Annotated in this window: 42 protein-coding genes and 2 pseudogenes (2 of these 44 cut by a window edge); 29 read left to right on the top strand and 15 right to left on the bottom strand. The window is 71.2% G+C overall.

Annotation, left to right across the window (positions count from 1 at the left end):
- Nucleotides 1–314, top strand: the final stretch of a protein-coding gene (locus RV986_RS15025; protein ID WP_475917893.1) for an ABC transporter permease. Its footprint begins 745 nt before the window's first position; the window shows 314 of its 1,059 coding nt (coding positions 746–1,059); its start codon lies off the left edge, out of view; its stop codon occupies nt 312–314.
- Nucleotides 315–594: 280 nt separating this feature from the next.
- Here RV986_RS15025 and RV986_RS15020 read toward each other — a convergent pair whose 3' ends face one another.
- Nucleotides 595–1,140: a MarR family winged helix-turn-helix transcriptional regulator gene (locus RV986_RS15020; RefSeq protein ID WP_475917892.1), complete on the bottom strand. Its 546-nt coding sequence runs from the start codon at nt 1,138–1,140 to the stop codon at nt 595–597.
- Nucleotides 1,141–1,269: 129 nt separating this feature from the next.
- Here RV986_RS15020 and RV986_RS15015 point away from each other — a divergent pair, with 129 nt between their 5' ends.
- The 4 genes from RV986_RS15015 (at nt 1,270) to RV986_RS15000 (ending at nt 4,936) form a co-directional block, all read left to right on the top strand.
- Nucleotides 1,270–3,108 (top strand): FAD-dependent oxidoreductase, encoded by a 1,839-nt coding sequence (locus tag RV986_RS15015; RefSeq protein WP_475917891.1) that lies wholly within the window; start codon nt 1,270–1,272, stop codon nt 3,106–3,108.
- A 149-nt stretch (nt 3,109–3,257) separates the two neighbouring features.
- Nucleotides 3,258–3,683, top strand: coding sequence for a sortase-dependent protein (locus RV986_RS15010; RefSeq protein WP_475917890.1), 426 nt, complete (start codon nt 3,258–3,260; stop codon nt 3,681–3,683).
- Nucleotides 3,680–4,297 carry a class F sortase gene (locus tag RV986_RS15005; protein WP_475917889.1) on the top strand — a complete coding sequence of 206 codons (618 nt, stop codon included), beginning with the start codon at nt 3,680–3,682 and terminating at the stop codon, nt 4,295–4,297. The genes RV986_RS15010 and RV986_RS15005 overlap by 4 nt, the downstream gene beginning before the upstream one ends.
- A 147-nt stretch (nt 4,298–4,444) precedes the next feature.
- On the top strand, nt 4,445–4,936 hold the full coding sequence (locus RV986_RS15000) for an RNA polymerase sigma factor (protein ID WP_475917888.1): 492 nt from the start codon (nt 4,445–4,447) through the stop codon (nt 4,934–4,936).
- 60 nt (nt 4,937–4,996) lie between these two features.
- On the opposite strand, the gene RV986_RS14995 is transcribed toward RV986_RS15000, so the two are convergent.
- From RV986_RS14995 to RV986_RS14980, 4 genes are all read right to left on the bottom strand, one after another.
- Complete coding sequence (locus RV986_RS14995; RefSeq protein ID WP_475917887.1) at nt 4,997–5,401, bottom strand: hypothetical protein; 405 nt, start codon at nt 5,399–5,401, stop codon at nt 4,997–4,999.
- A gap of 18 nt (nt 5,402–5,419) precedes the next feature.
- Nucleotides 5,420–6,394 carry an Lrp/AsnC family transcriptional regulator gene (locus RV986_RS14990; protein WP_475917886.1) on the bottom strand — a complete coding sequence of 325 codons (975 nt, stop codon included), beginning with the start codon at nt 6,392–6,394 and terminating at the stop codon, nt 5,420–5,422.
- A gap of 161 nt (nt 6,395–6,555) precedes the next feature.
- On the bottom strand, nt 6,556–8,199 hold the full coding sequence (locus tag RV986_RS14985) for an MFS transporter (protein ID WP_475917885.1): 1,644 nt from the start codon (nt 8,197–8,199) through the stop codon (nt 6,556–6,558).
- 188 nt (nt 8,200–8,387) lie between these two features.
- Entirely contained in the window at nt 8,388–9,572 is a 1,185-nt protein-coding gene (locus tag RV986_RS14980) for a serine hydrolase domain-containing protein (RefSeq protein WP_475917884.1), read from the bottom strand.
- A gap of 262 nt (nt 9,573–9,834) precedes the next feature.
- Here RV986_RS14980 and RV986_RS14975 point away from each other — a divergent pair, with 262 nt between their 5' ends.
- The 3 genes from RV986_RS14975 (at nt 9,835) to RV986_RS14965 (ending at nt 13,008) form a co-directional block, all read left to right on the top strand.
- Nucleotides 9,835–11,589, top strand: coding sequence for a sigma-70 family RNA polymerase sigma factor (locus tag RV986_RS14975; protein WP_475917883.1), 1,755 nt, complete (start codon nt 9,835–9,837; stop codon nt 11,587–11,589).
- A gap of 172 nt (nt 11,590–11,761) precedes the next feature.
- Nucleotides 11,762–11,842, top strand: a complete 81-nt coding sequence (locus RV986_RS14970; protein ID WP_405885789.1) for a tryptorubin family RiPP precursor — start codon at nt 11,762–11,764, stop codon at nt 11,840–11,842.
- 119 nt (nt 11,843–11,961) lie between these two features.
- Nucleotides 11,962–13,008: a cytochrome P450 gene (locus RV986_RS14965; protein ID WP_475917882.1), complete on the top strand. Its 1,047-nt coding sequence runs from the start codon at nt 11,962–11,964 to the stop codon at nt 13,006–13,008.
- 1 nt (nt 13,009) lies between these two features.
- Here the strand turns inward: RV986_RS14965 and RV986_RS14960 are convergent, their stop codons facing one another.
- Together RV986_RS14960 and RV986_RS14955 are read right to left on the bottom strand one after the other, a co-directional pair.
- Nucleotides 13,010–13,693 carry a glycerophosphodiester phosphodiesterase gene (locus RV986_RS14960; protein WP_475917881.1) on the bottom strand — a complete coding sequence of 228 codons (684 nt, stop codon included), beginning with the start codon at nt 13,691–13,693 and terminating at the stop codon, nt 13,010–13,012.
- Between the two features lie 20 nt (nt 13,694–13,713).
- Nucleotides 13,714–14,828 (bottom strand): annotated as a pseudogene (locus tag RV986_RS14955) (adenosine deaminase).
- 102 nt (nt 14,829–14,930) lie between these two features.
- Here RV986_RS14955 and RV986_RS14950 point away from each other — a divergent pair.
- Nucleotides 14,931–15,875, top strand: coding sequence for a DUF4190 domain-containing protein (locus RV986_RS14950; RefSeq protein WP_475917880.1), 945 nt, complete (start codon nt 14,931–14,933; stop codon nt 15,873–15,875).
- Here the strand turns inward: RV986_RS14950 and RV986_RS14945 are convergent.
- Entirely contained in the window at nt 15,872–16,495 is a 624-nt protein-coding gene (locus RV986_RS14945) for an NADAR family protein (protein ID WP_475917879.1), read from the bottom strand. The two genes, RV986_RS14950 and RV986_RS14945, sit on opposite strands and share 4 nt — an antisense overlap.
- 179 nt (nt 16,496–16,674) lie before the next feature.
- Here RV986_RS14945 and RV986_RS14940 point away from each other — a divergent pair, with 179 nt between their 5' ends.
- From RV986_RS14940 to RV986_RS14905, 8 genes are all read left to right on the top strand, one after another.
- Nucleotides 16,675–18,198 carry a gamma-aminobutyraldehyde dehydrogenase gene (locus RV986_RS14940; protein ID WP_475917878.1) on the top strand — a complete coding sequence of 508 codons (1,524 nt, stop codon included), beginning with the start codon at nt 16,675–16,677 and terminating at the stop codon, nt 18,196–18,198.
- Between the two features lie 98 nt (nt 18,199–18,296).
- Nucleotides 18,297–19,544, top strand: a complete 1,248-nt coding sequence (locus tag RV986_RS14935) for a polyamine ABC transporter substrate-binding protein (protein ID WP_475917877.1) — start codon at nt 18,297–18,299, stop codon at nt 19,542–19,544.
- A gap of 169 nt (nt 19,545–19,713) precedes the next feature.
- Complete coding sequence (locus RV986_RS14930) at nt 19,714–20,865, top strand: ABC transporter ATP-binding protein (protein ID WP_475917876.1); 1,152 nt, start codon at nt 19,714–19,716, stop codon at nt 20,863–20,865.
- A complete protein-coding gene (locus RV986_RS14925; protein WP_475917875.1) occupies nt 20,865–21,794 on the top strand; it encodes an ABC transporter permease in 930 nt (309 codons plus the stop codon). The genes RV986_RS14930 and RV986_RS14925 overlap by 1 nt, the downstream gene beginning before the upstream one ends.
- Entirely contained in the window at nt 21,795–22,595 is an 801-nt protein-coding gene (locus tag RV986_RS14920; protein ID WP_475917874.1) for an ABC transporter permease, read from the top strand.
- Between the two features lie 33 nt (nt 22,596–22,628).
- Nucleotides 22,629–24,047 carry an NAD(P)/FAD-dependent oxidoreductase gene (locus tag RV986_RS14915; RefSeq protein ID WP_475917873.1) on the top strand — a complete coding sequence of 473 codons (1,419 nt, stop codon included), beginning with the start codon at nt 22,629–22,631 and terminating at the stop codon, nt 24,045–24,047.
- Nucleotides 24,048–24,221: 174 nt separating this feature from the next.
- The gene (locus tag RV986_RS14910) at nt 24,222–24,674 is read left to right on the top strand and encodes a bifunctional DNA primase/polymerase (protein ID WP_475917872.1); all 453 of its coding nucleotides are present in this window, start codon (nt 24,222–24,224) and stop codon (nt 24,672–24,674) included.
- Nucleotides 24,675–24,853: 179 nt separating this feature from the next.
- Nucleotides 24,854–26,611 carry a chitinase gene (locus tag RV986_RS14905; RefSeq protein ID WP_475917871.1) on the top strand — a complete coding sequence of 586 codons (1,758 nt, stop codon included), beginning with the start codon at nt 24,854–24,856 and terminating at the stop codon, nt 26,609–26,611.
- Here the strand turns inward: RV986_RS14905 and RV986_RS14900 are convergent.
- Together RV986_RS14900 and gabT are read right to left on the bottom strand one after the other, a co-directional pair.
- On the bottom strand, nt 26,599–27,132 hold the full coding sequence (locus RV986_RS14900; RefSeq protein ID WP_475917870.1) for a phosphatase PAP2 family protein: 534 nt from the start codon (nt 27,130–27,132) through the stop codon (nt 26,599–26,601). The two genes, RV986_RS14905 and RV986_RS14900, sit on opposite strands and share 13 nt — an antisense overlap.
- Nucleotides 27,133–27,641: 509 nt before the next feature.
- Entirely contained in the window at nt 27,642–28,976 is a 1,335-nt protein-coding gene (gene gabT / locus RV986_RS14895; protein ID WP_475917869.1) for a 4-aminobutyrate--2-oxoglutarate transaminase, read from the bottom strand.
- Between the two features lie 322 nt (nt 28,977–29,298).
- On the opposite strand from gabT, the gene RV986_RS14890 reads away from it, so the two are divergent.
- From RV986_RS14890 to RV986_RS14880, 3 genes are all read left to right on the top strand, one after another.
- Nucleotides 29,299–31,752 (top strand): ATP/GTP-binding protein, encoded by a 2,454-nt coding sequence (locus RV986_RS14890; RefSeq protein ID WP_475917868.1) that lies wholly within the window; start codon nt 29,299–29,301, stop codon nt 31,750–31,752.
- Between the two features lie 196 nt (nt 31,753–31,948).
- Nucleotides 31,949–33,610, top strand: a complete 1,662-nt coding sequence (locus tag RV986_RS14885) for a PucR family transcriptional regulator (protein ID WP_475917867.1) — start codon at nt 31,949–31,951, stop codon at nt 33,608–33,610.
- Between the two features lie 828 nt (nt 33,611–34,438).
- Nucleotides 34,439–35,884: an aldehyde dehydrogenase family protein gene (locus tag RV986_RS14880; RefSeq protein WP_475917866.1), complete on the top strand. Its 1,446-nt coding sequence runs from the start codon at nt 34,439–34,441 to the stop codon at nt 35,882–35,884.
- Between the two features lie 105 nt (nt 35,885–35,989).
- Here the strand turns inward: RV986_RS14880 and RV986_RS14875 are convergent, their stop codons facing one another.
- Nucleotides 35,990–38,857, bottom strand: a complete 2,868-nt coding sequence (locus RV986_RS14875) for a glycoside hydrolase family 3 C-terminal domain-containing protein (protein ID WP_475917865.1) — start codon at nt 38,855–38,857, stop codon at nt 35,990–35,992.
- Between the two features lie 365 nt (nt 38,858–39,222).
- Here RV986_RS14875 and RV986_RS14870 point away from each other — a divergent pair, with 365 nt between their 5' ends.
- The 7 genes and pseudogenes from RV986_RS14870 (at nt 39,223) to RV986_RS14840 (ending at nt 50,372) form a co-directional block, all read left to right on the top strand.
- On the top strand, nt 39,223–40,917 hold the full coding sequence (locus RV986_RS14870; protein ID WP_475917864.1) for an extracellular solute-binding protein: 1,695 nt from the start codon (nt 39,223–39,225) through the stop codon (nt 40,915–40,917).
- Between the two features lie 26 nt (nt 40,918–40,943).
- The gene (locus RV986_RS14865; protein WP_475917863.1) at nt 40,944–41,978 is read left to right on the top strand and encodes an ABC transporter permease; all 1,035 of its coding nucleotides are present in this window, start codon (nt 40,944–40,946) and stop codon (nt 41,976–41,978) included.
- The gene (locus RV986_RS14860) at nt 41,975–42,940 is read left to right on the top strand and encodes a carbohydrate ABC transporter permease (protein WP_475917862.1); all 966 of its coding nucleotides are present in this window, start codon (nt 41,975–41,977) and stop codon (nt 42,938–42,940) included. The genes RV986_RS14865 and RV986_RS14860 overlap by 4 nt, the downstream gene beginning before the upstream one ends.
- Nucleotides 42,941–43,075: 135 nt before the next feature.
- A pseudogene (locus tag RV986_RS14855) lies at nt 43,076–45,318 on the top strand (1,4-beta-glucanase).
- Nucleotides 45,318–47,375: a beta-galactosidase gene (locus RV986_RS14850; protein ID WP_475917861.1), complete on the top strand. Its 2,058-nt coding sequence runs from the start codon at nt 45,318–45,320 to the stop codon at nt 47,373–47,375. The pseudogene RV986_RS14855 and the gene RV986_RS14850 overlap by 1 nt, the downstream one beginning before the upstream one ends.
- Entirely contained in the window at nt 47,372–49,612 is a 2,241-nt protein-coding gene (locus tag RV986_RS14845) for a glycosyl hydrolase family 95 catalytic domain-containing protein (protein ID WP_475917860.1), read from the top strand. Before RV986_RS14850 ends, RV986_RS14845 begins: the two co-directional genes overlap by 4 nt.
- Nucleotides 49,613–49,655: 43 nt before the next feature.
- The gene (locus RV986_RS14840; protein WP_475917859.1) at nt 49,656–50,372 is read left to right on the top strand and encodes a glycoside hydrolase family 12 protein; all 717 of its coding nucleotides are present in this window, start codon (nt 49,656–49,658) and stop codon (nt 50,370–50,372) included.
- A gap of 17 nt (nt 50,373–50,389) precedes the next feature.
- On the opposite strand, the gene RV986_RS14835 is transcribed toward RV986_RS14840, so the two are convergent.
- From RV986_RS14835 to RV986_RS14825, 3 genes are all read right to left on the bottom strand, one after another.
- Nucleotides 50,390–50,881, bottom strand: coding sequence for a hypothetical protein (locus tag RV986_RS14835; RefSeq protein ID WP_475917858.1), 492 nt, complete (start codon nt 50,879–50,881; stop codon nt 50,390–50,392).
- Between the two features lie 117 nt (nt 50,882–50,998).
- Nucleotides 50,999–53,050 carry a glycoside hydrolase family 31 protein gene (locus RV986_RS14830; protein WP_475917857.1) on the bottom strand — a complete coding sequence of 684 codons (2,052 nt, stop codon included), beginning with the start codon at nt 53,048–53,050 and terminating at the stop codon, nt 50,999–51,001.
- A 123-nt stretch (nt 53,051–53,173) separates the two neighbouring features.
- The gene (locus tag RV986_RS14825) at nt 53,174–54,187 is read right to left on the bottom strand and encodes a LacI family DNA-binding transcriptional regulator (protein WP_475917856.1); all 1,014 of its coding nucleotides are present in this window, start codon (nt 54,185–54,187) and stop codon (nt 53,174–53,176) included.
- 327 nt (nt 54,188–54,514) lie between these two features.
- On the opposite strand from RV986_RS14825, the gene RV986_RS14820 reads away from it, so the two are divergent.
- Both RV986_RS14820 and RV986_RS14815 read left to right on the top strand, forming a co-directional pair.
- Nucleotides 54,515–55,321, top strand: a complete 807-nt coding sequence (locus RV986_RS14820; protein WP_475917855.1) for a GH12 family glycosyl hydrolase domain-containing protein — start codon at nt 54,515–54,517, stop codon at nt 55,319–55,321.
- A 224-nt stretch (nt 55,322–55,545) separates the two neighbouring features.
- Nucleotides 55,546–57,477 carry an acyl-CoA dehydrogenase family protein gene (locus tag RV986_RS14815; protein ID WP_475917854.1) on the top strand — a complete coding sequence of 644 codons (1,932 nt, stop codon included), beginning with the start codon at nt 55,546–55,548 and terminating at the stop codon, nt 57,475–57,477.
- Between the two features lie 16 nt (nt 57,478–57,493).
- Here the strand turns inward: RV986_RS14815 and RV986_RS14810 are convergent, their stop codons facing one another.
- A protein-coding gene (locus tag RV986_RS14810; RefSeq protein WP_475917853.1) for a hypothetical protein crosses the window boundary here: on the bottom strand, nt 57,494–57,671 show its 3' portion. It continues 344 nt past the right edge of the window; only the last 178 of its 522 coding nucleotides appear in the window; the start codon falls outside the window, past its right edge; its stop codon occupies nt 57,494–57,496.

Below are 57,671 nucleotides of genomic sequence, written 5' to 3'. Positions count from 1 at the left end.
TCGGCTCCGCGGGCGTCAGTCTTGCCTCGATACTCCTGCTGATCCTCGGCAATGCCAGCAGCGGCGGGGTCCTGCCGGCGGCGTACCTTCCGTCCTGGCTGCACCCGCTGTCCGAGGTCCTGCCCGTCGGGGTCGGCGTCCGCGCGATGCAGGGGCTGGCCGGGTTCCAGAACGACGGTTTGACCCGCGCCCTGGTGATCCTCCCGCTGTGGGTGCTCAGCGCCGCCGCCGTGCTCTACCTGAAGGACGTGTTCCGCCGGGAGGCTCCGAGCGCCGTGGCGGCGAAGGCCGAGCCGCAGCCCGCGACGGTCTGACGCCGGACGCCTCCGCCGCCTGGATCCGGCGTGGACGGAACGGGTGCGGAGGCGTCCGCCAGGGGGCGCTGTGCCCTGCCTGGAACCGGCGCCCTGAGCCGGCGGCGAAAAGAGTGCGGTACGTAGAGCGCGCCTCTGCGAACGCGACGGCTGACCGTGTTCGCGCCGGAGGTCGTACTGGAAGGTCGTGCCGACGGCGTGTGCCGGGCGCCGAGCGGGCGCCCGGCCTTCTCGTGCTCCGACTCGCGGGCCGGACCGCGGTCTTGAGGGTGGGATTCGATCAGCGGGGAGTGGTGCGCAGGTCGATCCCGCGGCGGTGGGCGTCGGTGGCCACGACCCGGGCCGCCAGCTGCGCCAGCTGCCGCCGGTCGGCGTCCGGCAGTGGCGCCACGGACAACTCGATCCGCTCGGCGAACTGAGCGGCGGCCTGCTCGACGAGCTGCCGGCCGGCATCGGTGATCGACACCTGGAACGCGCGGCGGTCGGTCGCGCTGACGGTACGGGTGACCAGGCCGCGGCGCTGCGCGCGGTCGACCAGGCCGCTGATCGAGGACTTGTCCAGACCGAGCAGCCGGCCGAGCTGGTTCATCGTCGGCTCCCGGTCCCGAAGCACCCCGAGCAGGCGCGTTTGGATGATCGACAAGTCGTGCTGCCCCGCGATCTCTTCCAAGGCGTTGTGCACCAGGAACGACAGCTGGGCGAGGGCATCCACGTCCACCGGTCCGGGGGCCGTGCCTGGGCCAGGGGCCGTGCCCGGTCCGGGGTCCCCGCCGGCGCGTGACGGCGGAGCCGGGGCCGGGGGCGATGTGTCGTCGGGCGAAGTCATCCTCCGATTCTACTTGCGAAGGTACGTGCCGCGAACTAGATTGGTACGTGCCACGAACTAATCGTGGCGTGACGACTTCCGGGCGTGGTGAACCGCTCGGACAATCTGCTGCCGATGGAGAACCGAGCCATGACGCATGCCCTGGACAGCGACGTGATCATCTGCGGAACGGGGGCGGCCGGGTTGACCCTCGCCATCGACCTCGCCCGTCGAAACATCGGATTTTTGCTGATCGACAAGGCGCCGCACCCGTTCATCGGCTCCCGCGGCAAGGGCATTCAGCCCCGGAGCCAAGAGGTGTTCGAGGACCTCGGCGTGATCGACCGGATCGTCGCCTCCGGCGGTGAGTACCCCAGCCAGCGCTTCTACACCGACGACGGACCGGTCGACAGGGCCGTCGTCGAGATGTCGGATCCGACGCCCGACGAGCCGTACCAGATTCCGCTGCTCGTCCCGCAGTTTCTCACCGAGCGCCGGCTGCGCGAGCGGCTGGCCGAGCTCGGCCACGCCCCGCACCACAGCCACGAACTCGTCGGCTTCGACCAGGACGCCGACGGGGTGACCGCGCGGATCGCGACCCCGGACGGCGAACGGACCGTGCGGGCCGCCTACCTGATCGGCGCCGACGGCGGATCGAGCTTCGTCCGCAAGGCCCTCGGCATCGGCTTCCCCGGCAAGACCCTCGGCGTACGCGCCATCGTGGCCGACGTACTGGTCGACGGCGTGTCGTGGGACGCCTGGCACCGCTGGGGCGAGGACACCGCGGCGCAGGTGTCGATGTGCCCGCTCTACGGCACCGACATGTTCCAGCTGCAGGCCCCGATCCCCTTCGATGTCGACGTCGACCTCTCGGCCGAGGGGCTCACCGCCTTCTTCCGCGAACGCACCGGCCGGGACGACGTCGTGATCCGCTCCGTGTCCTGGGGGTCCGCTTTCCAGATGAACGCCCGACTGGCCGAGACCTACCGGCGCGGTCGCGTGTTCCTGACCGGGGACGCGGCGCACTGCCATCCGCCGACCGGCGGGCAGGGCCTGAACACGAGCGTCCAGGACGCCTACAACCTCGGCTGGAAACTGGCCGCGGTGCTCGACGGCGCTCCGGAATCGCTGCTGCTGACCTACGAGAAGGAACGCCGGCCGATCGCCGAGGCCGTCCTCGGCCTGTCCGAGAAGCTGCTCGAAGCGGCCAAGAACCGTGACCTCCACCGAGGCCGCGAGGTCAGCCAACTCGATCTCGGCTACGGGGACTCGCCCTTGTCGATGGCCGCCCCGGAGCGCGACAAGGGCGTACTGGCCGGCGACCGCGCGCCCGACGCGCCCGTGACCGGCGCGGGCGGCCTCCCCACGCGGCTGTTCAGCCTGTTCCAGGGGCCCCACTGGACCCTGCTCGGCCACGACGTCGACGATGCCTCGGCGCCGGCGCCGCGCGGCGGCCTGCACATCCACACCATCGGTACCGGCGGCGACCTCCTCGACACCGGCGGCCACGTCCACAGCGCGTACGGGCTGGCGTCCGAGCAGTGGGTGCTCATCCGTCCGGACGGATACGTCGCGGCGGTGGTCGGCACCGCCGATCTCGGCGCCGTCGAAAGCTATCTCGACGCCGTCGGTGTCCGCCCCGTCGCGGTGCCGCCGCCGCACTCCACGGAATCGAGCACCGACATGCCCGCACCGAGCTCCTCGGCCGCCGCTCCCCGCACCCGACGAGAGCACCGTCAGATCCGCACCGCCGCCGAGCGGCGGCTCGCCTCCGCGCAACGCGAGCTCCATCAGCTCTCGCGCCAGGTCCAGCGCGACCTGCGCACCGTCCGCCGACAGGGGGAGACCTCCGCCCTCGTCGCCCGCTCGAACTTCGCCGAACTCGCGGTCCGCAGCATCACCCGGCTGGCGGCCAACCTCCGCACCGACCGCAACGACCACCCCGACCGCACCGACCACCCCGAGCACCCCCACCGCACCGACCAGTAGCGCCTCCCCGGTCACATCCGCCCCCCAAGGGTGCCGATGGCTTTGCCGACTCTTTACAACGCGTTCCGACGCCGCCTCGTCTCTCTGCTCGATCCACCACTCAGCCCGCCGCGTCATCGGGCGGGCTGACCGACGAAGGAGAGCGATTCATGCGCCGAACATTCCTCAGCGCCCTGGCACTCGGGTGCACCGCCGTGCTGGCCGGCACCGTGCCCGCGTTCGCCGACGGGGCCTCCCCGGTCCCCAGCACCCGCGCGGACGCGACGGTGGCGCCGAGCCCGGTCGCCAGTACCCGCGCGGACGCGACGGTGGCGCCGAGCCCGGTCGCCAGTACCCGCGCGGACGCGACGGTGGCGCCGAGCCCGGTCGCCAGTACCCGGCCGGATGCGACCGTGGCGTCGGCCCCGAGTCAGGTCGCCGTCGTACCGAAGGGAGCGCCCGACACCGGTGCGGCGCCGGTGTCGGCGAAGTCCGGGTCCCAGGGCGAGCTGATCGGCGGGGGTGCCGCCGCGGTGTTCGCCGTGGGTGGCGCGACCGTCCTTCTCGTACGGCGTCGGCGGGCGACCGGGGCATGACCTCGCTCTCCAGGCGCGCCTTCGTCACCGCGGCGACGGCCTCCTTGCTCGTGAGCTGCGGCGGCCACGCTGCCGACCGGTCCGCGACCGCACACCCCGGCACCACGCCGCCGCCTGCGCGGCCCTCCGCGAAGGCGGCGCGCGCCCTCGGGCGTTCGGTGCCGGTCGGGCTGCGGATTCCGGCCATCGGGGTCGACACCCCGGTCATGCAGCTCGGGCTGGCCTCGGACGGCACCGTGCAGGTGCCTCCGATCGCGGCGCACGACCGGGCCGGCTGGTACCGGCACTCGCCGACGCCGGGGCAGACCGGCCCGTCGGTGATCCTCGGTCATGTCACGGTCGGCACCTACGGGGACGGAGTCTTCCGCCACCTCTCGCGGTTGCACCGGGGGGACCGGATCCTGGCGCGCCTGGAGAACGGCACGACGGCGACGTTCGCCGTGGACGCCGTACGGACGGTCGCCAAGGCGGACTTCCCGGCGGACGCCGTCTACGGGGACGTGGACCGTCCGGAGCTGCGGCTCATCACCTGTGGCGGCGCCCGTACCGGTGACGGGTACCTCGACAACGTGATCGTCTTCGCCACGCTGAGCTCCGCCTCCGCAAGCCCCTGACCCGCTACTGCCTGCCGCCTGCCGCCTGCCGCCTGCCAGCAGGGTCCCGGGGATCGGGGGGCAGGATCCCCGGGATCCTGCCCCCATCACGTGTCCCACGTGTGCCATGCCCATGCTGTACGAGTGCCATCACGACCATGGAGAGCGTTGAAACGGTCCCGCGAGAAGGCCGCGTCCGAGCTGTTCGCCGCCCTCTATCCGCGTCTCGCCGGCTGGTGCCGCCGACTCGTCGACGACGACGAGACGGCCCACGAGATCGCCTCGGAGGCGTTCACCCGGCTCTGGGCCCGCTGGACGTCCGTGACGGAACCCCGAGGCTTCCTCTACGTCACCGCGGCCAACCTCGTCCGGGACCACTGGCGCAAACTGGAGCGCGAACGCAGAGCCGTGCACCGTGCCACCGCGGAAGCCGCCGTACGCCCGCAGAACGAACAGACCGACCCCTCGGTACGCCTGCTCGTGCAGTCGTTGCCGGAACGGCTGCGCGTACCGATCCTGCTGCACTACTACGCTGACATGCCGATCCGGGAGGTGTCCGCGCTGACCGGGCGCAAGGAAGGAACCGTCAAGGCCGACCTCCACGCGGCCCGCGAACTGCTCCGCGCCCATCTGAGGAGAAGCCTTGATCACACACTCTGACGAGGGTCCCGACTTCGAACCCGACGACCCCCTCGCCGTCATTCTGAGGCCCACCTCCGACTACCTCGGCCCACCCCCCGGCCAGTACGAGACGATCCGCCGCGGTGCGGCCCGCCGTCGGCTGCTGCGCGTCGCGGTCGGGGTCGGGGTCGGGTCGGCGTGCGCCGTCGCCGCCGTCATCGCGCTGCCGTTCCGCCTGACGGCTCCCGAGACACCCGTGTCCCCCACGGTCCCGCTCGCCCCGCCGCCCGCGAGCAGTCCATCGGCGGCGTCCCCCATGCCGTCCGAGCCGTCTTCCGTCCCGTCGGCGTCCTCGCCCGGATCCGTCAGGCCCCGTCCCGCCACCGAGACCCCGACCGTCAGGCCCGACATCCCGACCCCGTCCGGATCATCCGGTTCATCCGCTTCGACCGTGCCCAGCCCCGTGTCGTCCGTGGCACCGACCTCGCCCTCCACCGAGCGCACGGCGGCCCGCTCGGCGACTCAGCGGACCGGGTCGTAGCTGAGTTCCTTGACCTTGCGCAGGGTGAGGGCGGTCTCGACCGCCTGGACGCCGTCCAGGGCCCCGATCTTCTCGCTCAGATACGTGTACAGGTCGGCGCTGTTGCGGTAGACGGTCGCGGCGACGATGTTGGCCTGGCCGGTGGTGGCCGCAGCGAAACGCACCTCGGGATGCGCGGCGAGCGCCCGCCCGACCCCGGCGAGAGCGGCCGGGGCCACGGTGAGCCAGAGCATGGCCTCCGTCTCGTGGCCGAGGGGCTCGTGGTCGTACTGGACGTCGAAGTAGAGCACCCCCGTGGCCCGCATGCGCTCCAGACGCCGTTTGACCACGGACTCCGTCTGGCCGGTGGCGGCCTGGAGCTCGGTGAGCGTGGTGCGCCCGTCCCGCACGAGTACGGCGAGCAGCGCCTCGTCGGCCGGGTCCAGTGTGACGGGGCCGGTGACCGGCGCGACCGGCGGCGGGCGCAGGGCGGCTTCCTGCTCGGGGTCGAGCGCGTTGACCTTGTTGAGCCAGCCGAGCCGGCCGCCGTAGAAGGAGTGCAGTACGCAGTGGGCGCTGACCGAGACGACGCGCGGGGTGCGGTGCAGCCGGTCGAAGAGCAGTTCGTCCCGGGCCTGGCGGCTGCGCGGCTTCATCGCGCACATCACCTCGGTACCGCCGGAGATCAGGGAGACGTACGAGGTGTCGGACCGCCGGGCGAGTGCGGCCGCCAACTGTTGGGCCACGTCCGGGGTGCAGCGCAGCCGGACGAGCCAGGCGGCGCGTCCGGCCAGGCTGTCGTCGATCACGCCGAGCACCCGCAGGCGTGCCGTGGTGCGCAGCCGCCGGATGCGCCGGGCGACGGTCTGGTCGGAGACCCCGAGCACCTCCGCGATCCGGCTGAGCGGCGCCCGTCCGTCGAGTTGCAGAGCCTGGAGCAGTTTCAGGTCGAGTGGGTCGAGCGTGCGGGACGACATCGGCTCCTCCTCCCGTTCCACCGCGGACTCCCGAAGTCAATGATCGAGGACGGGGGGCGGATGTGGTGCGGTGACGGCGAGGCCCGGGACCACCTGTGCAGGTCCCGGGCCTCGTACGGGCGCCCGATCCGTCCCCACGAAGGGCGCCCCTGGTGCTGAGGTCAGCCGTGCTGCCCCAGCCGGGGCTCCGCCGCCCCGGTCTCCTGAAGTGCCGTCCGAGCGGTGCCGGCGCCCGCGGTGACCGGCGCACCAGTGGCGACCGGTGTCGTCGTGGCCGCCCGCCGGGGGCTGCGCAGCAGGACGGCGCCGACCAGCGCGGCGATCAGGGTCAGGACCGCGGCGATGACCAGGCAGAGGTGGAGCCCGTCGAGGAAGGCCTCGGACAGGGCGCCCAGGGCACGTCCCTGGTCGGCGCCCAGGTTCATGCTCGCGACCGCGCCCAGGCCGTGCGCGTCCACCGCGGAGGTGACGCTCCGTATCGTCGCCGCCGGCAGACCGACGTCGCCCAGGTGGCCCGGCAGGGTGTGCACGGCCTTGGTGGTCAGCACGGCACCGAGGACGGCCGGGCCGAGCGCGCCGCCCACCTGACGGAAGGCGCTGTTGCCGGCGGCCGCCATTCCGGCCTGCTGGAACGGCACGGAGGCGACGGCCGCGGCCGTCATGGGCGTGATGACGAAGCCCAGGCCGAGGCCCAGCAGCGCCAGCCGCCAGGCCAGCGAGCCGAACGAGGTGCCGACGTCGATGGACGTCAGCGACAGCAGGGCCCCCGCGGTGATCAGCAGCCCGCCGGTGATCATGACGCGTGCCGACACCCTGTGCATCAGCCGGCCGGCCGGTGCCCCGGCCAGGATGCACATCAGCGTGATCACGCACATCCGGGCCGCCGCCTCCAGAGTGCTCAGCTGCTGCACCATGCCGAAGTAGAGGCTGAGCGCGAAGAAGACACCGATCAGGCCCAGGAAGCTGATCATGGCGACGAGGGTGGTGGCGGTGAAGGCGGGGCTGCGGAAGAGTGTCAGATCCAGCATCGGGCTGTCACTGCGCCGCTCGACCAGGACGAACGCGACGGCCGCGACCGCCGCCGCGAACAGGGCCGTCATCACCTTCACATCGGTGAAGGAACCGGCGCCGCCCTCGATGACTCCGTACACCAGCGCGGTGATCGCCACCGCCGCGCTGATCTGGCCGGGCCAGTCCAGCCGCCGTGAGCCGGGAGCGCGCGAGTCGGTCACCAGGCGGGCCGCGAAGGCCATCGCGACGAGCGAGGCGGGGATCGCCAGCAGGTAGATCCAGCGCCAGGCGAAGTGGTCGAGGATCAGCCCGGCGACGACCGGGCCGACGGCCAGCGCCGCCATCAGGGAGGTCGCCCACAGCGCGACGAACTTGCCGCGTTCGCGGTGGTCGGGCACGGCGTGGCTGATCAGCGCCAGCGTGGTGGGCAGCAGCGCGGCGGCGCCCAGCCCGGCGAAGGCCTGGCCGATCCAGAGGACCTCGATCGACTGGGCGCACAGCGCGACCGCGGCTCCGACGGTGCTGAAGAGCAGCCCCGCCTGGAAGACCTTCTTGCGGCCGTGGACATCGCCGAACACACCGGCGGTCAGGATCAGCGCGGCCATGGGCAGCACGAACGCGTCCGAGACCCACGACAGTTGGGCGGTGGACGCGTTCAGCGCCCGCTGGATGGCCGGCAGGCTCACCGAGACGGTGGTCACCGGCAGATAGGCGACGAACACGCCCACGCAGGCCATGACGAGCGTGGCCGCCCGCCGCTCGCGCGGCTCGTTCGCCGTTGTCGTGACGCTCACGGAACTCTCTCCCCTGCGGCGCACGGCACCGCGATCGCTGGCTACGGCGATCACCTTCGGTCCCTTTCCCGGGCCGAGGCCAGCCACGGTGGGGAAAACCCGGAAATCCGACGTTCGGAGTTCGGATTCCCGGGATTTCCGCGCTTTCCGTGCTTGCTGTCGGGTGCTGTGAGGGGAGCCCCCCACCTCTATCCCTTGAGCGCCTGTCCCTTGAGCGCCGCCATCGCGATCCGCTGGGCGACCGGGTTCATCTCCTCGCCCTTCGCGTCCGTGGAGTTGACCGAGTACACAAGAGTGCGCGAGAGATCACGGGTGGCCGCGACGACCGCCGAGTAGCCGTAGCGCGAGCCCGACTTGAGCCAGTAGACCTGCCCGCCGTACTCGAACCGCTGGAGCCCGGCGCTCATGTCGGCGCCGTCGATCCCGGACGGAACCGTGAACATCTCCTTCAGCTGCGGTGCCGGGACGAGGTCGCCACGGAACAGATGGGTGACCAGCCGCTCCAGGTCCGCCGTCGTGGAGATCATGTCGCCCGCCGCCCGGCGGTCCGCCTGGTTCCAGTCGCTGACGTCGACGAACTCCGTCGTGCCGTCCGCCCGTTTCACCGCCTGGTAGCCGAGGTTGTGCGGACCCCGGATGCGCGGATCCGTACCGGGGAAGTAGGTGCGCGTCATCCCGGCGGGCCGCAGCACACGCCGCGTGGCCTCGGCGGCGTACGAGTGCCCTGTGACCTTCTCGATCAGCATGCCGAGGATCGTGTAGTTGATGTTCAGGTAGTGCTGCTGTCTGCCGGGGCAGAACTCCGGCCCCTTCGCCACCGCCGAGGCCACGACCTGCTCGGGCGTGAGCGTGTCGAAGCGGTGCGCGTACGCGTCCTCGAAGGAGTCGCCGAAGCCGTCGCCCGCCTGGATCCCGCTGGTGTGGTTCAGCAACTGGCGTACGGAGACGGGCTTGAAGGCGGACGACAGCAGCCCGGGAAGATAGCGCTGGACCGGTGCGTTCAGATCGACTTCGCCCTCGGCCGCGAGCTGCAGCACGACCGCCGCCGTGACCACCTTCGTCGTCGAACCGGCCCGGAACAGCGCGTTCGGGTCCGCCTCCCGGCCGCTCGCGAGATCGTGCACCCCGGCGCTCCCGAGCCAGCGGCCGTCGGTGCCCCCGACCCGTACGAGCGCGGCCGTCGCGTCGGCGTCGGGCAGCCCCGCGAGCGCGGCACGCAGGGCGGCGGCGTCCGGTCCCGTCGTGGCGGTCCGCACGGCGGGGGCGGGGGCGGGGGCGGGGGCGGCGACGGCGGGCGCGGCCAGCGGGCCGGCCGCCAGGCCGAGGACGAGCGCGACGGTGACGGCGGTGACGGTTCGGATGCGATCAGGCATGGGCTGCTCCTGGTGTGGGTGGGACGGTGAGATCATCCTGAGGTCGCGCACCCGCTCGCGGATCCTCAACGAGGAGGGTCCCGCCCCCGGTGACGACCCCGATCAACTGCCGTACCACGTACGGGTGTTGTCAGGGTTCGTCCCTAGGGAGCGGTGAACTTTCCCGAGGCCCGGAAGGAAAAACCCGAGGCCCGGAAGGAAAAAAACTGTTATCGCGGAGGGCGACCCTCCGTCTCCTGTGCGTCGGACCCCGGCGAGCACCGTGACACCGAAAGGGACGTACGTGGACGGGCGGCAGTGGCGCTCCATCATCGCGGCCGCGCAGGCCGGTGACCGGCGTGCCCTCGACGAACTGGTCGCGGGCTGGCTGCCCCTCGTCTACAACATCGTCGGCCGCGCCCTGAACGGCCACGCGGACGTCGACGACGTCGTGCAGGAGACCATGCTGCGCGCCGTCGACAACCTCGGCTCACTGCGCGACCCGGACAGCTTCCGGTCCTGGCTGGTCGCCATCGCCATGCGGCAGATACGCGAGCGGGCGCGCCGCCGCACCTCCGAGCCGCTGACCGACGGCGCCCGCGAACAGGCCGCCGACTTCGCCGAACTGACCGTGCTGCGGCTCCAGTTGGAGGGGCAGCGGCGCGAGGTCGCGGAGGCGGTGCGCTGGCTCGACGACGAGGACCGCCAACTGCTCTCGCTGTGGTGGCTGGAAGTGGCGGGCGAACTCACCCGGCGCGAGCTGGCGGCGGCGGTCGGGATCAGCCGGCAGCACGCGGCGGTGCGGGTGCAGCGCATGAAGGAGCGGCTGGAGACCGCGCGGGACATGGTGCGGGCGCTCGACGTCCACCACCCCGGCGCGGGCAACTCCCCCTGCCCCGACCTGGGGTTGGTGACCGCCCGCTGGGACGGGCGGCCCGACTCGGTCTGGCGCAAGCGGCTCGCCCGGCACATCCGGGGCTGCGCGTCCTGCGCGGGCGCCCGCGGGGCCGTCGTACCGGCCGAACGCCTTCTCGTCGGGATCGCCCTCGTCCCGCTCCCGGTCGGCTTCACGCTGACGCTCGCCCTCGGCGGGAAGACGGCGGCCGCCGCCGCATCCGCCGCCACATCCGCCGGCTGGTCGGCCAAGGTCCTCGGCGCACTCACCAAGCCCGCCGTCGCCGTCACGGCCGGCGCGACCCTCGCGGCGGGCGGTGTGTATGTCGTCGCCCGGACGCCGGACGGCCCGCCCCCGGCGGTTGCCGCACCCACGGCGGCGAGCACCGCCCGCCCGCCGTCGGGACAGCCGGGAAAGCCGTCGCCTTCCGGGACCCCTTCACCCTCCCTGTCCTCCTCCGCCTCCCCGTCGGCCTCGCCCTCGCCGTCGCCTTCGAAGACCCGCGTCCAGCCGTACGGCAGCGTCGTCGACGCCGTCGACAGCGCGCCTGCCCCGGCCGCGCTCCCGGCGGCGCTGCCCCGTCGCGCCGAGAAGGGCCTCGCGGCGACCGGCGCGCCCGCCACCGGGCTGACCCACCGCGGCGAGACGGTCACCCTCACCGGCCGGGGCTACTTCCGCGTCCGCTGGCAGATCCTGCCCCGGCAACGCCCCGGCGCCGTGGCCATGCCGACCTGGACCGGGCTGCGCGGCAGGCTCTTCCACGTCGCCTCGGGCGGCGGCCACCGCATGGACGATGTCCAGCCCGGGTCGACGGACGGCACGACATGGATGGGCGGCCCTGCCGTGGGCCACGCCGTCCTGCCCTCCGGCACGCAACAGATGTGGCAGAACGAGTACTTCTGGGTCGACGGCACCGTCACCCTGCACCAGAACGAGGGCCAGGCCGACTACAACCTCTTCGTCCAGACCTCGACCTGGGACAAGGCGACCGAGGACGTCCGCACCGGTCCCGCCCAGGGCGCGGTCCGCTACGGACTCGTCCGCGACAACGGCAAGGACACCGCCCCGGTGCCGCAGTACCTGACCCGCTCGACCCCCGCCGACCCGGCGACGGTGAGCCGGGTCTCGGAGGTCACTTCCTGACTCCCGCGCCCGCGTTTCCCGACTCCTGCGCCCGCGTTCAAACCCGCCCGGTGTTACGTCGGCATGTCGTCCGGGCGGGCCTCCGACCAGGACGTTGATCATCTGTTGACCGAGGTGAAATCGCGACGGGGGAGTCTCGTGTGGTCAGTTACGTCGGAGAAGGAGTGTTGTGATGAAGCTTCTGTTCGCCATCCGTAACAAGGTTTCCGCCCAGAAGAGCCTGAAGGCGAGTGCCTGGTACCTCTGGTACTGACCCGGCTCCCGCCGCTCCCGTCGGCAGGCGGGGGCGGCACCGCCGGTCCGGGTCCGCGCCCGGCCGAGTCCCCGCCACCGGGCCCCTCGACACGGCCCCCGGCTTCCTCGGAGACCCCCATGTCGCTCTCCTCCCTTCCGCGTACGCGAACCACCGTGCTCAGCCCACGACTTGCCGCCCTGCTCCGCGACCATCTGGGCAAGGACGTCTTCCGGCTCGAACCCGACACGATCGGGGTCGCCGGGCCGGAGGTCACCGACCGGATCCTCGCCGCGCGGCGCGCCACCGAGACGGAGCGGCCCACGTTCAAGCCGCTGCACGGACGCTCGATCGTGCGCAACGAGGCCTCGTCGGTGATGCGGACCGTCGGCGCGGACGTACGCGAGGCGCTGAAGCGGCCGCTGCCGAACAACGTGGACCTGTCGGGCTCCTGGCCGCTGAAGGGGCATCTCTTCCTGCGGGACCTCATCCTCGCCAAGGACCCGTACCGGCTGCGCGTGCTGATGAGCCGCAACCTCGAACTGACCCCCAAGCTCACCTGGACGGTGATAGCGGCGGGTGCCGCGCTGCCGTGGCGGATCGGCCCCGACGGCGAGGCGACCGGCCTCGCCCGCCTGCTGGCCGAGGCGGACGGCTATCACAACCGGCGCTACGCGATGGGTATGTACCGGCGAGCGGCCGCCCCGGTGTGCTTCACGGTCTCCACCCTCGTCGCGAACGCCATGTGGCTCGGGACGCCGTTCGACGACAGCACACCGAACCGCAACCTCATCTTCGAGTCGATGCGCCTGCTGCCGCCGTCGTGGAACATGCTGCGCTACGCCTCTCCCGAATACCCGGCCGTCGACGAGCGCATCGGCGCGGGCGACGACGTCCTGCTGCTGCCCCTGCTCTCGCACCGCGACCCGGCGCTGTGGGACGACCCGGACGCCTTCCGCCCGGAGCGCTGGGACCACCTCGACCCCGACACGGCCCCCGGCTATCTGCCCTTCGGCCACTCCTCCGAGCGCTGCTGGGGCCGGCACATGGTCATGCCGCTCGCCGAACTGCTGCTCGACCTCGTCCGCGCGGCGGGCCTGACGGTGGAACCCGGGCAACGGACCGGAAAGGTGCCCCTGCTCGGTCTGCTCGGGGTGGAGGACGTACGGCTCACCGCGGCACGCTGACTCAGGGCTTGCGCAGCGCGCACAGCGCGTCGATGCGGTTCGTCGTGATCGAATCCACCCCCATGTCCAGCAGCCGGCGCATGGAACGGCGGGTGTCGGGCGTCCAGACGGAGAGCAGCCGGCCGCCGCGGTGGACGTGGGCCGTGAGGGCGCGGTCGACCAGGGTGAAGCGGTAGTTGAGCCAGCGCGGCCGGACGGCTTCGAGCAGGGCGGGCCGCGGCGGTGCCAGGGTCGTCCAGGTCAGCGCGATCTCCGCGGCCGGGTCGGCGGCGCGCACCGCCAGCATGGCCGGGGCGTCCGCGCAGTAGTACACCCGCTCCTGGGCCCCGCACTCGCGGATGACGTCGACGATCCGGCGTACGGCCGCGGCGTCGGGCTCACCCGGCAGATCGACCATGATCCGGTTGTCCCCGGTCGCTTCGAGGGCCTCCACGAGCGTCGGCACCCCGCCGTCGGTGAGCCCGCGCAGCTCGTCCGAGGAGAGCGACCGCAGCGGCCGTTCCAGCTCCCACAGCCGCTTCAGCGTGTCGTCGTGCAGGAGCACGGGCACGTTGTCACGCGTCAGCCGTACGTCGATCTCGACCGCGTCCGCGCCCTGTTGGAGCGCGGAACGCAGCGAGCCGAGGGTGTTCTCGCGGGCGCGGTAGGGGTCGCCGCGGTGGGCCACGGCAGTCACGGTACGCATGGGCCCATTGTGCTGGTCGGTCAGGGCACGAGCCAGGCCGAGGCGTAGGTGTCGATCTCCTCGGCGAGCCTCGCCTTTCCGGCCGGGTCCAGGAAGGAGGCCTCGACCGCGTTCTTGGCGAGCGCGGCGAGAGCGAGTTCGTCGAGATCGAGGAGGCGGGCGGCGACCGCGTACTCGTTGTTGAGGTCGGTGCCGAACATCGGCGGGTCGTCGGAGTTGATGGTGACGAGGACCCCGGCCCGGGTGAACTCCTTTATGGGGTGCTCGTCGAGGGTGCGGACCGCGCGGGTGGCGATGTTGGAGGTCGGGCAGACCTCCAGCGCGATGCGGTGCTCGGCGAGGTGGGCGAGCAGCTTCGGGTCCTGTGCGGAGCTCGTGCCGTGCCCGATGCGCTCGGCGCGCAGGTCGTTGAGCGCGTCCCAGACGGTTCCCGGCCCGGTCGTCTCACCGGCGTGCGGCACCGAGTGCAGTCCGGCCGCGATCGCCCGGTCGAAGTACGGCTTGAACTGCGGCCGCGGTACGCCGATTTCGGGCCCGCCGAGCCCGAAGGAGACCAGCCCCTCCGGCCGCAGCCGGTCGTCGGTCGCGAGCCGTACGGTCTCCTCGCCGGCCTCCAGGCCCGCCTCTCCGGGAATGTCGAAGCACCAGCGCAGGACGACCCCCAGCTCGGCCTCCGCCGCCTTGCGGGCGTCCTCGATCGCGTCCATGAAGGCACGTTCGTCGATACCGCGGCGGGTGGAGGACCACGGGGTGATGGTCAGCTCGGCGTAACGGACCTGCTGCCGTGCCATGTCCCGGGCGACCTCGTAGGTCAGCAGCCGGACGTCCTCGGGGGTGCGGATGAGGTCGACGACGGACAGGTACACCTGGATGAAGTGGGCGAAGTCCGTGAACGTGAAGTAGTCCGCGAGGGCCTCGGGGTCCGTCGGCACCGTGGAGTCGGGGTGGCGGGCGGCGAGGGCGGAGACAATGCGGGGGGAGGCGGATCCGACGTGGTGCACATGCAGTTCGGCCTTGGGCAGTCCGGCGATGAAGGCGTGCGGATCGCGGGCGTCGTCGCGGGTGCTGAGCTGGTCGGTCAAGGGTTCCTCCCCGGGAACGGCGCCCCAGGACCGTGGTCGGGAGGGACGCGGATGATCGGCTGATCGGTGACTTGGGGATCATCGTAGGCGGCGGCCCGCTAGGTGAAGCCCCAGGCCTTAGCATGACGGAACGTACGACAGAGGGGACCCGACGCATGTCCGACGACCCACAGGTGCCACAGGCGCCGCAGGACGCCGCCGCGACCCCGTGGGCATCCCCGGACCACACGGCTGCGCCGCCGACGCAGATCGATGTGCCGTCGGCCGCCGGGCCCGAGGACGCGATACCCGGGGGGAGCCCGGCGCCGGGCTCCCCGCCCGGGACTCCCCTCGACAAGGCATCCGCCGAACCGCGGCCCGAGCCGAACCCTTGGGCCCCGCCCGAGGCACGGGCCCAGGCCGGCCCGAGCGGCACCTCGCCGACTCCCACGCTTCCCACACCCCCCTCGGTGCACGATCAGCCGACGGTCGTCGCGGTCCCCGCCCCGGGCACCCCGAACCAGCCGCCCCCGCACGCGTACCCGCAGCCCGACTCCACCCCGCAGCCCCAGCCCCGGCCCCAGTCCTGGGACAACCCCTTCGCAGCCCCCGCGGCGGCCTCGGCGTCCCACCCCCAGCCCGCCCCCGGAGAACCGGTTCCCCCGCCGCCCATCGCCCCCGAAGGCCCCGGCCAGATCCCGTACGGATACGGATACGGATACGGCTACCCGGCCCACCCCGCGCCGGGGACCGGCTACCCGGGCGCGCCGGGCTACGGCTGGCCCGCGATGCCTCCCGTGCCGAGCAACGGCATGGGCACCGCCGGGCTCGTGCTCGGCATCATCTCGGCCGTCCTCTTCTGTCTGTGGCCGCTGGCCATCATCCTGGGCATCCTCGCGGTGACCTTCGGCCTGCTGGGGCGCGGCAAGGCACGCCGGGGCGAGGCGACGAACCCGGGGCAGGCGCTGGCCGGAATCATCTGCGGAGCGGTCGGGATCGCCCTGGGCATCGCGATGATCGTGGTCTTCTTCGTCCTCCCGGACGACAGCGGCGACAGCGACCCGTTCGACGGGGACGACGGCTACTCCACCTCACTCGTCGTGCCGCACCTCAACACCTAGGCCGCCAACCGCTCCCGCGCCTCCATCAACGCGAACCCCAGCAGATTCGGCCCCCGCCACCGCTCGGGATCCGCCGCCCGCTCGTCGTCCGCCGCGAGCCCGATGCCCCACACCCGGTCCATGGGGCTCGCCTCGACCAGCACCCTCCCCCAGCCTTCGGCCGGGGGGACCTCCATCTCGCTTCGCTTGCCCGTGCCCAGCAGGAACGCCCGCAGCTCGGGGTGCGCGGTGAACTTGTGGACGCTGCCCTCGACGACGATCCCGAAGCGCTCCCGCTCCCATATCGTCTCGTCGAAGCCACGCACGAGCCGCCCCGCCTTCTTGGCGATCGCGGGGCTCCGTGCCTCGATCGCGCGCTCCTGCGCCTCCGCGTCCCCGAAGAGCCGCGCCTTGCCCGCCATCATCCAGTGCTCGGCGGTCGCGTAAGTGACACCGTCCACCACGAACGGTGACGGCCACCACTGGCTCAGACAGCTCGCGCTCACCCGACCGTCCGGTCGCGGGCGGTGCCCCCAGAAGTGCAGGTACTTGACCCTCGCCCCCGAGCGGACCGCGCTGACCAGCGCTTCCCAAGAATCGATCTTCCCCATGCACGCCACTGTGGCACGCACCACTGACATTCCGTCCCGCCTTTTCCACGGGGACTCGACACCTGGTCGACAGATTCCGTCGCGTAACCAAAAGGCAACAACGGAATCACTTGTTGGAGTCCCTTTGCTCTGTCAGGATCGGCACTCAAATCGAGCCGGAGCTACGCCGACCCCCGCGGCAACGGGGGGGGGGTGGCGGAGGAGAGCGCATGCACAATCCGGGCCATCGCTTCCAGGCGCAGGACCGCTTCGCGGACGGCGCGCAGTTCATCGCGGGGCGGCTGACCAAGGGCACCTCGGGCCGTCCGTACGCGGTGGTCGACCCCGCCACCGGCGAGGAGGTCTACACCTACGAGCTGGCGAGCACCGCGGACGTGGACACGGCCGTCGCCGCCGCCCGCGAGGCGTTCCCCGGCTGGGCGGGCGCCACCCCCGCCGAGCGCTCCGACGCCCTGCACCGCTTCGCCGCCGTGCTCGCCGACCAGGCCGAGGAGTTCGCCCGGGCGGAGTCGCTCCAGTGCGGAAAGCCCCTCAAGCTGACGCGCGAGTTCGACGTGCCGGGCACCATCGACAACACCGCGTTCTTCGCGGGCGCGGCCCGGCATCTGCAGGGCCAGTCGGCGGGCGAGTACTCCGGCGACCACACCTCGTACGTACGCCGTGAACCCATCGGCGTCGTCGGCTCCATCGCGCCCTGGAACTACCCCCTCCAGATGGCCGCCTGGAAGATCCTCCCGGCGATCGCCGCGGGCAACACCATCGTGCTGAAGCCCGCCGAGCTGACCCCGCTGACCTCGCTCCTGTTCGCCGAGGCCGCCACCCGGGCGGGCATCCCGGACGGGGTGATCAACATCGTGACGGGGGCGGGCAGGGACGCCGGTGAGCACCTCGTCGGCCACCCCGACGTGGCGATGACCTCCTTCACCGGGTCCACCGCCGTCGGCAAGCGCGTCGCCGAGATCGCCACCTCGACCGTCAAGCGGCTCCACCTGGAGCTGGGCGGCAAGGCCCCCTTCGTGGTCTTCGACGACGCGGACCTGGACGCCGCCGTGAACGGCGCGGTCGCGGGCGCGCTCATCAACACCGGGCAGGACTGCACGGCCGCCACGCGCGCGTATGTGCAAAGGCCCCTCTACGAAGAGTTCGTCGAAAGGACGGCCGCCCTGATGGCGAGCGTCCGCCTCGGCGACCCCTTCGCGCCCGGCACCGACCTCGGCCCGCTGATCTCGCACGCCCAGCGCGACCGCGTGGCCGGATTCGTCGACCGGGCCCGCGGCTACGCGCGCGTGGTGACAGGAGGGGAGATCCCCCAGGAGCTCAAGGACGGCGCGTACTACCGGCCCACCCTCGTCGCCGACGCTCCCCAGGACAGCGAGATCGTGCAGTCCGAGATCTTCGGCCCCGTCCTGGTGGTGCTCCCCTTCGACAGCGACGACGAAGGGATCCGGCTCGCCAACGACACTCCCTACGGTCTCGCCGCCTCCGCCTGGAGCCGGGACGTGTACAGGGCCAACCGTGCCACCCGCGAGATCAAGGCGGGCTGCGTATGGGTCAACGACCACATTCCGATCATCAGCGAGATGCCGCACGGCGGCTACCGGGCATCCGGCTTCGGCAAGGACATGTCGGCGTACTCGTTCGAGGAATACACCCAGATCAAGCACGTCATGTTCGACAACACTGCGGCGGTCAGGAAGGACTGGCACCGCACGATCTTCGGGGACCGGCCCTAGCCGGGACCTGAGTCGGCCGCGCGTCGACTTCCGGCTTCGCCGAGTGGCAGACCAGGCCGCGACCACGGCCGCGATCCTTCCGAAAGGGCACCACGAGCATGGAGCAGTACGAGCCCGACCGCCTGTCCCCGGCCCAAGTGGCCGCCGTGCGGCGCAGCTTCAGGAACGGCAGGGCCGCGCTCAGCCGCCGCTCGCTGCTGCGCGCCTCCGCGGGCGGCGCACTCGCCGTCGGCGGGCTCGGCGCGCTGAGCGGCTGTGGGATCCCCGCGGCCGGCAAGACCCAGGGCGGTGTGTCCGCCGAGGACCACTCGGCCAAGGAGAAGACGATCAACTTCTCCAACTGGACCGAGTACATGGACGTCGACGACAGCGAGAAGCACCACCCGACGCTCGACGCGTTCACCAAGCGCACCGGTATCTCGGTCAAGTACACCGAGGACATCAACGACAACGTCGAGTTCTTCGGCAAGATCAAGCCGCAGCTCGCCGCGGGCCAGGACACCGGGCGCGACCTGATCGTCGTCACCGACTGGCTGGCCGCCCGGCTGATCCGCTTCGGCTGGGTGCAGAAGCTGAACGCGTCCAACCTCCCGCACGCGTACGCGAACCTCTCCGGGCAGTTCCGCAGCCCCGACTGGGACCCGGGCCGCGCCTACTCCTACCCCTGGCAGGGCATCTCGACGGTCATCGCCTTCAACAAGAAGGCGCTGGGCGGCATCGAGGTGAAGTCGATCTCCGACATGCTCGACAACCCCAAGCTCAAGGGGCGCGTCGGCTTCCTCTCGGAGATGCGCGACAGCATGGGCATGACGCTGCTCGACATGGGCAAGGACCCGGCGAAGTTCACCGACGACGACTTCGACGCGGCGATCGCCCGTCTGCAGAAGGCCGTCGACAAGGGCCAGATACGCCGCTTCACCGGCAACGACTACACGTCCGACCTCACCAAGGGCGACCTCGCGGCCTGTGTGGCCTGGGCGGGCGACGTCGTCCAGCTCAAGGCGGACAGCCCGGACGTGGACTTCATCATCCCGGAGAGCGGCTATCTGACCTCGACGGACAACATGCTGATCCCCAACAAGGCCCGTCACAAGACGAACGCCGAACGGCTCATGGACTATTACTACGAGCCGAAGCCGGCCGCGCAGCTCGCCGCGTACATCAACTACGTCTGTCCCGTCGACGGGGTCAAGGACGAGCTTGCCAAGATCGACCAGTCGGCGGCGGACAACCCGCTGATCATCCCCGACAAGGCCATGGCCGCGAAGTCCCACGCCTTCCGCTCACTGACGCAGACGGAAGAGACGGCCTACGAAGAGAAGTTCGCCAAGCTCACCGGGGCGTGATGCCTCCGGCGGCCGAGCGGTCGCGGTGGTCCGGGCCGTCCGGGTGGTTGCCCGGCGCCCAGGAGACCCGTGTCGGCTCCGCCGCGCGGCCCCCGACCGGCCCCCGACCGGCGCAGCGACCGCAGTCCGCCCCGGACACCCCTACGACCCCGACCCCCAGGGACCCACCATGACGACAGACAACGGCGGCGACGTCCGCCTCTCCGGGATCAGCAAGACGTACGGCTCCTTCGCGGCCGTCCACCCGCTCGATCTGACCGTTCCCCAGGGATCGTTCTTCGCCCTCCTCGGGGCGTCGGGCTGCGGAAAGACCACCACCCTGCGGATGATCGCGGGTCTGGAGGAACCTTCCTCCGGCACCGTCTTCCTCGGCGAGCAGGAGGTGACGCACCTGCCGCCCTACAAGCGGCCGGTGAACACCGTCTTCCAGTCCTACGCCCTCTTCCCGCACCTCGACATATTCGAGAACGTCGCCTTCGGCCTGCGCCGACGCGGCATCAAGTCGGTGAAGAAGCAGGTCGAGGACATGCTGGAGCTCGTCCAGCTCGGCGAGCAGGCCCGCAAGAAGCCGCACCAGCTCTCCGGCGGCCAGCAGCAGCGCGTCGCGGTGGCCCGCGCCCTGATCAACCACCCCAAGGTGCTGCTCCTCGACGAGCCGCTCGGCGCCCTCGACCTCAAGCTGCGCCGCCAGATGCAGTTGGAGCTCAAGCGCATCCAGACCGAGGTCGGCATCACCTTCGTGCACGTCACGCACGACCAGGAGGAGGCCATGACGATGGCCGACACGGTCGCCGTGATGAACGCGGGCCGCGTCGAGCAGCTCGGCGCCCCCGCCGACCTCTACGAGAACCCGCAGACCACGTTCGTCGCCAACTTCCTCGGCACCTCGAACCTGATCGAGGCCGAGGTCGACACCAAGAACGGCGACGAGATCGTGCTGAAGGCGGGCGGCGGCAAGCTGCTCCTGCCGCAGGCCCGCTGTGCGGCGCCCACGACGACCGGCGGCAAGGTCCTGGTCGGTGTCCGCCCCGAGAAGGTCTCGCTCACGCACGCCGACGACGTGGGTGAGATCCCGGTCGGCCGCAACCGGATCACCGGCAGGATCGCCGACTCCAGCTTCATCGGCGTCTCCACGCAGTACGTCATCGACAGCGCCGTCTGCCCCGAGTTCGAGGTCTACGCCCAGAACATCGACCGCGACGCCCGGCTCGTCCCCGGGGCCGAGGTCGTCCTGCACTGGAGCCCGGCGCACACCTTCGGCCTCGACGCGGCGCAGGATATCGATGCGGGCGTCGAGACGGTTGAGGAAGAGGCCGCCTGATGTCGTCGCTCACCGAGGCGCCGCCGTCTCTCGCGCCCGCCGCCCCGGACAAGAAGCCGCCCCGCAAGCGCGGCCGGCTCGTCCCGTACTGGCTGCTCCTGCCCGGCATCCTCTGGCTGCTGGTCTTCTTCGCGCTGCCGATGATCTACCAGGCCTCCACGTCCGTGCAGACGGGCTCCCTGGAGGAGGGTTTCAAGGTCACCTGGCACTTCCAGACGTACTGGAACGCGCTGGCCGACTACTGGCCCCAGTTCCTGCGCTCGGTGCTGTACGCGGGCGCGGCGACGATCCTGTGTCTGGTGCTCGGCTACCCGCTGGCGTATCTGATCGCCTTCCGCGCGGGCCGCTGGCGCAATGTGGTGCTGATCCTGGTCATCGCGCCGTTCTTCACCAGCTTCCTGATCCGCACGCTCGCCTGGAAGACGATCCTCGCGGACGGCGGCCCGGTGGTCGGCGCGCTCAACACCCTGCACGTCCTGGACGTCACCGACTGGCTCGGCTTCACGTCCGGCGACCGTGTCCTGGCCACACCACTCGCGGTGGTGTGCGGCCTCACGTACAACTTCCTCCCGTTCATGATCCTGCCGCTCTACACCTCGCTGGAGCGCATCGACGGGCGGCTGCACGAGGCGGCGGGCGACCTGTACGCGAGGCCGTTCACGACCTTCCGGAAGGTCACCTTTCCGCTGTCGATGCCCGGTGTCGTCTCGGGCACCCTGCTGACCTTCATTCCGGCCAGCGGTGACTACGTCAACGCCGACCTGCTCGGCTCCACCGACACCCGGATGGTCGGCAACGTCATCCAGACGCAGTTCCTGCGGATCCTCGACTATCCGACGGCCGCCGCCCTCTCGTTCATCCTCATGGCCGCGATCCTCATCATGGTCACCCTCTACATCCGCAAGTCCGGGACGGAGGATCTGGTCTAAATGGCCTTCGTACGCTGGTTCAAGAAGAATCTCGTCGTCATCGGGGGACTGCTGACGCTCGGATATCTGCTGCTGCCCAACGTCGTTGTCACGGTGTTCTCCTTCAACAAACCGAAGGGGCGCTTCAATTACGAGTGGCAGCACTTCTCCACGGACGCCTGGCGCGATCCGTGCGGGGTCGCCGACATGTGCGGCTCGCTCTCGATCAGCCTCCAGATCGCCGTCTGGGCGACCATCGGGGCCACGGTCCTCGGCACGATGATCGCCTTCGCGCTGGTCCGCTACCGCTTCCGGGCGCGCGGCGCGGTGAACTCGCTGATCTTCCTGCCGATGGCGATGCCCGAGGTCGTGATGGCCGCCTCGCTGCTCACCCTCTTCCTCAATCTGGGTGCTCAGTTGGGTTTCTGGACGATCCTGATCGCCCACATCATGTTCTGCCTCAGCTTTGTCGTGACGGCCGTCAAGGCGCGGGTGATGTCGATGGACCCGCGCCTGGAACAGGCGGCACAGGACCTCTACGCCGGCCCGGTGCAGACGTTCCTCCGGGTCACCCTGCCCATCGCGGCCCCCGGTATCGCGGCGGGTGCGCTGCTCGCCTTCGCGCTCTCCTTCGACGACTTCATCATCACCAATTTCAACGCGGGCTCGACGGTCACCTTCCCCATGTTCGTGTGGGGCTCGGCACAGCGCGGAACACCCGTTCAGATCAATGTCATCGGTACGGCCATGTTCCTCGTCGCCGTACTGTTCGTGCTGGCCGGAATGGTCATCGGTAATCGCCGCAACAGGCAAAAGGCGTAAGCCCCGGAAAAACCCCTGTAGGGAGTTGAAATCATGGCCCCGAGTGCCATGACCCGTTGGACCGCGTCCCTTTCCGAAGCCCAGCCGGTTCCGTACTGGCTGGACGACCCCGGCAAACCCCGCCCCGAGCCCGCCCTCACCGGCGCCGAGACCTGCGACCTGCTCGTCGTCGGCGGCGGCTACAGCGGACTGTGGACCGCGTTGATCGCCAAGGAGCGCGACCCACGGCGGGAGGTGGTGCTCCTGGAGGGCCGCGAGGTGGGCTGGGCCGCCTCGGGCCGCAACGGCGGCTTCTGCGCCGCGTCCCTGACCCACGGGCTGGCCAACGGGCTGACCCGCTGGCCCGACGAGATCGGGAAGCTGGAGGAGCTGGGCGCCCGCAACCTCGACGAGATCGAGGCGGCCGTCGCCCGCTACTCCCTCGACTGCGACTTCGAGCGCAGCGGTGAGATCGACGTCGCCACCGAGCCGCACCAGGCGGCCGAGCTGCGCGCGTGGCACCAGGAGTTGCGCGACCGGGGCCTCGCCGACGGCATCGAGTTCCTGGACGCCGACGCGGTCCGCGAACAGGTCGACTCGCCGACCTTCCTGGCCGGTCTGCACGACCGCCGCGGTGTCGCCATGCTCCACCCCGCCAAACTCGTCTGGGGCCTCAAGCGCGCCTGTCTGCGGCTCGGGGTGCGGGTGTACGAGCACACCCCCGCGCTCGCCCTGAAGGCGTACGGCGCCGGCATGGCCGTACGCACCCCGTACGGATCGGTCCGCGCCCGCAGGGTGGCCCTCGCCACCAACATCTTCCCGAACCTGGTCAAGCGGGTGCGCGCGTACACCGTGCCGGTCTACGACTACGCGCTGATGACCGAACCCCTGACCGCCGACCAGCTGGCGTCCGTCGGCTGGAAGAACCGCCAGGGCCTCGGGGACTCGGCGAACCAGTTCCACTACTTCCGGCTCTCCGCCGACAACCGTGTCCTGTGGGGCGGTTACGACGCGATCTACCCGTACGGCGGCCGGGTGCGCGCCGAGTACGACGACCGGCCGGAGACGTACGCGAAGCTGGCAGGGCACTTCTTCACCTGCTTCCCGCAGCTGGAGGGCGTCCGCTTCAGCCACGCGTGGGGCGGTGCGATCGACACCTGTTCGCGCTTCTCGGCCTTCTTCGGCACGGCGCACCACGGCAAGGTCGCCTACGTGGCCGGCTATACGGGCCTGGGGGTGGGCGCGACCCGGTTCGGCGCGGAGGTGATGCTCGATCTGCTGGCGGGGGAGCGCACCGAGCGCACGGAGCTGGAGATGGTCCGCAAGAAGCCGCTGCCGTTCCCGCCCGAGCCCTTCGCCTGGACGGGCATCGCGCTGACCAAGTGGTCGCTGGCGCGCGCGGACGCGCACGGCGGGCGGCGCAATCTGTGGCTGCGGACGATGGACAGGCTGGGGCTGGGCTTCGACAGCTGAGCCGCTGTGCCGGGGCGTGCGCCGCACTGGGTGATCCACAGGCGTACGCCCAGCTCGTCCCTGTGACCCGGCTCACTACCAACAAGGAGCGGAAGTCGCGTAATGCCTGGGCCAAACCTCCCTCTCCTCTCTGACGCGACCAGCGTCGACACGAGGAGAAAGGGAGGTTCCGCCATGACAGGGGCCAAGACGGCGGTCGAGTGGCTGGCATCCGTGGCGCCGGATCCCGAGGCCTGCCGCCGGGAATGGGAGCGCAATCCGAGGGGGGTCGCGCTGCTGCCGGCCGGCAGGCTCTGGGACGTACTGATCCTGCCGGGCGAACTCGGCTACCCCACGCTCGACGTGCTGACCCGGGTGATAGACCAACTCGGTCCGGTGCTAGTCGACTTCGGCGACGCCCGGATGGGGTTCTTCGTGCCGCCGGGTACGGCGGCCCGGTGGCTCGGCACGGGGGTGCGCACGGTGGGTCGGGGTACCTGGATCGTGGTGCCGTATCCGGGGCGGACGACCGGCGGGGTCCGCTGGCTGGTCCCGCCGGACGGCTCCGGCACGCTCACCGATCCGGCGCTGCTGGAACTGGCCATGCACGAGGCGGTGGCGGGCCTGGCGACCGGGGAGGAGAGGTGACGGCCGTGTGAGGTGCCGGGGGTCTTGACAACCGAATTGGTCTGGACCAAGTTGGGCGCGCTCCACCCTCCTGAATTCCCCCATACCCGGAGGCAGTTGTGGATCGCACCGAACGCACCAGACCGTTCGTACGTCGCCTCGTACCTCGCCTCGTACGGAGTCGTCGAAGGCTGCCGGCCGTGTGCACGGCCATCGCCCTGGCGGTGTCCGGCCTCACCGCGCTCTCGTCGGCCGCCCGTGCGGCCGACGCGGACCTGGTCAGGAACGGCGGCTTCGAGGCGGGCCTCGACGGCTGGACCTGTACGGCGGGCGCCGTCGTCGACTCACCCGTGCGGAGCGGCAGTTCGGCGTTGCGGGCGACCCCGGCCGGCAGCGACCACGCGCAGTGCTCCCAGACCGTGACCGTGAAACCCGACTCCCCGTACACCCTCGCCGGATACGTCCGCGGCAGTTACGTCTACCTCGGCGCGAGCGGCACCGGCACCACCGACGTCTCCACCTGGACCCAGTCCGCCCCCGACTGGCAGCAGCTCACCACCACCTTCCGCACCGGCCCTTCCACCACCAAGGTCACCCTCTACACGCACGGCTGGTACGGCACCGGTGCGTACTATGCCGACGACCTCTCCCTCGTAGGCCCCGGCGTGGATCCGGGCCGCCCCCCGGCGGTGCCCACCGGCCTGGCGGTCGGCGCGGTCACCTCCTCCTCCGTCGCGCTGTCCTGGTCACCGGTGACGGGCGCGACGGGCTACGCCGTCTACCGCGACGGCGCGAAGGTCCGGACGACGACCGGCACGTCGGACACCGTGAGCGGGCTCTCGCCCTCGACGGCGTACGCCTTCCAGGTCGCGGCGGTGAACGACGCGGGGGAGTCGGCGAGGTCGGCGACGGTGACGGCGACGACGTCCGCGGGCTCCGGCGGCTCCACCGGGCACACCCTCGTCGGCTACCTCCACGCGAGCTTCGCCAACGGCTCCGGCTACACCCGGATGGCCGACGTTCCCGACAGCTGGGACTTCATCGATCTGGCCTTCGGCGAACCGACCTCCACCACCTCCGGCGACATCCGCTTCACCCGCTGCCCGGTCACCGAGTGCCCGACGGTCGAGAGCGACGCCGACTTCAAGGCGGCGATCAAGGCCAAGCAGGCGGCGGGCAAGAAGGTGCTGATCTCGATCGGCGGCCAGAACGGCCAGGTGCAGCTGACGACCACGGCCGCCCGCGACACCTTCGTCTCCTCGGTCTCGAAGATCATCGACACCTATGGCCTGGACGGCCTGGACATCGACTTCGAGGGCCACTCCCTCTCCCTGGACGCGAGCGACACCAACTTCAAGAGTCCGACCACGCCGGTGATCGTGAACCTGATCTCGGCCCTGAAGACTCTGAAGGCCAAGTACGGCTCCAAGTTCGTCCTGACGATGGCCCCGGAGACCTTCTTCGTCCAGCTTGGCTACCAGTACTACGGCACCGGCAAGTGGGGCGGCCAAGACCCGCGGGCCGGCGCCTACCTCCCCGTCATCCACGCCCTGCGCGACGACCTGACCCTCCTGCACGTCCAGGACTACAACTCCGGGCCGATCATGGGCCTCGACAACCAGTATCACTCCATGGGCGGCGCCGACTTCCACGTCGCGATGACCGACATGCTGCTCACCGGGTTCCCGGTCGCGGGCGACGCGAACAAGGTCTTCCCGCCGCTGCGCCCCGACCAGGTGGCGATCGGCATGCCGGCGTCCACGAACGCGGGCAACGGTTACGTGGCGCCGTCCGAGGTCACCAGGACCCTGGAGTGCCTGACCAGGAGGACCGACTGCGGCTCGTACGCCACCCACGGCACCTGGCCGGGACTGCGCGGCCTGATGACCTGGTCGATCAACTGGGACCGGTACGGGGGGTGGGAGTTCCGGCGGACCTTCGACGGCTACTTCGGCTGACTGCTGCTTCCGCAGACGGCTGCTTTTGGCCGACGGCCGTGTCGGCCGAGGAGGAGCCACAGAGGGAGCAGCAGCACCGCGCAGAGGCACCAACTGGCCGCCACGTCCAGCGGCCAGTGGTAGCCCCGCCGGATCAGACCGAAGGCGACGCCCAGGTTCAGGGCGAGACAGCCGGCGAGGAGAGCGCGGCGGGCTCCGGTACCCCGCAGCCACGGCATCAGGACCAGGGTCGCGCCACCGTAGGCGATGGCGGCGGTGGCGGTGTGGCCGGAGGGATAGAAGCCCGTGCCCGGGCCCATGACCGGTGGGCCCGGCCGGGCGACCAGTTCTTTCAGAGGCACGATCAATGTCGGTACGACCGCCATCAGCACCGCCGCGGCGAGGGACGGCAGCCACCAGCGGTCCCGTCCGGCCGTGCGTGCCCGCCATGCCGCATACCCGAGGACGACGGCCAGGACCGGCACCGCGACCGTGACATTGCCCAGGTCGGCGAGGAGTTCGGGGAAGCGGCCGGGGTGCACGAGGCGGGCGCTGAGGCGTTCGTCCGCGCGGGCGAGGGGGCCGTGGGCCGTGACCTGCCAGGTGATCAGCGCGAAGAGAAGGGCCGGAAGGCCGAAGAACCCGACAAGGCGGGGGAGGAAGGTCGGCCGCCCCGGAACAGGGGGGGTAGTTCCGAGGCGGCCGTCCAGATCGGATCGCCGCGCGCCCCGGGGGGTTTGGGGCGAGCGACTGTCCGATCGGTGAGGAGATCCGGAGCCGGAAGCTCCGTGTGTGTGCGCGAAGGCACGACCAGGGCGAAGCTGGGGAGGCCTCGACCCGGTGTCGCCCACAGTCCCCTGTGGGCGGGGTGTATCTCTCATCTGGGTAGAACCTACGGCAGTGGATACGGCTCCGACAGACGGAATCGCGTCCCGTCATGCACCCCGCACACGTTCTTCACACGCTCTGACCCCCGCCGCCGCAGCACCGGAACCAAGCGGAATCCGTTGTGCGCGGTCGGCCGGGTCCCGGTGACGGGGCGGGTGGGGCTTCAGATGCGGGTGAAGGCCTGCTCGATGATGTCGAGGCCCTCGTTCAGCAGGTCCTCGCCGATGACCAGCGGGGGCAGGAAGCGGAGGACGTTGCCGTAGGTGCCACAGGTCAGGACCAGCAGACCCTCCTGGTGGCAGGCCTTGGCGAGCGCGGCGGTCGCCTCCGGGTTGGGCTCCTTGGTGGCCCGGTCCTTGACCAGCTCGATGGCGATCATGCCGCCACGGCCGCGGACGTCACCGACGATGTCGAACTTCTCGGCCATCGCGCCGAGCCGAGCCTTCATGATCGACTCGATGTTCTTCGCCTTGGCGTTGAGGTCGAGTTCCTTCATCGTCTCGATCGCGCCGAGCGCACCCGCGCAGGCCACCGGGTTGCCGCCGTAGGTACCGCCCAGGCCGCCCGCGTGCGCGGCGTCCATGATCTCGGCGCGGCCGGTCACGGCGGCGAGCGGCAGACCGCCCGCGATGCCCTTGGCGGTGGTGATCAGGTCCGGGACGATGCCCTCGTCCTCGCACGCGAACCACTGGCCGGTGCGGCAGAAGCCGGACTGGATCTCGTCCGCCACGAAGACGATGCCGTTGTCCTTCGCGAACTTGCTGATGGCCGGAAGGAAGCCCTTCGCGGGCTCGATGAAGCCGCCCTCGCCGAGCACCGGCTCGATGATGATCGCGGCGACGTTGTCGGCGCCGATCTGCTTGTTGATCATGTCGATGGCCTGGGCGGAGGCCTCGGCGCCGGCGTTCTGCGGGCCGGTCAGCCAGCGGTAGCCGTACGCCACCGGCACCCGGTAGACCTCGGGCGCGAACGGACCGAAGCCGTGCTTGTACGGCATGTTCTTGGAGGTCAGCGCCATCGTGAGGTTGGTGCGGCCGTGGTAGCCGTGGTCGAAGACGACGACGGCCTGGCGCTTGGTGTACGCACGGGCGATCTTGACGGCGTTCTCGACGGCCTCGGCGCCCGAGTTGAAGAGGGCCGACTTCTTGGCGTGGTCGCCCGGGGTCAGCTCGGCCAGCGCCTCGGCGACGGCGACGTACCCCTCGTACGGCGTGACCATGAAACAGGTGTGGGTGAAGTCCTGGAGCTGCGCGGAGGCCCGGCGTACGACGGCCTCGGCGCTCGCGCCCACGGACGTCACGGCGATGCCGGAGCCGAAGTCGATCAGACGGTTGCCGTCGACGTCCTCGATGATGCCGCCGCCGGCGCGCGTGGTGAACACAGGGAGTACCGAACCCACCCCGGCCGCCACCGCGGCGGTGCGTCGGGCCTGCAGCTCCTGCGACTTCGGGCCGGGGATGGCGGTGACGACGCGGCGCTCCTGCGGAAGTGCGGTCATGAGGGGCTCCCTGATGATCTTGCGAACCGGACGGTACCCCGGTGGGCGGGGTGTGCCGGGCGGGGGTGTTTTCGGACTCTTGCCTTCTTTCTTCGCAGGCTAGAGCCGGGGGTGGCGGGTGGGCATGCTCCATGTGGGCGTTGTCGGAGGATTCGCTTGTCCGTGTTGGACATGGAGGCCCGGGGTGTCGGTGGTCCCAGGCCGCCCCCGGTCCCGCCTGGGCCCGGCGCGGGACCGGGCGCGTAAACGGTGAACTCGCCCCGCAGGGGCACTAGATTGACTCGCGGACGAAGCACGGAGCGGCTGGTCAGGGGGCAGGGCGATGGACAGCGACGGGACGCAGGACGCGCGCGGCGGGCACGGTGCCGTGCCGGGACCCGCCGTGCCGCCGCCACCCGGTACGGCGCCCGCGCCTCCGCCACCCGGCGTACCCCCCGTGCCGAGGGGTGCCCCGCCGCGCCCCGCCGCTCTGCCGTCCGTGCCGGAGCAGGCCGCGGCCCCCCGGCGGCCCACCGTCGCCGACTGGCTCGACACACCGCGCCCGGCCGCCGGACCCGGCATCTGGCGGTACGGATACCGGGCGCCGCGCGCGTCGGCGGGGCGGGAGCGGCTCTCTCCGGTCACGATCGTCGGGCTCGCGGTCCCGCTCGTGGTGGCGCTGGTCGTCTGGTCGCTGTGGCGCCACGGCAGCGTCCCCTACATGTGGGTCGTGCTGAAGGTGTTCACGCCGGACGACTGGTGGTGGAGCGGCACCACCTCGCCCAAGGTGTGGCAGGGGCAGGAGGCCATCGAGGTCTACAACGGGGTCTTCTTCGGCGTGCTGGTGTACACCATGGGCCGGCTGGGGAGCTGGCCCGAGGTCGTCCGCCACTACGTCACCGGCCGGGCCCAGCCCCTGCGCGCGGTCCTGGCCGCCCTCGGCGCACTGATCACGCTGACGTTCGTCTTCCCGCACGCCTTCCCCGGCGTCGGCTGGGACGCCCTGCCGGTCGTCGCGCCGCTGTTCTCCCTCGTCGCCCTGGTCTCCGGCGGCTACGACCTGTTCCGGTCGCAGCTGGTCACCGACGGGCTCTACACCCTGATCACCCTGCTCGTCGTGTGGCCGTTCGCCCGGATGGGCGCATGGCGCAGGTACGCCAGGGAGTGGCTCGCCGCCCGGGCCGCGCGCAATGAGGCAGAGGGATCCGGAGCCGCGAAGTTCGCACCGGAGCTGCCGCCCGCCCAGTGGCCCGAACTCCGGGACGCCGGACAGCACGAGGCGGCGGACCTGCTCACCGCCGAAGTGCTCGGCGGCCGGATGAACGACGTGGACTGCGCCCGGGTGCGGCGCGCCTGGTCCACGGCGAAGTGGGACGCCACGCGCCTGGCCGCCTTCACCGACACCGTGCTGCGCCGGGGCGGGGCGGCCTGGACCCATCCCTCCGGGGCCCGGGACCTGCCTGCGCGCACCGCACCGCACGACGTGCTCGTAGGACAGGTACGCATCGGGCGGTGGGCGGCCGGTGACCGTACCCCGGACGCCTACGACGGCGGGGGCGCGGCCCTCGGCCCGGACGCCCTGGGCACCTCACTCCTCGCCGTCGGGCCCTCCGGCTCCGGGAAGACCCGGCACCTGGTCGGGCCCGTCGTCGAGTCGCTCGCCCTGCAGGCGCTCACCGGGGAGTGCGCCGTCGTCGCGGTCGCCGCCGCCGGTACGCCGCTCGGCCCGGACTCGGCGTTCGACGTCGTGGTACGGATCGGTGACCCCGCCTCCGTCCACGACCTCGATCTCTACGCGGACTCCGACGACCCCGACGAAGCGGCCTCCTTCCTCGCCGAAGGCCTGGTCGGGGACCTCGACGCCGTGGCCGGTCAGCGGGCCACCACCGCGCTCGCCCAACTCCTCGGCCCCTATCGGGCCGCGTACGGCACGTTTCCGCCCATGTCCGCCCTGCGGGAACTCCTGGAAGGCGTGCCCGCGGCCCTGACCGCCCTGCGCGAAGCCCTGTCGCGCCCGGAGCACGCCGCGATGCGCCGCGAACTGGAGGCGCGCATGCGGCAGGCCGGCAGCCCGGCCGACGCGGGCCCGGCGCTCGCCGACCGGCTCGCGCTCCTGGACCGGCCGGCCTTCGCCGACTTCTTCGGCGCGGGCGGCTCCACCCGCCCGTTCTCGCTGCGCGCGGTGGCCCACCATCCGCTGCGGGTGCGGATCGACCTGCCCGAGCACGGACACGAGGAGGCCGCCCGGCTGCTCACCCGGCTGGTGCTCGCCCAGTTCACCGCCGTCGTACGCGGCGCGCAGCGCCCGCACTTCGCCTGCCTGGTCCTCGACGACGCCACCGGAACGCTGACCACGGACTCGGTACGCCGCATCCAGCGCCTCCGCTCCCAGAACGCGGGCGTGGTGCTCGCCCTGCGCACGATCGGCGACATCCCCGAGGCGCTGCACGGACCGCTGTACGGGGCGGTGGGCTGCCGGATGGCGTTCTCCGGCGTCACGACCTGGGACGGCAGCCGCTTCGCCCACGCGTGGGGCACGGAGTGGGTGGAGACCCGCGATGTGGCCAAGCACACCGTCTTCGCGGACCAGCCGATGACCCGGGCCATCCACGCCCTGCGCAAGCTGGTGACCGGCAAGGCCGTCACCACGGACGCCGTGACCATACGACAGGTCGAGCGGGAGCGGTGGTCGGCCTCGGAACTGGCACACGGGGTGCCGCCGGGGCACGCGGTGCTCTCGCTGACCACGGTGGACGGTGAGCACGCGCCACCGCTGCTGCTGGATCTACGGAGCTGAACCTCCGAGAGTCTCCGCGGGGGCGTGGAGGCTGACCAGGACGTCTGGACATAAGGTCACGGGCTGACCGTACGGTGAGGCAGAATCGACATAGGTCGTTCATACGTTGCGGCCAAGATCACACAAGAGATCACACTGCCCGTGACCGTCGAAGATCCCGTGACCACCGAAGATCCTGTGAAGACCTGAAGGTCCCATGCCCCCCACGCTCGCCTCGCTCGTCCACCACTCCGCGCTCAAACTGACCGTGCGGGCGGGCGAGGACCGTCTCGACGTGCCCGTCCGCTGGGCCCACGTCAGCGAGCTCGCCGACCCCGTCGCGTACATGGAGGGCGGGGAACTGCTGCTGATCACCGCGCTCACACTGGACGCCGAGGACCCGGACGTCATGCGGCGCTATGTGAAGCGGCTGGTGGGAGCGGGGGTCGTCGGACTCGGCTTCGCCATCGGGGTCAACTACGACGAGATCCCCAAGGCCCTGGTCGACGCGGCGGAGGAAGAGGGCCTGCCGCTCCTGGAAGTCCCCCGCCGCACCCCCTTCCTGGCCATCAGCAAGGCGGTGTCGGCCGCGATCGCCGCGGACCAGTACCGGGCCGTGACGGCGGGCTTCGCCGCGCAGCGCGAGCTGACCAAACAAGCCCTGAACGACGGCCCCGAAGGCCTGCTGTCCGCACTCGCCGCCCAGGTGGACGGCTGGGCGGCCCTGTACGACGCTTCCGGCGCCGTCGTCGCCACCGCCCCTGAGTGGGCCGGGCGGCGGGCGGCACGGCTCACCCCCGACGTGGAACGGCTGCGGGAGCGCCCCGCGCCCGCCAGCTCCGTCGTGGGCGGCGAGGACCGCGTCGAACTGCACTCCCTCGGCACCGGGCGCCGCCCCCGCGCCGCGCTCGCCGTCGGCACGGCCGCCGCCCTCGGCACCGCCGAGCGCTACGCCGTGCACTCCGCGATCGCGCTGCTGACCCTCACCACCGAACGCTCACGCTCGCTGCACGCCGCCGAACAGCGCATCGGGGCGGCGGTGGTGCGCATGCTCCTCGCCGGGCAGCCCGAGCACGCGCGGACCGTGGCCGGAGACCTGTACGGGGAGCTGCTCGACGCGCCCTTCCGGCTCATCCTCGCCGAGTCGGCGTCCGCGTCGGCGGCCCGGGCGCACGCCGGCGGGCACGCGCGCGTGGCCGCCGCGAAGCCGTCCAAGACCCCGGTCGCGGTGCCGGACACGACGAACGGCGACCCGCTCGGCGGGCTCGCCGAGATCGTGGAGTCCGCCGCCGCGCGGTCCGGGGAGGCCGTGCTCGTCGTACCCGACGGGGAGCGGCTGGTCGTGCTCGCCGTGGACGGGGGTGCGGCGGTGACCGCGTGCGGGGAGTACGCGGCCGTCCTGGACGCCGCGCGGATCGCTGCGCGGGAACAGCCGGGCGGTGACGAGGACGAGCTGGTCGTCGGGTTGTCGGCCCCCGCCGGGCCGATCGCCGCGGCCGCCGCCTACAAGCAGGCCGAACAGGCCCTGTCCGTGGCCCGGCGGCGGGGGCGGTCGCTGGTCGAGCACGAGGAGCTGGCCGCGGGGTCCGTGCTGCCGCTGCTCGCCGACGACGCGGTGCGGGCGTTCGCGGACGGGTTGCTGCGCGCGCTGCACGAGCACGACGCCACCGGGCGGGGGGATCTGGTCGCCTCGCTGCGGGCGTGGCTGTCCCGGCACGGGCAGTGGGACGCCGCCGCAGCCGACCTGGGTGTGCACCGGCACACCCTGCGCTACCGGATGCGACGTGTCGAGGAGATCCTCGGACGCTCCCTCGACGACCCCGATGTCCGAATGGAGCTGTGGCTGGCGCTGAAGGCGACGGCGGCGGCGGGGGAGTAGCCGGGGGTTCCTCCACCCACGACCGTGCCCTGACCCGGGGCCCAGCGCCTTGGCCGCGGGCCGGTGGGGGCTGGTCGCGCAGTTCCCCGCGCCCCTGGGACCGGGGCTGCGCCCCGGGTTCTCCGGCCGTCCGGAGTGCTTCGGCTGACTGCCGGTGGGGGCTGGTCGCGCAGTTCCCCGCGCCCCTGAGGCCGGGGCTGTGCCCCGGGTTCTCCGACCGTCCGGAGTGCTTCGGCTGACTGCCGGTGGGGGCTGGTCGCGCAGTTCCCCGCGCCCCTGGGACCGGGGCTGTGCCCCGGGTTCCCCGTCCGTCCGGGTTTGCTTGGCTGCGGGTGGGTGGGGGTTGCTCGCGCGGTTCCCCGCGCCCCTGAGGCCGGGGCTGTGCCCCGGGTTCTCCGGCCGTCCGGAGTGCTTCGGCTGACTGCCGGTGGGGGCTGGTCGCGCAGTTCCCCGTGTCCCTGACGGGGCGCGGGACCGCGTCACCCGGTCTGTCCGGTGTGTGAGGACGAGGCCGAGGGCCATGTCCCACCCACCCCCGGCCCCCACCATCCAGCTCGGGGGTCTGGGGGCGGAGCCCCCAGGTTGGGGATGATGGGGGTCCCCCCTGCTCGAGCGAAGCCGAGAGCTTGGGGGAGGGTAGGGGCGGCGGGGGCGAGGAAACCGGGGCTCCGCCCGATCGTGCCAAAGCGGAGTGCAACGACCCGGCACTGGTACGTCCCGGACAAACGACCTTCCGTCCCCCCGGCCCTACCGTGGACCACGAAAGCCAAGGACACCTCATGGGACACCTCATGGGACACCTCAACCTCGGAAGGGCCGGGACTCGACATGACTTCCACCCACGCCTTCTGGCTCGCCGGCCGCCAGGCCACCGGTGAGACCACCTTCGATGTGACCTCGCCGTGGGACGGCCGGGTCGTCGGGCAGGTCAGCGTGCCGACCGAGGCACAGGTCGAAGAGGCCGTCGCCGCCGCACACGCCGTACGGGACGAGTTCGCCGCCACCCCCGCCCACATACGCGCCGCCGCCCTCGACCACGTCAGCAAGCGCCTGGCCGAGCGCACCGAGGAGATCGCACAGCTCATCTCCGCCGAGAACGGCAAGCCGATCAAGTGGGCCCGCGGCGAGGTCGGCCGCGCGGTGTCGGTGTTCCGCTTCGCCGCCGAGGAGGCCCGCCGCTTCAACGGCGGCGAGGCCCAGCGCCTCGACACCGACCCCGGCGGCCAGGGCCGCCTGGCCCTCACCCGCCGTTTCCCCAAGGGCGTCGTCCTCGGCATCGCGCCCTTCAACTTCCCCCTCAACCTGTGCGCCCACAAGATCGCCCCGGCCATCGCCGCCGGCGCGCCGATCATCCTGAAGCCGGCGCCCGCGACCCCGCTGTCGGGCCTGATCATCGGTGACCTGCTCGCCGAGACGGACCTGCCGGCCGGCTCCTGGTCGATCCTCCCGGTCTCCAACGACCGGATGCCAGCCCTCGTCCAGGACGAGCGGCTCCCGGTCGTCTCCTTCACGGGGTCCGAGAAGGTCGGTTACGCGATCATGGACTCGGTGCCGCGCAAGCACTGCACCCTGGAGCTCGGCGGCAACGGCGCGGCCGTCGTCCTCGCCGACTGGGCGAGCGACGAGGACCTGGACTGGGCCGCGACCCGTATCGCGACGTTCTCCAACTACCAGGGCGGCCAGTCCTGCATCTCCGTGCAGCGCGTGATCGCCGACGCGTCCGTGTACGACCGGCTGCTGCCGCGCATCGTCGCCGCCATCGAGGCCCAGGTCACCGGTGACCCGGCCGACGACAAGACGGACGTCGGCCCGCTGGTCAGCGAGGACGCCGCCCAGCGCGTGGAGTCCTGGGTCGACGAGGCCGTCCGGTCCGGCGCCACCCTCCTCACCGGCGGCAAGCGCGACGGTGCCTCCTACGCGCCGACCGTGCTCACCGACGTACCGGCCGAGGCGACCATCTCCTGCGAGGAGGTCTTCGGACCCGTCCTCACCGTACGGAAGGTGGACGGGGAGGCGGCGGCCTTCGCCGCCGCCAACGACTCCAAGTACGGCCTCCAGGCGGGCGTGTTCACCCACGACCTGCAGTCCGCCTTCCGCGCCCACCGCGCACTGGAGGTCGGCGGCGTGGTCGTAGGCGACGTGCCGTCCTACCGTGCCGACCAGATGCCGTACGGCGGTGTGAAGCAGTCCGGCGTCGGCCGCGAGGGCGTCAAGTTCGCGATGGACGACTACACCTACGAGCGTGTCCTCGTCCTGACGGGCCTCGCGCTCTAAGGACTGCCGAGTACACCCGAGAACGAGAACAAGACAGCCGGCGGCCGGAACCCACTGCGCGGGGGCTCCGGCCGTTGTCGTGTACGGCGCCCTCCGCGACCCCCTTCAACCGGAGAAGTCGACCCGCGCGAGCCGCAGTGGGCCGCGCAGTCCGAGGTGGAGGTCGTGTACGTCGGCGGCGGCGAACCCGGTCGCGGTGGTGGTGTAGTCGTAGGGGCCGCCGGTTCCGCTCACGGTGACGACCGCGAGTGCCGGGCCCCCGTCCAGTGACACCTCCACGGCACCCTCGCCCGCCGCCTCGACGGTGATCCGGGTGACACCGCTTCCGAAGTCGCAGGCGCGGTAGATGAGTTCGCCCGTGGCGTCGGCCACCGCCGTCACCGCGTCGCCCGACACCTTCGTACGGTCGACGATCTCGATGTCCCGCTGTTCGTCGAAGTCGACCGCGTTCAGCCCCAGTTCGCGTACCCGGCGGGGCGTGGCGGGCTCGCCGGCGAGGTCGATCGTGGTGCGCAGACGGATGTCCTCGCTCGACGCGCCCGCGAGGAGTTCGTACGCGCCCGGCTCCAGGCGGGGCCGGCCGACCGCCACGTCCCAGAACTCCAGCGCCGAGAGGGGGAGTTCGAAGGTCAGCTGCTTCGAGGCGCCGGGGGCGAGCCGGAAGCGGCGGTGTGCCAGCAGTTCGCGGCGGGGGCGTGGCACCGACGGGTGCACGGCGCGCGCGTAGAGCTGGGCCACCTCGTCCGCGGGTGCCTCGCCCGTGTTGGTGACCGTGAAGGAGACCTTCAGCGCGGCCTGCGCCTCGGTGACCTCCAGCTCCTCGTACGCGAACGTCGTGTACGCGAGGCCGTGGCCGAACGGGAACAGAGGTGTGCCCTCGAAGTACAGATACGTCTGGCGGCCGCCGATCACGTCGTAGTCGAGCAGGTCGGGCAGGTCCGCGTCGGAGGCGTACCAGGTCTGGGGGAGGCGGCCCGCGGGGGAGACGTCGCCGGCCAGGACCCGAGCCAGGGCCGTGCCCGCCGCCTGGCCGCCGTGGGCGGTCCACAGGACGGCCGGGAGGTCGGCGGGGTCCACGGCGTAGGGGTAGGCGGAGACCAGGGCAAGGGCGGTGTGCGGGTTCGCGGCGCGGGCGGCGCGCAGCAGACGTTCCTGGTGGGCGGGGAGCCGCAGGGTGGTGCGGTCCTCCGTTTCGCGGCCGTTGATGTGCGGGTCGTTGCCCGCGACGACCACGACGACGTCGGCCGCGCCCGCCACGCGGGCCACCGCGTCCTCGCCGCGCTCGGTGAACTCCAGCTCGAAGATCTCCGGGGATTCGTCGGCAACCTTCACGCCGTCGGCGGCGACAGAGATGTGCCCACCCGTCCCGACGTGCCTCAGGAGGTGGCCGCTCCCATGGGATCCGGAGCGGGATTCCGCAGGTTCGAGGCGGAACGTCTCCTGGACGACCCAGCCGCCGGGCTGGTCGGCGGAGGCGCGGAGGTAGCCGTCCTCGGCGACCGAGAGGTAGCGGCCGTCGGGGGCCCGGAGCGTCAGGACGCCCTCGCCCCAGTCGATCAGCGCGAGCTCGGTGCCGGCACCGGCACCGGTGGCGTCGGCGGTCAGGGGCGGGAGGTCGGTACGGCCCGCGAGCAGGGCCGGGTCCAGGGCGCCCTCGGCGCCCCGCACCTCGTCGGACATGTCCTCGGCCGGGGGCACCGACAGATACGTACCGGCCGAGGTCCTGAGGCGTACGCGGTCCACGCCCTCGGCGAAGTCGACGTACTCGGCGCCGAAACGCTCGTACAGGCCCTCCAGCGGTGTGGAGCGGTGGATGAGCGTGCCGCTGTACCAGTCGAGTTTGCACTCGTCGGCGAGGAGGCCCACGACCGCGACGCGGACGCCCGGGCGCAGCGGCAGCAGTCCGTCGTTCTTGAGCAGGACGATCGCCTGCTCGGCCGCCTCCTGGGCGAGCGCGCGGTGGGCCGGGGTGTCGAAGTCCGAGGCGTCGGCGTAGGGGTCCGGCCGCGGGTCGAACTCGCCGAGCCGGAGGCGGACCGAGAGCTGGCGGCGGACCGCCGCGTCGATGTCGGCCTCGCTCAACAGGCCCTGTTCCAAGGCCTTCCGGACCCGCGCCACGATCTTCGAACTGTCCGTGCCGTGGTCCGTGAAGCTGTCGACCCCGGCGAGGACCGCGGCCGCGGTCGCCTCCTCGTGGGTGTCGAAGTAGTGCTCGGAGTCGACCAGATTGGACGGGGCGCCCGCGTCCGAGCAGACCAGGAGCTCCTGGTCCGTCCAGGTGCGCAGCTGCTCCCGCAGATAGGGGGAGATGTGGTTGGGGCGGCCGTTGACCAGGTTGTACGCGGGCATCACGCCCGCCACCGCGCCCGCCTCGACGGTCTCCCGGAAGGCCCGCAGGTCGTACTCGTGCAGGACGCGCGGGCGGACCGAGGAGGAGGTGGTGTCCCTGTCCGTCTCGTTGTTGTGGGCGAGCCAGTGCTTGAGGACCGGGGCCGTGCGCCAGCGGTCGGGGTGGTCGCCGCGCAGACCGCGGGTGTACGCCGTCGCGATGGCGGAGGTGAGCTTCGGGTCCTCCGAGTAGCCCTCCTCGTTGCGGCCCCACAGCGGGTGGCGCAGCAGATTGACCGTGGGGGACCAGACGTTGAGGCCCACCCGGCCGTCGCGGGCGCGCATCGCGCGGACCTCGGCCGAGACCGCCTCGCCGACGCGGCGCACGAGATCGTCGTCCCAGGTCGCGCCGAGACCCACGGCCTGGGGGAAGACCGTCGCCGGGCCCATCCAGGCCACACCGTGCAGGGCCTCCTGGCCGGTGCGGAAAGCGGCCACCCCGAGCCGCTCCACGGCGGGCGCGAACTGGTGCAGGAACGCGATGCGTTCGTCGAGCGTGAGCCGCGCCAGCAGATCGTCGATGCGCTTCGCGAACGGCAGCTGCGGATCGCGAAAAGGCGGCGTAGGCGGCGTTTGTGCGGTCACGTGGTGATCCTTTTGCGAGGGAGCGGCAGGGCGCTTTCGAAGCGCTTCGATGCTCAGTCGCCCGGGGGGCGGGTGTCAAGACACCTCGACGCAACAACTCCGTTTCCTCATTGGCATTTCAAGCACGTGATGAGGCCGGTCCAGTCCTCCATACCTCCGAGGAATCTTGGAATCGGCTCTTGTGCACCCCCAGGTGTTCACTTAACCTCGCAGCAACATCGAAGCGCTTCGACTGACAGGATCGCCCTCCTCGGGGGCCACAGTCCTCCGAGGGACCGCTTCAGCTCAGCCAGTTCCACTCAAGACACCGCAGCCGACGGCTCCACCGCCGGGTGTCCTGCTGTGCGCCACGAAGGGTTGACGCAATGACGCCGAACTCCGCCACCTCCGCCTCCTCCGCTCCCAGCCGGCGGAGCTTCCTCGCCTCCACGGCGGTCGCCGCCGCGGCGGTCGCGGGCGGGATGCCGCTGCTCGCCGCCTGCGGCGGTTCGCAGGAGGGCCGCAAGGAGGGCACCACCTCCGGGAAGGCCGCCCAGAAGCTCCTTCCGGCCTTCGTGGCGTCGAGTGTGGTGACGCCGGACATCCCGGCGAAGAACGGTTCGGCAGCCGGCTTCACCAAGGCGATCGCGACGGCCGACCAGAAGACCTCGGTGGCCAAGACGCTCGGCAGCGGCGGCAAGCTCAAGATCATGGCCCCGTTCTGGGGCACCCCGCCCTCCGGCGACAACGCGTACTACCAGGCCATGAACAAGGCCATCGGTGTCGAGGTCAGCTGGCAGAACCAGGACGGCGTCACCTACGACCAGAAGCTCGGCGCGATCCTCGCCTCCAGCGACATCCCCGACGTCGTGGTGGTGCCCGGCTGGAACCTGATGGGCAAGATCCCCAGCGCCATCAACGCCAAGTTCGCCGACCTCGGCCCGTATCTCTCCGGAGACAAGGTCAAGGACTACCCGAACCTGGCGGCCGTCCCCACCGACGCCTGGCAGCGTTCCCTCTTCGGCGGCCAGCTGCGCGCGATACCGATGCCCTCCTCGTATGTCACCGACATCGCGCCGATGTACCGCAGGGACATCTTCGAGGAGAAGGGCTACAGCGTCCCCAAGAGCCCCGACGAGTTCCTGTCCTGGGCCAAGGAGGCCACCGCCGCCAAGTCGAAGGTCTGGGCCTGCGACGACATGAAGTGGACGGCGCTCAACATCTTCGGTGTGCTCTCGGGCAGCGACAAGGCACTGTGGTGGAACCTCCAGGACGGCAAGCTGGTCAACCGCGTCGAGACCGACGAGTACCTCGAAGCCCTGGAGTGGACCCGGAAGCTGTACGCGGCGGGCACGGTCCACCCGGACGCGGTGTCCGGCAAGGCCGGGGGCGACGCGGGCAACCGCTTCACCGCGGGCCAGGTGCTCGTCTACAACCAGAACCTGTCCTCCTGGTGGGGCAAGATGTCCGAGCAGCTCACCCAGAACGCGGACTTCGACATGGCCGCGTTCGACATCTTCGGACCCGACGGCGGCGACCCGACCCTGTGGGCGGTGCAGCCCGCGAACATCTTCACCTTCGTCAGCAAGAAGGCGTCCACGCAGCAGATCAAGGACCTTCTCGCGGTCGCCAACTTCTGTGCGGCACCGTACGGCACCAAGGAGTGGACGCTCACGAACTACGGTGTCGAGGGCACCGACTACGACCTGAAGAAGGGCCTGCCCACCAAGAGCGCCAAGGGTGTGAACGAGGTCAACGGCGCCTTCGACCTCACCGGTGACCCGGCCCCGTTCATCGCCCACCCCGACCTTCCCGACGTCACCAAGGGAATGGTCGAGTGGCAGCAGCGCATGGGCGCCTTCACCAAGAAGTCCTCCTTCTTCGGCCTGACCGTCACCGAGCCGAACCGCTGGGCCAACCTCGCCGACGACTTCGAGCAGCTGGAGGACGACGTCGTACGCGGCCGCAAGAAGGTCAGCGACGTGCAGCAGGCGGTGTCCGACTGGAAGAGCAAGGGCGGCGACGGGCTGCGCGACTGGTACAAGAAGCTGCTCGACGACAACGGTTCCACGGCCAAGTGACCCGGGGCTGAGGCAAGGAGAAGACCGTGTCGCACAGCACGGTGCCTCGGGGCAGGTCCGAGGCGAAGACCCCGGTGAAGACTCCGGCGGCGTCCGGCGGCGCCGCCGGCCCGCCGGGCAGAACGGCCTCCGGGAAGCTGAGTTTCCGGCTCCGGTTCAGACGGGACCGCACGCTCGTCCTGATGACGCTGCCCGCGGTCCTGCTGCTCCTGGTCTTCAACTACGTGCCGATCCTCGGCAACATCGTCGCCTTCGAGGACTACGACCCCTACCTGAGCGACAACGGCTTCGTCGCCATGTTCCAGAGCCCCTGGGTCGGCTTCGAACAGTTCCAGCGGGTCTTCGCCGACTCCGGGTTCTGGCACGCCCTGCAGAACACCTTCGTGCTGTTCTTCCTGCAGCTCGTGCTCTTCTTCCCGGTGCCGATCCTGCTCGCGCTGCTCATCAACAGCGTGATCAGGCCCCGGGTCCGGGCGGTCGCCCAGGCCGTCATGTACCTGCCCCACTTCTTCTCCTGGGTGCTCGTCGTCACCGTCTTCCAGCAGATCTTCGGCGGCGCGGGCATCATCGCGCAGACCCTGGTCGACCACGGGGTCACCGGCTTCGACATCATGACCGACCCGAACACCTTCAAGTACCTGGTCACCCTGCAGAGCGTCTGGAAGGACGCGGGCTGGGGCATCATCGTCTTCCTCGCCGCGCTCTCCTCGGTCAGCAACGACCTGTACGAGGCCGCCGCCATGGACGGCGCCGGGCGCTGGCGGCGCATGTGGCACATCACGCTGCCCGCGCTGCGGCCCGTGATCGCCCTGCTCCTCGTGCTGCGCGTCGGCGACGCGCTGACCGTCGGCTTCGAGCAACTGCTGCTGCAACGGCAGGCGGTGGGCCCCGGAGCCTCCGACGTCCTCGACACCTATGTGTGGTGGAACGGCATCCGCAACCAGGACTTCAGCTACGCGGCCGCGGCCGGACTGATCAAGGGCCTTGTCGGACTGACCCTCGTCCTCGTGGCGAACAAGGTCGCCCATCTCATGGGCGAGCAGGGGGTGTACAAGAAGTGAGCGCCGTCGTCGACACACCGCCCGCCCGCGACCGGGACGACGGGAACGGTGTGAGGAAACCCAGCCCCTGGGCGGCTCCGCCCCGCCCGACCTGGGAGGAGGAGCCGAGCCGGGCCGGGCTCGCCGGCAAGGGCATCGTCCTCGTCCTCGCCTGCTTCGCGATCCTGTTCCCGCTGTGGATCGTGGTCGTCACGAGCCTGTCCTCGAAGAAGACCATCGACCACGTGGGCGGCCTGGTGGTGTTCCCCAGGGACATCACCTTCGTCGCCTACCAGGAGCTGCTGAGCGGCGGCCAGGTGCAGCGGGCCGCGCTCGTCAGCCTCGGCGTCACCCTCGTCGGCACGCTGTTCAGCATGACGGTGTCGGTGCTGTGCGCCTACGGCCTCTCGCGCAGCGGCTCGCTCGGCCACCGCTGGATCCTGATGACCCTGCTCGCCACGATGTTCTTCGGCGCCGGGCTCATCCCGACGTATCTGCTGGTGCAGGCGCTCGGGCTGACCGACACCTATCTCGCGCTGATCCTGCCCAGCGCGGTCAGCGTCTTCAACATCCTGGTCCTGCGCGGGTTCTTCATGGGCATCTCCCCGGAACTCGTCGACAGCGCCCGGATCGACGGGGCGGGGGACTGGCGCATCCTCTGGAAGATCGTCATGCCGCTGTCGCGAGCCGTGCTCGCCGTCATCGCTCTCTTCTACGCGGTCGGCTACTGGAGCGCCTGGTTCAACGCCTCCATCTACCTCACCGACCAGAACATGATGCCGCTGCAGAACGTCATGATCCAGCTGGTGCAGAAGCAGGAGCGGCCGGTCGGGCTGGCGACGGAGATCAACACCGGTCAGCTGTCCGCGCTCGCCATCCAGATGGCCGTCATGGTCCTGGCCCTGGTCCCGGTCGCCGTGCTCTCGCCGTTCGTCCAGCGGCACTTCAAGAAGGGCATGCTCACCGGTGCGGTAAAGGGTTGACGGCCGGGAAACCACGGGCCGTTCGTCGCCCGCGGGCCGGTCGTGGCCGGTCGCGCCGCGCGGCGGAGCCGCCGTATGTCACAGCCCCGCGCTCCTGCCGGGGCGCTCCCCCTCTCTTCCGGAACGAGGTATGTCATGCGCACGCCCCGCGTGAGTCGGCGAACCGTGCTCGCCGGGACCGCGGCCGCCGCCGCGGTCACTGCCGTCCCAGCCCTCGGGCCGCAGGCGCACGCCGCCGAGGCGACGCCGGCGTACCGCTGGCGCAACGCCGTCATCGGCGGTACCGGGTTCATCACCGGTGTGCTGTTCCACCCGGCCGTACGAGGTCTCGCCTACGCCCGGACCGACATCGGCGGCGCCTACCGCTGGGACGAGCGCGCCGCCCGCTGGACCCCGCTCACCGACCACCTCGGCTGGGACGACTGGAACCTGCTCGGTGTCGAGGCGCTCGCCGTCGACCCCGCGCACCCGGACCGGCTCTACCTCGCGCTCGGCACCTACGCGCAGACGTGGGCCGGCAACGGCGCGGTCCTGCGCTCCGAGGACCGCGGCGCCACCTGGACCCGCGGCGACCTGGACGTGAAGCTGGGCGCCAACGAGGAGGGGCGGGGGCCGGGGAGCGGCTCCTCGTCGACCCGCGCGACAGCGACACCCTGTGGCTGGGGACCAGGCACGACGGGTTGCTGAAGTCCACGGACCGGGGCGCCACCTGGGCAGGCGTGAGCGCCTTCCCGGCGAAGGCGAACTCCTCCGGTCAGGGCATCACGTTCCTCGTCGCGGCCGGGCGCACCGTCTACGCGGGCTGGGGTGACGGCGACGGCACCGCGGGCACGGCGAACCTGTACCGCACGGCGGACGGCACGACCTGGGAGGCCGTCCCCGGGCAGCCGTCCGGCACCGCCGCCAAGGTCCCGCTCCGCGCCGCGTACGACAGGCTCACCCGCGAGCTGTATGTGACGTACGGCGACGCGCCCGGCCCGGGCGGCCAGTCCGACGGCAGCCTGCACAAGCTGCGCACCGTCACCGGGGCATGGACCGACGTCACCCCGGTGAAGCCGGGCGGCACGACCGGTGGGGGCACCGCCCACACGTTTAGTAGTGGGGGAGGCTCGGCGGACACCTTCGCCTACGGGGGCGTGGCGAGCGACGCCCGCCGCGCCGGCACCGTCGTCGTGTCCACCAACAACCGCTGGGCCGACGGCGACACCGTGTTCCGGTCCACCGACGGTGGCCGTACCTGGGCGTCCCTCAAGGACGTGGCCGTCTTCGACGTGTCCGAGACTCCTTTCCTCGACTGGGGCGACGACCGGCCGAAGTTCGGCTGGTGGATCCAGGCGCTCGCCCTCGACCCGTACGACTCGAAGCACCTCGTGTACGGGACCGGCGCGACCCTGTACGGCACCCGGGACCTCAGGCGCTGGGCGCCGCGGATCCGTGGGCTGGAGGAGACGGCCGTGCGCCAACTGATCTCGCCCCCGGCCGGGGAGGCGCATCTGATCAGCGGACTCGGGGACATCGGCGTGATGTACCACGAGCGGCTCACGGCGTCTCCGTCGCGCGGCATGGCGACGAACCCCGTGTTCGGGTCGGCGACGGGACTCGCGCAGGCCGCGGCCAAGCCGTCGTACGTCGTCCGGGCGGGCTGGGGCGACAGCGGCAACGGCGCGTACTCCCGCGACGGCGGGCGGACCTGGGCGCCCTTCAGGGCCCAGCCCGACATCGCCGGGAACGCACCGGGGCCGATCGCCACCAGCGCCGACGGCGGTACGCTGCTGTGGTCCTTCGTGCACTGGGACGGCACGAAGTACGCGGCTCACCGCTCGGCGGACAACGGCGCGACCTGGTCCGAGGTCTCCTCCTTCCCGAAGGGCGCCACGCCGGTCGCCGACCCGGCCGACCCGACGCTCTTCTACGCGTACGACACCGATACAGGAACGCTATACGCCAGCACTGACAGTGGCCGTTCGTTCACGGCCCGTGCGGCCGGACTGCCGTCCGGTGACAGTCAGTTCAGGCTGGCCGCCGCGCCCGGCCGGAGCGGTGACCTGTGGCTGAGCGCGAAGTGGAACGGCCTCTACCGGTCCACTGACGGCGGTGCCACCTTCGCCAAAATCACCAGCTGCTGGGCCTCGTACACCCTCGGCTTCGGCAAGGCGGCCGACGGCGCCGACTACCCAGCCGTCTACCAGGTCGGCTCCACGGACACGATCACCGCCGTCCACCGCTCCGACGACGCGGCCAGGACCTGGGTGCGGATCAACGACGACGCCCACCAGTGGGGCTGGATCGGCGAGGTCGTCACCGGCGACCCGCGTGTGTACGGCCGTGTGTACCTCGGGACGAACGGGCGCGGCATCCAGTACGGGGAGCCGGTCTGATGCCGACACACAGGATTCCGACGCCGACTCACAAGAATCCGACGTCGACTCACAAGAATCCGGCGCCGACCCGCCGTGGACCGAGCCTCGCCGACGCCACCCGCGGCCGCATCCTCTTCGGCGGCGACTACAACCCCGAGCAGTGGCCGGAGGAGATCTGGCAGGACGACGTACGGCTCATGAAGGAGGCCGGCGTCAACTCCGTCACCGTCGGCGTCTTCTCCTGGGCGAAGCTCGAACCGACGCCCGGCGCACGGGAGTTCGGCTGGCTCGACCGGCTCATGGACCTGCTGCACGACAACGGCGTCGGAGTCGTCCTCGCCACCCCCACCTCCTCGCCCCCGCCCTGGATGGGCCGGCTCCACCCCGAGACGCTGCCCCGGGACGCGGACGGCCGTATCGAGTGGTGGGGCGGCCGCCAGCACTTCGCCCACTCCAGCGCCGCCTACCGGCGCCACGCCGCCGCCATCACCGAGGACCTCGCCGCCCGCTACGGCGGCCATCCCGCCCTCACCATGTGGCACATCAACAACGAGTACTGCACCTACGACTGGGGCGACGAGGCGGCGACCGCCTTCCGGCGCTGGCTCCAGGACAGGTACGGCACGCTCGACGCCCTCAACACCGCCTGGGGCACGGCCTTCTGGAGCCAGGGCTACGACGTCTGGGAAGGCATTCTCCCGCCGCGCCACGCCCACTACATGAACAACCCCACCCAGGTCCTCGACTTCAAGCGCTTCACCTCCGACGCGCTCCTGGAGTGCTACCTCGCCGAACGCGACATCGTCGCCCGGCACACCCCGCACATCCCCGTGACCACCAACTTCATGCCGTTCTGGCAGGGCCAGGACGCCTGGGCGTGGGCCGAACGGGAAGACGTCGTCTCCGTCGACATCTATCCGGACCCGCGCGACCCGCTCGCCGGCCGGCACGGCGCGCTCATCCACGACATGACCCGTTCCCAGGCCCGCGGCGGCCCCTGGATGGTCATGGAGCAGGCGGCGGGACCGGTGAACTGGCGGGGCGTGAACCATCCGAAGCCCGCCGGCCTCAACCGCCTCTGGTCCCTCCAGGCGGTCGCCCGAGGCGCCGACGCCGTCTGCTACTTCCAGTGGCGGCAGTCCCGGCAGGGGGCGGAGAAGTTCCACTCCGGGATGGTCGGCCACGCGGGGGAGCGGGGCCGCACCTTCCAGGAGATCAAGCGCATCGGTGCCGAACTCGCCCTGCTGAGCGACAAGGTGACGGACACCGAGGTCGTCGGCGCCGACGTCGCCGTCCTGCTCGACTGGAACGCCTGGTGGGCGAGCCAGCAGGACGGGCGGCTGTCCTGCGAGGTCGACCACCAGAGCGTCGTACGCGCCTGGCACCGCGCCCTGTGGGAGGCGAACACCACCACCTCCTTCGCCCACCCCGAGCACGACCTGTCGCCGTACAAGCTGGTCGTCGTGCCGCAGCTGTATCTGCTGACGGACGCGGCGATCGACAACCTCGTCGGGTACGTACGCGGCGGCGGCACCCTCGTCTGCGGCTTCCTGACCGGCGTCGCCGACCAGGACGACCGGGTGCGCCCCGGCGGCATGGACGAGCGGCTGCGCGAGCTCTTCGGCATCCGCACCCTGCACGAGTGGTGGCCGCTCGACCCCGACGAGAAGGTCGACGTCGAGGGCTTCCGCGGCACCCTGTGGTCCGAGGAGATCGAGGCCGCGCACGAGACCTACGCCGTCGTCCCGTACAAGGGCGGTGAGCTGGACGGTCTGCCGGCCGTACTGCGCAAGGGCCGCGCCTGGTACCTGTCCACCCTCCCCGAACCGGAGGCGCTGTGGCCGCTGCTCGCCGGGATCGCCGAGGACGCCGGCGTACGGCCGCCCCTCGACCACCTGCCGACGGACGTGGAGGCGGTACGCCGTGGCACGCTGCTGTTCCTGCTCCACCACGGGCGGGACACGGTGACCGTGCCGGTGCCCGGACGCCACCGCGACCTGCTGACCGGTGCGGACGTCGTCGACGCCGTGGAGCTGGGGCGGTACGGCGTGGCCGTACTGGAGGCGGCGCCATGAGCGAGCCCGTCCACGGCCCCACGGACGCTCCCGTCCACAGCACCTGGGAGCCGGCCCCCGCCGCCCGCTGGGAGGACGCCTTCCTGAGCGGGAACGGCCGGCACGGCGTCATGGTGTTCGGCGATCCGAACGACGACCGGGTCATCGTCAACCATCACACCCTGGTCCGCCCGAACGGCAGCGAGGACGCCCGGCCGCCCGAACTGGCCGACCGGTTGAAGGAGCTCCAGGACCGCTTGCTGGCCGGTGACCTCACCGCGGGGGAGGACTTCACCGACGGGCGTCCGCTGCTGTGGGTGCAGCCCTTCCACCCGGCCTTCCAGGTACGGCTGCGCCGCGAGCCGCGGGAGCCGCTCCCGTACCGGCGCGAGGTCGACTTCACCACCGGGGCCGTCCGCGCCGAGTGCGGCGGGGGCCGGTGCGGTGAGGTCTTCGTGTCGCGCGCCGACGACGTCGTCGTCCAGTACGTGACCGACGCCGATCTCACCCTCGACATGACACTCGACCACCGACTGCCGGGCGCGCCCGAAGAGATGACGGTGGGGCACGCCTGCGTCCGCACGCCCGAGGGCGCGCTGCTCACCCTGCGGGCCCGCTATCCCGACAGCGAGCGGGCGTACACGGGGGTGACGCTCGCCGTGATCACCGGGGGCCGGACACTCACCACGCCACCAGGGGTACGGGTCGAAGGCGCACGTTCGGTACTGCTGCTCACGCGCGTACGGCGGCACACCGGGGAGCTGGACACGCTCGCCGAGGCCCGCGCGCTGCGCGCCCTGCTGCCCGAGTCCGCCTCCGGTGGCGGCGAGGACGCGTACCACCGACTCCTCGCCCGCCACACCGCCCTGCACCGCCCCGCCTATCTGCGCGCGGGCCTCGACCTGGGCGCCGACCCCGCCGAACGGGCACTGCCCGGCTCCGAGTTGGTGCGCCGCCCGCGGAGTCCCGCCCTCCTGGAACGGCTCTTCGCGGCCGGTCGCTACCACCTGCTGTCCGCCGCCGGAATGCTGCCGCCACGGCTCACCGGGCTGTGGACCGGCGACTGGGACACCGCCTGGGCGGGGGCCTTCACCACCGACGCCAACCTCAATCTGCAGACGGCGTCCGCCGCCGCGGCCGGACTTCCCGAGGTCAGCGAGGCCCATGCCGCCCTGGTCCACGGCCAGTTGCCGCACTGGCGCGACAACGCCCGGGCGATCTTCGGCACCCGGGGTGTCGTCGCCCCCGCGCACACCGACGGCGAGTCCGGGCACATCTACCACCTCAGCCGCGAGTACCCCCTGCACGTGTGGACCGCGGGCGCCGACTGGCTCCTGAAGCCCCTGGTGGACCACGACGAGACGCGCGGCGCCCGCGACCCGCGGCTGGCCGCCGCGCTCGCCGAAGTGGCGTACTTCTACGAGGACTTCCTCACCCGGACCGACGAGAACGGCCACCTGGTGCTGGTGCCGTCGTACTCGCCGGAGAACCGGCCCGCGAACGCGAGCTGGATCGCCCTCGACGCCGCCATGGACCTCTCCGCGGCCCGCCACGCCCTGCGCACGGCCGCCGACCACCACCCCGGACCCGAGGCGGAGCGCTGGCGCGCGCTCGCCGACCGGCTGCCGCCGCACCGCGTCAACGGTGACGGGGCGCTCGCCGAGTGGGCCCGGCCCGGCCTCGACGACACCTACGACCACCGGCACCTCAGCCATCTCTACGGCGTGTGGCCGCTGGACGAGATCAACCCGTACGACACCCCGGAGCTGGCGTCCGCGGCCCACCGGGCGCTCGAACTGCGCGGCGCCGAGAACGACTCCGCGCACGGCCACCTCCACCACGCCCTGGTGGCGGCCCGGCTGCGCGACGGCGAACGCGTCGCGGGAGCCCTCGGCACCGTCCTGGCCGGGGACTTCTTCCATGTCTCCCTGATGAGCGGCCACTACCCGAACCGACATGTCTACAACGCGGACGCGGCCCACACCCTCCCCGCCGTCCTCATCGAGATGCTCGTCCAGTCCACCCCCGGGCGGCTGGTCCTCTTCCCCGCGCTCCCCACGGCGTACGAGACGGGCCGGCTCCACGGCATCCGCACCCGGTTCGGTGCCGAGATCGACCTGACCTGGAGCCCCGGGAGGCGCACCGCCACCATCCGCCCCACCCGCACCGTGCGGATCGACCTCAGGACTTCCACCGGCGCGCGACCGCTCTCCCTGAGCGCCGGAGAAGACTGCGTCCTCACCCTGGGGCCGCAGTGACGTGCCGAAACCCGTACATCCCCCCACCCATGGAAGGGACACCATGGCAACACGCACCCGGAACAGGATCACCAAGGCACTGCTGGCCCCCGCGCTCGCACTCGGCGCCACCGTCGGTCTCGCCTCGGCCCCCGCCCAGGCAGCCGTCTGGAGCTCCTGCGAGCAGTACGGGAACACCAGCCTCAACGGGTACACGCTCTACAACAACATCTGGGGCTCCGGCGCGGGCAGCCAGTGCATCTGGGCCAACTCCGGCACCAACTGGGGAGTGTGGGCCAACCACCCGAACACCGGCGGCATCAAGTCCTACCCCAACTCCAAGAAGTACGTGGGCAAGACGATCGCCGGGCTGTCCTCGCTCAAGAGCACGTACAACGTCACGGTCCCGGCGGCCGGTTCGTACAACACCTCGTACGACATCTGGGACACCGACTACGACTACGAGACCATGCTCTGGGTCAACTACAACGGCGCCGTCGGCGCGCTCGGCACCTTCCAGGGCAACCTGACCCTGAACGGCAACACCTGGGCCGTCTACAAGGGCAACAACACCGCCAACGACGTCTTCTCGTTCCTGCGCTCCGCGGACTCGACGTCGGGGACCATCGACATCCTGCCGATCCTCAGGTGGATCGCGAACACCAAGGGCTGGATGTCCAGCGGCGAGACCATCGGCGACGTGCAGTTCGGCTTCGAGATCACGTCCTCGTCCGGCGGTCTGGACTTCACGACCAACAACCTGACGGTCAGCAGCAGTTGACCGATGCCCCGGTGGCGTCAGCGGCCCGGTTCCCGCGTCGCGCGGGGGCCGGGCCGTCGCGCCGTGAGGGCCGCGGAGCCGGCCAGGGCCACGGCGGCCAGTGCGCAGCAGGCGACGGCCGGGTTGAGATACCGGGGCACGTGGCCGGTGACGTAGCTGCCGCCGTCCCCCGTCTCGCAGACGAACCGCAGGGGCAGATAGCTCACCGTGTAGTCGGTGATGCCGGGGTCGCGCGCCCACTCCTGCCAGCCCGGTGTACGACAGGGCCGGATCGGCGCCGAGTCGGTGCCGCCGTCCTCCGCGTCCATGACCGCACCGACCACGTGCAGCAGCCCCCACACATACAGGGCGGCCGTGACGGCGCCCACCAGGGCGGCGACGGCCCGCAGCCGCACCGCGCGGTCGGCACGCCGCGGGCCGGTCCGGCCGAGGGCACGCAAGCCGTACCCGGCCAGGGCGAAGGCGGCGATCGGCCCGGCCGGGAGGAGCAGCAGGAGCAGGGGGACCATCCCCCGACTTCAGCAGGGCAAGATCGGCCCCGGCTGTGGTGGAGCCCACAGTTCCGGGCAACGGAAGCGTCACAGGTCGTGCGGGGCCCGGCGGTTTCGGGCCCCGCACGCGTGCGCCTACTCCGCCACCGGCAGCCGCGCCCCGTCCCGCAGGAACAGCGGGATGCGGTCCAGCGGAGCGTCGACGGTGACGGCCGCGCCGCCCTCGTACGACTCACCGGTCCACGCGTCGGTCCACCGGGCGCCCGCCGGGAGGTACACGGCGCGGGCCGTCGCGCCCGCCGTGAGCACCGGCGCGACCAGGAGGTCGGAGCCGAACAGATAGGCGTCGTCGACCGACCAGGCCGTGCGGTCCTCGGGGAACTCCAGGAACAGCGGGCGCATCACCGGCAGTCCCTCCTCGTGGGCCTCCCGCATGACGTCCAGCACATACGGCTTCAGACGCTCGCGCAGCCGCAGGTACTTCTCCATGATCGCGCCGGCCTCCTCGCCGTACGACCAGACCTCGTTCGGACCGCCGGTCATCTCCGGGCCCAGCGGCGTACCGGGGTCGCGGAAGCCGTGCAGGCGCATCAGCGGGGACAGCGCGCCGAACTGGAACCAGCGGACCATCACCTCGCGGTACGCCGGGTCGTCCGGGTCGCCGCCGTGGAAGCCGCCGATGTCGGTGTTCCACCAGGGGATCCCGGAGAGCGCCGTGTTGAGACCGGCGGCGATCTGACGGCGCAGGGTCGCGAAGTCGGTGCCGATGTCGCCGGACCACAGGGCGGCGCCGTAGCGCTGACTGCCCGCCCACGCCGAGCGGTTGAGAGTGACGACCTCGGTCTCGCCGGCCGCGAGCATGCCCTCGTAGAAGGTGCGGGCGTTCTCGGCCGGGTACATGTTGCCGACTTCGAGTCCCGGGCCCGCCCAGTAGCGCAGGTTCTCCTGGAATCCCGGCTTCAGCTCCGGTTCGCAGGCGTCCAGCCAGAAGGCCGAGATGCCGTACGGGTCGAGGTAGTTGTCCTTCACGCGCGACCACAGGAAGTCGCGGGCCTCGGGGTTGGTCGCGTCGTAGAAGGCGACCTGGACCGTGGAGGCGACCTCCTTGTCGGGCCAGTCGGCGTGCGCCATCGGGCCGTACTGGGTGCCGATGAAGTAGCCGCGCTGCTCCATGAGCTGGTGGTTCTCGGAGAGCGGCGAGACCGACGGCCAGACGGACACGACCAGCTTGACGCCGAGTTCGGTGAGCTCGCGCCGCATCGCCGCCGGGTCCGGCCACTCGGTCGGGTCGAACTTCCAGTCGCCCAGGTGGGTCCAGTGGAAGAAGTCGCAGACGATGGCGGACAGGGGCAGGCCCCGGCGCTTGTACTCCCGCGCCACGCCGAGCAGTTCGTCCTGGGTGCGGTAGCGCAGCTTGCACTGCCAGAACCCGGCCGCCCACTCGGGCAGCATCGGTGTACGGCCGGTGGCGGCGCTGTAGCGGCGCTGGGCGTCGGCCGGGGTGCCCGCGGTGATCCAGTAGTCGAGCTGACGGGCCGAGTCGGCGACCCAGCGGGTGCCGTTGCCCGCGAGCTCGACGCGGCCGATGGCCGGGTTGTTCCACAGCAGGGTGTAGCCGCGGCTGGAGGTGAGCACCGGGACGGTGACCTCGGCGTTGCGCTGGATCAGGTCCACCACCGCGCCCTTCTGGTCGAACAGTCCGTGCTGGTGCTGCCCGAGGCCGTACAACCGCTCGCCCTCGTACGCGGCGAAGCGCTGTTCCAGGCGGTGGTGGCCGTTGCCGACCGGGGTGTAGAGGCGCGGGCCGGGCCACCAGAAGTGGGCGCGCTCCTCGGCGAGGAGTTCTGTGCCGTCGGCCGTGCGCAGGAAGCGGAGCCCGCCCTCGGCGCCGACCTCGACGGTCAGCGCGCCGACCGTCAAGCGGCCTTCGCCGTCCTGGATCTTGACGGTGCTCTCGGTCGGCTGCGGCTCGTCGAGGAGCGCGCCGGGGAGGCCTTCGAGGACCGGACCGCCCAGCCGCGCGCGGACCCGGACCGCGTCCGGGCCCCAGGGCTCGATCCGGACGGTCTCCTGGCGGCCGCTCCACTCCAGCGCCCCGCCCCGCTCACGGAACGTGCCGACGGTCGGGGAGGACTGCGCGAGGCTGACCGCGCCTGACTGGGTCTGGTTTTCGGCAGGCTGATTCACGTGGTGTGCTCCTGAAGGAATGCAGACATGCAGACATGGGGTGGCACAGACAGGGGGGCCACGGCCATGGGGCCCGGGACGGAGGGCGCGACGCCGGGGCCGGGCGTGGCCGGGGCTCCGGAGTCAGGCGGCGGTCGGTGCCGGGCCCGTACTCGCCCGTACCGCCAACTCGGGAGCGATCAGCACGACTTCGTCCTTGCCGTGCCCTTCCAGCTTGGCGATCAGATGTTCCACGGCGTACCGGCCCATCTCCTGAGCCGGGATGGCGACCGAGGTCAGCCGCACCGAGGCCTGCGTCGCGACCTGGTCCGGGCAGATCGCGATCACCGACACGTCCTCGGGGACGGCCCGGCCCTGCCGGCGCAGCAGCGCGAGCAGCGGCTCGACCGCGGACTCGTTCTGCACCACGAAGCCCGTGGTGCCCGGCCGCTCGTCGAAGACCCGGGCCAGCGTCAGGGACATCGCGTCGAAGCCGCCCTCGCAGGGACGGTGCAGCACCCGCAGGCCCAGCTCCCGGGAACGGGACCGGAGTCCGTCGAGCGTGCGTTCGGCGAAGCCCGTGTGCCGTTCGTAGACCGCGGGCGCCTCCCCGATGACAGCGATGTCACGGTGACCCAGCAGCGCGAGATGCTCGGCACACAGTGCGCCCGTCGCACCGAAGTCGAGATCGACGCAGGTCAGACCCGACGTGTCGGCGGGCAGACCGATCAGTACGGACGGCTGGTCCGTCTGGCGCAGCAGCGGCAGCCGTTCGTCGTCGAGCTCGACGTCCATCACGATCATCGCGTCGGCGAGCCCGCTGCCGGTGACGCGGCGCACGGCGTCGGGACCCTCCTCGCCGGTGAGCAGGAGCACGTCGTACCCGTGCGTGCGGGCGTGGGTCGCCACCGCGATGGCGATCTCCATCATCACGGGTACGTACATGTCGGTACGGAGCGGGATCATCAGCGCGATGATGTTGGACCGGCTGCTCGCCAGGGCCCGGGCGCCCGCGTTGGGGTGGTAGCCGAGCTCCTCGATGCTCCGCTCGACCCGCTGCCGGGTGCCCGCGGAGATGGACCGCTTGCCGCTGAGGACATAGCTCACCGTGCTCGCCGAGACTCCGGCGTGCTGGGCGACCTCGGCGAGGGTGACCATCCAGCTCTCCAAGCGTTGTGTGAAGCGCTTCGACAGTGCGCGTTGCGGATAAGGGCGAGTGAGGGTGGCTCGACAGTAGCTCGACGGATGTTGGGTGTCCATAGGTTGTCGAAGCGCTTCGACAGGTTTCTTGCGGCGCGGGTCCGGAGTCGTTGTCGTGCCGTGCGCCGGCGCGTTCGCCGTGCCGCGCCGGGGCGTGATTCCAGTGTCGTGCGCCGGTGCGATTCCCGCGCCGGGCTTCGGCACCGTTCCCGGTGGCGCGGCAACCTCCGGGCCCCCGGCGGCCACTGGGAGGAGTACGCAGACCGTCCCCCGGAAGGACTCCCGATGCAACACCGCCGACCGCGCCTGTCCAAGAAGGCGAAGACGCTGCTCGCGGGCTCGGTGGCGCTCGCGGCCACCGCGGGCGTCACCGTCGCCCGGGCGGGCGAGGCCGGCAAGAAGTGCGGTGCCTTCGACACCGTCACGATGGGCAAGTACTACGTCAACAACAACCTCTGGGGGCAGGACGACGGCACGGGCACCCAGTGCGTCTGGGACACCTCGCGCTCCGGCGACACCATCGGCTGGGGCACGGACTACACCTGGGCCGGCAAGGCCGGCAAGGAGAACAACGTCAAGTCGTACGCCAGTACCGTCCTCGGCTGGCACTGGGGCTGGAAGACCGACAAGGCGGCCACCGAACTGCCCGTCCGGGTCGGTGACCGCAAGCCGGTCAGGACCAGCTGGGAGTTCTCGGTCAGCGCGAACCCCGGCACCATGAACGTGGCGTACGACCTGTGGCTGCACTCCAGGAGCACCGCGGACTGGCAGGACCAGCCGACCGACGAGGTCATGATCTGGCTCGACCGGCAGGGCGGCGCGGGCCCGCTCGGCACCAAGTACGGCAGCGTCAGCCTCGACGGCGCCATGTGGGACATCTACCAGGGAGACATCGGCTGGAAGGTGTACTCCTTCGTGCGCCGGACCAACACCACCAAGGCCTCCCTCGACCTCGACGACTTCACCCAGGCCCTGGTCCGCCGCAAGCTGCTGAGCAACGACAAGTACCTCTCCGGCATCGAGTCGGGCAGCGAGGTCTTCCGCGGTTCCGGGCGGCTGGACACGAAGGCGTATTCGGTCGACATCGGCTGACATCAGCTGATATCGACCGGCATCCGTCGGCATCCGTCGGCATCGGCTGACGCCGGGTTGCGTCGAGGGGGCGCGCATGCGGGGGGTGCGCGTTCAGGCGAACGCGCGCGAGGACTGGTGGGGTCGACCGTATTCGGGTAAATACGATCGAGTAGCACCGATCGGTAACGAAGGTCCCCAAGATCCCTATGCGCGGCATCCCTATGCGCGGCGAGGTGAGCCTCATGTCCGCAACACCCCACCAGCCCACCGTCACCGAACGTGAGGCACGACAGGTCGCCGAGGCGGCCCGCGAACAGGACTGGCGCAAGCCCAGCTTCGCCAAGGAACTCTTCCTGGGCCGCTTCCGGCTCGATCTGATCCATCCGCACCCCCAGCCCGCCGACGAGGACGCGCAGCGTGGCGAGGAGTTCCTCGCCAAGCTGCGCGACTTCTGCGAGACGAAGATCGACTCGGCCCGTATCGAGCGCGAGGCACAGATCCCGGACGAGGTCATCGACGGGCTCAAGGACCTCGGCGCCCTCGGCATGAAGATCGACACCAAGTACGGCGGCCTCGGCCTCACCCAGGTGTACTACAACAAGGCGCTCGCCCTGGTCGGCTCCGCGAACCCGGCGATCGGCGCGCTGCTCTCGGCGCATCAGTCGATCGGCGTACCGCAGCCGCTGAAACTCTTCGGCACCCCGGAGCAGAAGGACGTCTTCCTGCCGCGGTGCGCCCGCACCGACATCTCGGCGTTCCTGCTCACCGAGCCGGACGTGGGGTCCGACCCGGCGCGGCTCGCCACGAGCGCCGTCCCGGACGGCGACGACTACGTCCTCGACGGAGTGAAGCTCTGGACGACCAACGGCGTCGTCGCCGATCTGCTGGTCGTCATGGCGCGGGTCCCGAAATCGGAGGGCCACAAGGGCGGCATCACGGCGTTCGTGGTGGAGGCCGGCTCCGAGGGCATCACCGTCGAGAACCGCAATGCCTTCATGGGCCTGCGCGGCCTGGAGAACGGGGTCACCCGGTTCCACCAGGTCCGCGTCCCGGCCGCGAACCGGATCGGCCCGGAGGGCGCGGGCCTGAAGATCGCCCTCACCACCCTCAACACCGGACGGCTCTCGCTGCCCGCGATGTGCGTGGGCGCCGGCAAGTGGTGTCTGAAGATCGCCCGCGAGTGGTCGGCGGCACGCGAGCAGTGGGGCAAGCCGGTCGCCTTCCACGAGGCCGTCGGCGCGAAGATCTCCTTCATCGCGGCCACCACCTTCGCCCTCGAAGCCGTCGTCGACCTGTCCTCCCAGATGGCCGACGAGGACCGCAACGACATCCGTATCGAGGCCGCCCTCGCCAAGCTGTACGGCTCCGAGATGGGCTGGCTGATGGCCGACGAGCTGGTCCAGATCCGCGGCGGCCGCGGCTTCGAGACCGCCGAGTCGCTCGCGGCCCGCGGCGAGCGGGCGGTACCGGCCGAGCAGATCCTGCGCGACCTGCGCATCAACCGGATCTTCGAGGGCTCCACGGAGATCATGCATCTGCTGATCGCCCGCGAGGCCGTCGACGCCCATCTGTCGGTCGCCGGTGACCTCATCGACCCCGACAAGTCCCTCTCGGACAAGGCGAGGGCGGGCGCGAACGCCGGTGTCTTCTACGCCAAGTGGCTCCCGAAGCTGGTCGCGGGCCCGGGGCAGCTCCCGCGCTCGTACGGCGATTTCCACCACGCCATCGACCTCTCCCCGCACCTGCGGTACGTCGAGCGCAACGCCCGCAAGCTGGCCCGCTCCACCTTCTACGCCATGTCCCGCTGGCAGGGCCGGATGGAGACCAAGCAGGGCTTCCTGGGCCGGATCGTCGACATCGGCGCCGAGCTCTTCGCGATGAGCGCGGCCTGTGTCCGCGCCGAACACCTGCGCGCCACCGGGGCGCACGGCCGCGAGGCCTACCAGCTCGCCGACGCCTTCTGCCGTCAGTCCCGCATCCGCGTCGACGAACTCTTCGGCCGGCTGTGGACCAACACCGACGACCTCGACCGCAAGGTCGTCAAGGGCGTCCTCGCGGGAACGTACGAATGGCTGGAGGAGGGCGTCGTCGACCCGTCCGGGGAAGGTCCCTGGATCGCCGACGCGACGCCCGGTCCGGCCCGGAAGGAAAGCGTTCGCCGCCCCATTCGCTGATCTTTTCCCCAGGAATTCACTGCTGTCCCGGTTTGCCATTCTGCTGCTTGCCGCACCGTATCCGTGCGTCAACAATGAAGGGAATGGCGGACGGGGACGGCAGATGCGCCAAGGTTTCGGGGAAGAAGACAGTCATGGCCTTTCCGTACAGCTGACGCGCGCCCGCGGAGAGGCGTGGCATCAGCTCAATGAAA

Source organism: Streptomyces sp. RLA012, from assembly GCF_056270325.1.
This window is presented reverse-complemented; position numbering and strand designations above follow the sequence as displayed.

Excerpts from the sequence above, each read along its gene's own strand:
- RV986_RS15020 (WP_475917892.1), bottom strand. The coding sequence starts at position 1,140 with ATGACTTCGCCCGACGACACATCGCCCCCGGCCCCGGCTCCGCCGTCA.
- RV986_RS15015 (WP_475917891.1), top strand. The coding sequence starts at position 1,270 with ATGACGCATGCCCTGGACAGCGACGTGATCATCTGCGGAACGGGGGCG.
- RV986_RS15010 (WP_475917890.1), top strand. The coding sequence starts at position 3,258 with ATGCGCCGAACATTCCTCAGCGCCCTGGCACTCGGGTGCACCGCCGTG.
- RV986_RS15005 (WP_475917889.1), top strand. The coding sequence starts at position 3,680 with ATGACCTCGCTCTCCAGGCGCGCCTTCGTCACCGCGGCGACGGCCTCC.
- RV986_RS14990 (WP_475917886.1), bottom strand. The coding sequence starts at position 6,394 with ATGTCGTCCCGCACGCTCGACCCACTCGACCTGAAACTGCTCCAGGCT.
- RV986_RS14980 (WP_475917884.1), bottom strand. The coding sequence starts at position 9,572 with ATGCCTGATCGCATCCGAACCGTCACCGCCGTCACCGTCGCGCTCGTC.
- RV986_RS14970 (WP_405885789.1), top strand. The coding sequence starts at position 11,762 with ATGAAGCTTCTGTTCGCCATCCGTAACAAGGTTTCCGCCCAGAAGAGC.
- RV986_RS14965 (WP_475917882.1), top strand. The coding sequence starts at position 11,962 with ATGTCGCTCTCCTCCCTTCCGCGTACGCGAACCACCGTGCTCAGCCCA.
- RV986_RS14960 (WP_475917881.1), bottom strand. The coding sequence starts at position 13,693 with ATGCGTACCGTGACTGCCGTGGCCCACCGCGGCGACCCCTACCGCGCC.
- RV986_RS14950 (WP_475917880.1), top strand. The coding sequence starts at position 14,931 with ATGTCCGACGACCCACAGGTGCCACAGGCGCCGCAGGACGCCGCCGCG.
- RV986_RS14945 (WP_475917879.1), bottom strand. The coding sequence starts at position 16,495 with ATGTCAGTGGTGCGTGCCACAGTGGCGTGCATGGGGAAGATCGATTCT.
- RV986_RS14940 (WP_475917878.1), top strand. The coding sequence starts at position 16,675 with ATGCACAATCCGGGCCATCGCTTCCAGGCGCAGGACCGCTTCGCGGAC.
- RV986_RS14935 (WP_475917877.1), top strand. The coding sequence starts at position 18,297 with ATGGAGCAGTACGAGCCCGACCGCCTGTCCCCGGCCCAAGTGGCCGCC.
- RV986_RS14930 (WP_475917876.1), top strand. The coding sequence starts at position 19,714 with ATGACGACAGACAACGGCGGCGACGTCCGCCTCTCCGGGATCAGCAAG.
- RV986_RS14925 (WP_475917875.1), top strand. The coding sequence starts at position 20,865 with ATGTCGTCGCTCACCGAGGCGCCGCCGTCTCTCGCGCCCGCCGCCCCG.
- RV986_RS14920 (WP_475917874.1), top strand. The coding sequence starts at position 21,795 with ATGGCCTTCGTACGCTGGTTCAAGAAGAATCTCGTCGTCATCGGGGGA.
- RV986_RS14915 (WP_475917873.1), top strand. The coding sequence starts at position 22,629 with ATGGCCCCGAGTGCCATGACCCGTTGGACCGCGTCCCTTTCCGAAGCC.
- RV986_RS14910 (WP_475917872.1), top strand. The coding sequence starts at position 24,222 with ATGACAGGGGCCAAGACGGCGGTCGAGTGGCTGGCATCCGTGGCGCCG.
- gabT (WP_475917869.1), bottom strand. The coding sequence starts at position 28,976 with ATGACCGCACTTCCGCAGGAGCGCCGCGTCGTCACCGCCATCCCCGGC.
- RV986_RS14890 (WP_475917868.1), top strand. The coding sequence starts at position 29,299 with ATGGACAGCGACGGGACGCAGGACGCGCGCGGCGGGCACGGTGCCGTG.
- RV986_RS14885 (WP_475917867.1), top strand. The coding sequence starts at position 31,949 with ATGCCCCCCACGCTCGCCTCGCTCGTCCACCACTCCGCGCTCAAACTG.
- RV986_RS14880 (WP_475917866.1), top strand. The coding sequence starts at position 34,439 with ATGACTTCCACCCACGCCTTCTGGCTCGCCGGCCGCCAGGCCACCGGT.
- RV986_RS14870 (WP_475917864.1), top strand. The coding sequence starts at position 39,223 with ATGACGCCGAACTCCGCCACCTCCGCCTCCTCCGCTCCCAGCCGGCGG.
- RV986_RS14850 (WP_475917861.1), top strand. The coding sequence starts at position 45,318 with ATGCCGACACACAGGATTCCGACGCCGACTCACAAGAATCCGACGTCG.
- RV986_RS14845 (WP_475917860.1), top strand. The coding sequence starts at position 47,372 with ATGAGCGAGCCCGTCCACGGCCCCACGGACGCTCCCGTCCACAGCACC.
- RV986_RS14840 (WP_475917859.1), top strand. The coding sequence starts at position 49,656 with ATGGCAACACGCACCCGGAACAGGATCACCAAGGCACTGCTGGCCCCC.
- RV986_RS14835 (WP_475917858.1), bottom strand. The coding sequence starts at position 50,881 with ATGGTCCCCCTGCTCCTGCTGCTCCTCCCGGCCGGGCCGATCGCCGCC.
- RV986_RS14825 (WP_475917856.1), bottom strand. The coding sequence starts at position 54,187 with ATGGTCACCCTCGCCGAGGTCGCCCAGCACGCCGGAGTCTCGGCGAGC.
- RV986_RS14820 (WP_475917855.1), top strand. The coding sequence starts at position 54,515 with ATGCAACACCGCCGACCGCGCCTGTCCAAGAAGGCGAAGACGCTGCTC.
- RV986_RS14815 (WP_475917854.1), top strand. The coding sequence starts at position 55,546 with ATGTCCGCAACACCCCACCAGCCCACCGTCACCGAACGTGAGGCACGA.